At 66.9% G+C, this 56,453-nt stretch carries 50 protein-coding genes, 5 tRNA genes and 2 pseudogenes (2 of these 57 cut by a window edge); 26 read left to right on the top strand and 31 right to left on the bottom strand.

Annotated elements, in window-relative coordinates:
• The 4 genes and pseudogenes from ACFWO8_RS28340 to ACFWO8_RS28355 all read right to left on the bottom strand — a co-directional run.
• Positions 1-304, bottom strand: partial view of a sulfurtransferase gene (locus ACFWO8_RS28340; protein ID WP_378967280.1) — the 5' end (the start) only. The gene continues 530 nt to the left of window position 1, outside the view; 304 of the gene's 834 nt are visible here — the first part of the coding sequence; it begins with the start codon at positions 302-304; its stop codon lies off the left edge, out of view.
• A gap of 124 nt (positions 305-428) precedes the next feature.
• A pseudogene (locus ACFWO8_RS28345) lies at positions 429-878 on the bottom strand (DUF4395 domain-containing protein); the annotation flags it as partial.
• Positions 879-1,313: 435 nt separating this feature from the next.
• On the bottom strand, positions 1,314-1,748 hold the full coding sequence (locus tag ACFWO8_RS28350) for a thioredoxin family protein (protein ID WP_378967287.1): 435 nt from the start codon (positions 1,746-1,748) through the stop codon (positions 1,314-1,316).
• Positions 1,745-2,590, bottom strand: coding sequence for an LmeA family phospholipid-binding protein (locus ACFWO8_RS28355; protein ID WP_378967294.1), 846 nt, complete (start codon positions 2,588-2,590; stop codon positions 1,745-1,747). Before ACFWO8_RS28355 ends, ACFWO8_RS28350 begins: the two co-directional genes overlap by 4 nt.
• Before the next feature lie 300 nt (positions 2,591-2,890).
• On the opposite strand from ACFWO8_RS28355, the gene ACFWO8_RS28360 reads away from it, so the two are divergent.
• From ACFWO8_RS28360 to pstB, 6 genes are all read left to right on the top strand, one after another.
• Positions 2,891-3,652, top strand: a complete 762-nt coding sequence (locus ACFWO8_RS28360; RefSeq protein WP_378967302.1) for a winged-helix domain-containing protein — start codon at positions 2,891-2,893, stop codon at positions 3,650-3,652.
• Between the two features lie 123 nt (positions 3,653-3,775).
• A complete protein-coding gene (mshD, locus tag ACFWO8_RS28365; protein ID WP_378967319.1) occupies positions 3,776-4,684 on the top strand; it encodes a mycothiol synthase in 909 nt (302 codons plus the stop codon).
• A 297-nt stretch (positions 4,685-4,981) separates the two neighbouring features.
• Positions 4,982-6,094 carry a phosphate ABC transporter substrate-binding protein PstS gene (pstS, locus tag ACFWO8_RS28370; protein ID WP_378967327.1) on the top strand — a complete coding sequence of 371 codons (1,113 nt, stop codon included), beginning with the start codon at positions 4,982-4,984 and terminating at the stop codon, positions 6,092-6,094.
• Positions 6,095-6,185: 91 nt separating this feature from the next.
• Complete coding sequence (pstC, locus tag ACFWO8_RS28375; RefSeq protein ID WP_378967335.1) at positions 6,186-7,157, top strand: phosphate ABC transporter permease subunit PstC; 972 nt, start codon at positions 6,186-6,188, stop codon at positions 7,155-7,157.
• Entirely contained in the window at positions 7,157-8,062 is a 906-nt protein-coding gene (gene pstA / locus ACFWO8_RS28380; protein ID WP_378967347.1) for a phosphate ABC transporter permease PstA, read from the top strand. Before pstC ends, pstA begins: the two co-directional genes overlap by 1 nt.
• A gap of 20 nt (positions 8,063-8,082) precedes the next feature.
• Positions 8,083-8,859, top strand: coding sequence for a phosphate ABC transporter ATP-binding protein PstB (gene pstB, locus ACFWO8_RS28385; protein WP_378913935.1), 777 nt, complete (start codon positions 8,083-8,085; stop codon positions 8,857-8,859).
• 182 nt (positions 8,860-9,041) lie between these two features.
• On the opposite strand, the gene phoU is transcribed toward pstB, so the two are convergent.
• The 3 genes from phoU to dusB form a co-directional block, all read right to left on the bottom strand.
• Positions 9,042-9,707 (bottom strand): phosphate signaling complex protein PhoU, encoded by a 666-nt coding sequence (phoU, locus tag ACFWO8_RS28390; RefSeq protein WP_378967364.1) that lies wholly within the window; start codon positions 9,705-9,707, stop codon positions 9,042-9,044.
• Between the two features lie 91 nt (positions 9,708-9,798).
• Entirely contained in the window at positions 9,799-11,865 is a 2,067-nt protein-coding gene (locus tag ACFWO8_RS28395; protein ID WP_378967372.1) for an LCP family protein, read from the bottom strand.
• Between the two features lie 246 nt (positions 11,866-12,111).
• Complete coding sequence (gene dusB, locus ACFWO8_RS28400; protein WP_378967383.1) at positions 12,112-13,275, bottom strand: tRNA dihydrouridine synthase DusB; 1,164 nt, start codon at positions 13,273-13,275, stop codon at positions 12,112-12,114.
• A 192-nt stretch (positions 13,276-13,467) separates the two neighbouring features.
• Here dusB and ACFWO8_RS28405 point away from each other — a divergent pair, with 192 nt between their 5' ends.
• Positions 13,468-14,049 (top strand): hypothetical protein, encoded by a 582-nt coding sequence (locus ACFWO8_RS28405; RefSeq protein ID WP_378967389.1) that lies wholly within the window; start codon positions 13,468-13,470, stop codon positions 14,047-14,049.
• Positions 14,050-14,110: 61 nt separating this feature from the next.
• On the opposite strand, the gene ACFWO8_RS28410 is transcribed toward ACFWO8_RS28405, so the two are convergent.
• The 3 genes from ACFWO8_RS28410 to ACFWO8_RS28420 form a co-directional block, all read right to left on the bottom strand.
• Positions 14,111-15,067, bottom strand: a complete 957-nt coding sequence (locus ACFWO8_RS28410; protein WP_378967395.1) for an acyl-ACP desaturase — start codon at positions 15,065-15,067, stop codon at positions 14,111-14,113.
• 229 nt (positions 15,068-15,296) lie between these two features.
• On the bottom strand, positions 15,297-15,893 hold the full coding sequence (locus tag ACFWO8_RS28415; RefSeq protein WP_378967403.1) for a DUF937 domain-containing protein: 597 nt from the start codon (positions 15,891-15,893) through the stop codon (positions 15,297-15,299).
• Between the two features lie 200 nt (positions 15,894-16,093).
• Positions 16,094-16,169 (bottom strand) — tRNA-Lys (locus ACFWO8_RS28420).
• A 730-nt stretch (positions 16,170-16,899) separates the two neighbouring features.
• Here ACFWO8_RS28420 and ACFWO8_RS28425 point away from each other — a divergent pair.
• The 4 genes from ACFWO8_RS28425 to ACFWO8_RS28440 all read left to right on the top strand — a co-directional run bounded on the left by ACFWO8_RS28425 (position 16,900) and on the right by ACFWO8_RS28440 (position 17,953).
• Entirely contained in the window at positions 16,900-17,571 is a 672-nt protein-coding gene (locus ACFWO8_RS28425) for a TetR family transcriptional regulator (protein WP_378967413.1), read from the top strand.
• Between the two features lie 91 nt (positions 17,572-17,662).
• Positions 17,663-17,735, top strand: a tRNA-Glu gene (locus ACFWO8_RS28430).
• 40 nt (positions 17,736-17,775) lie between these two features.
• Positions 17,776-17,849 (top strand) — tRNA-Asp (locus tag ACFWO8_RS28435).
• Positions 17,850-17,879: 30 nt separating this feature from the next.
• Positions 17,880-17,953 (top strand) — tRNA-Phe (locus ACFWO8_RS28440).
• 80 nt (positions 17,954-18,033) lie between these two features.
• On the opposite strand, the gene ACFWO8_RS28445 is transcribed toward ACFWO8_RS28440, so the two are convergent.
• The 5 genes from ACFWO8_RS28445 to ACFWO8_RS28465 all read right to left on the bottom strand — a co-directional run bounded on the left by ACFWO8_RS28445 (position 18,034) and on the right by ACFWO8_RS28465 (position 22,106).
• A complete protein-coding gene (locus tag ACFWO8_RS28445; RefSeq protein ID WP_378967418.1) occupies positions 18,034-18,723 on the bottom strand; it encodes a TetR/AcrR family transcriptional regulator in 690 nt (229 codons plus the stop codon).
• A 22-nt stretch (positions 18,724-18,745) separates the two neighbouring features.
• Positions 18,746-19,729 carry an NADPH:quinone oxidoreductase family protein gene (locus tag ACFWO8_RS28450; protein ID WP_378967423.1) on the bottom strand — a complete coding sequence of 328 codons (984 nt, stop codon included), beginning with the start codon at positions 19,727-19,729 and terminating at the stop codon, positions 18,746-18,748.
• Between the two features lie 52 nt (positions 19,730-19,781).
• Positions 19,782-20,987 carry an acyl-CoA dehydrogenase family protein gene (locus ACFWO8_RS28455; protein ID WP_378967434.1) on the bottom strand — a complete coding sequence of 402 codons (1,206 nt, stop codon included), beginning with the start codon at positions 20,985-20,987 and terminating at the stop codon, positions 19,782-19,784.
• Positions 20,988-21,002: 15 nt separating this feature from the next.
• Entirely contained in the window at positions 21,003-21,824 is an 822-nt protein-coding gene (locus ACFWO8_RS28460; RefSeq protein ID WP_378967448.1) for an SDR family oxidoreductase, read from the bottom strand.
• 147 nt (positions 21,825-21,971) lie between these two features.
• Positions 21,972-22,106 (bottom strand): hypothetical protein, encoded by a 135-nt coding sequence (locus tag ACFWO8_RS28465; protein WP_378967458.1) that lies wholly within the window; start codon positions 22,104-22,106, stop codon positions 21,972-21,974.
• Between the two features lie 295 nt (positions 22,107-22,401).
• Here ACFWO8_RS28465 and ACFWO8_RS28470 point away from each other — a divergent pair, with 295 nt between their 5' ends.
• Positions 22,402-23,025, top strand: a complete 624-nt coding sequence (locus ACFWO8_RS28470) for a TetR/AcrR family transcriptional regulator (RefSeq protein ID WP_378967465.1) — start codon at positions 22,402-22,404, stop codon at positions 23,023-23,025.
• Here the strand turns inward: ACFWO8_RS28470 and ACFWO8_RS28475 are convergent.
• The 3 genes from ACFWO8_RS28475 to ACFWO8_RS28485 are packed head-to-tail and all read right to left on the bottom strand — an operon-like array spanning position 22,997 to position 28,595.
• Positions 22,997-26,212 carry a carboxyl transferase domain-containing protein gene (locus ACFWO8_RS28475; RefSeq protein ID WP_378967472.1) on the bottom strand — a complete coding sequence of 1,072 codons (3,216 nt, stop codon included), beginning with the start codon at positions 26,210-26,212 and terminating at the stop codon, positions 22,997-22,999. The genes ACFWO8_RS28470 and ACFWO8_RS28475 overlap by 29 nt on opposite strands.
• Positions 26,209-27,945: an AMP-binding protein gene (locus ACFWO8_RS28480; protein WP_378967481.1), complete on the bottom strand. Its 1,737-nt coding sequence runs from the start codon at positions 27,943-27,945 to the stop codon at positions 26,209-26,211. Before ACFWO8_RS28480 ends, ACFWO8_RS28475 begins: the two co-directional genes overlap by 4 nt.
• A gap of 26 nt (positions 27,946-27,971) precedes the next feature.
• Positions 27,972-28,595: a TetR/AcrR family transcriptional regulator gene (locus ACFWO8_RS28485; protein ID WP_378967490.1), complete on the bottom strand. Its 624-nt coding sequence runs from the start codon at positions 28,593-28,595 to the stop codon at positions 27,972-27,974.
• A gap of 117 nt (positions 28,596-28,712) precedes the next feature.
• Here ACFWO8_RS28485 and ACFWO8_RS28490 point away from each other — a divergent pair.
• Positions 28,713-28,786: transfer RNA gene (locus ACFWO8_RS28490), tRNA-Asp, on the top strand.
• A gap of 74 nt (positions 28,787-28,860) precedes the next feature.
• Here the strand turns inward: ACFWO8_RS28490 and ACFWO8_RS28495 are convergent.
• Genes ACFWO8_RS28495 through ACFWO8_RS28505 form a run of 3 tightly spaced genes read right to left on the bottom strand, consistent with a single transcriptional unit; the run spans position 28,861 to position 31,505 of the window.
• Positions 28,861-29,886 carry a hypothetical protein gene (locus ACFWO8_RS28495; RefSeq protein WP_378967500.1) on the bottom strand — a complete coding sequence of 342 codons (1,026 nt, stop codon included), beginning with the start codon at positions 29,884-29,886 and terminating at the stop codon, positions 28,861-28,863.
• 9 nt (positions 29,887-29,895) lie between these two features.
• The gene (locus tag ACFWO8_RS28500) at positions 29,896-31,188 is read right to left on the bottom strand and encodes a hypothetical protein (RefSeq protein WP_378967504.1); all 1,293 of its coding nucleotides are present in this window, start codon (positions 31,186-31,188) and stop codon (positions 29,896-29,898) included.
• Positions 31,188-31,505, bottom strand: coding sequence for a hypothetical protein (locus ACFWO8_RS28505; protein WP_378967508.1), 318 nt, complete (start codon positions 31,503-31,505; stop codon positions 31,188-31,190). Before ACFWO8_RS28505 ends, ACFWO8_RS28500 begins: the two co-directional genes overlap by 1 nt.
• Positions 31,506-31,716: 211 nt before the next feature.
• Between ACFWO8_RS28505 and ACFWO8_RS28510 the strand changes: the two genes are divergently transcribed.
• A complete protein-coding gene (locus ACFWO8_RS28510; protein WP_378967518.1) occupies positions 31,717-32,400 on the top strand; it encodes a GAP family protein in 684 nt (227 codons plus the stop codon).
• A 123-nt stretch (positions 32,401-32,523) separates the two neighbouring features.
• Positions 32,524-33,243 carry a polyprenol monophosphomannose synthase gene (locus ACFWO8_RS28515; protein ID WP_378913959.1) on the top strand — a complete coding sequence of 240 codons (720 nt, stop codon included), beginning with the start codon at positions 32,524-32,526 and terminating at the stop codon, positions 33,241-33,243.
• A gap of 60 nt (positions 33,244-33,303) precedes the next feature.
• On the opposite strand, the gene ACFWO8_RS28520 is transcribed toward ACFWO8_RS28515, so the two are convergent.
• Positions 33,304-33,738: a DUF6069 family protein gene (locus ACFWO8_RS28520; RefSeq protein ID WP_378967529.1), complete on the bottom strand. Its 435-nt coding sequence runs from the start codon at positions 33,736-33,738 to the stop codon at positions 33,304-33,306.
• Between the two features lie 153 nt (positions 33,739-33,891).
• Here ACFWO8_RS28520 and ACFWO8_RS28525 point away from each other — a divergent pair, with 153 nt between their 5' ends.
• The 3 genes from ACFWO8_RS28525 (at position 33,892) to ACFWO8_RS28535 (ending at position 36,279) form a co-directional block, all read left to right on the top strand.
• Positions 33,892-34,443: a hypothetical protein gene (locus ACFWO8_RS28525; protein WP_378967534.1), complete on the top strand. Its 552-nt coding sequence runs from the start codon at positions 33,892-33,894 to the stop codon at positions 34,441-34,443.
• An 86-nt stretch (positions 34,444-34,529) separates the two neighbouring features.
• Positions 34,530-35,081: a copper chaperone PCu(A)C gene (locus ACFWO8_RS28530; RefSeq protein ID WP_378967543.1), complete on the top strand. Its 552-nt coding sequence runs from the start codon at positions 34,530-34,532 to the stop codon at positions 35,079-35,081.
• Positions 35,074-36,279 (top strand): Dyp-type peroxidase, encoded by a 1,206-nt coding sequence (locus ACFWO8_RS28535; RefSeq protein ID WP_378967549.1) that lies wholly within the window; start codon positions 35,074-35,076, stop codon positions 36,277-36,279. Before ACFWO8_RS28530 ends, ACFWO8_RS28535 begins: the two co-directional genes overlap by 8 nt.
• Before the next feature lie 40 nt (positions 36,280-36,319).
• Here ACFWO8_RS28535 and ACFWO8_RS28540 read toward each other — a convergent pair whose 3' ends face one another.
• Positions 36,320-37,732 carry an HAD-IB family hydrolase gene (locus ACFWO8_RS28540; protein ID WP_378967556.1) on the bottom strand — a complete coding sequence of 471 codons (1,413 nt, stop codon included), beginning with the start codon at positions 37,730-37,732 and terminating at the stop codon, positions 36,320-36,322.
• Positions 37,732-40,149 (bottom strand): glycerol-3-phosphate 1-O-acyltransferase, encoded by a 2,418-nt coding sequence (locus tag ACFWO8_RS28545; RefSeq protein WP_378967561.1) that lies wholly within the window; start codon positions 40,147-40,149, stop codon positions 37,732-37,734. Before ACFWO8_RS28545 ends, ACFWO8_RS28540 begins: the two co-directional genes overlap by 1 nt.
• Positions 40,150-40,398: 249 nt before the next feature.
• On the opposite strand from ACFWO8_RS28545, the gene ACFWO8_RS28550 reads away from it, so the two are divergent.
• Entirely contained in the window at positions 40,399-41,694 is a 1,296-nt protein-coding gene (locus ACFWO8_RS28550) for a salicylate synthase (protein ID WP_378967574.1), read from the top strand.
• Between the two features lie 128 nt (positions 41,695-41,822).
• On the opposite strand, the gene ACFWO8_RS28555 is transcribed toward ACFWO8_RS28550, so the two are convergent.
• Complete coding sequence (locus tag ACFWO8_RS28555; protein ID WP_378967586.1) at positions 41,823-42,239, bottom strand: hypothetical protein; 417 nt, start codon at positions 42,237-42,239, stop codon at positions 41,823-41,825.
• Between the two features lie 65 nt (positions 42,240-42,304).
• Positions 42,305-43,414, bottom strand: coding sequence for an AI-2E family transporter (locus ACFWO8_RS28560; protein ID WP_378967596.1), 1,110 nt, complete (start codon positions 43,412-43,414; stop codon positions 42,305-42,307).
• A 215-nt stretch (positions 43,415-43,629) separates the two neighbouring features.
• On the opposite strand from ACFWO8_RS28560, the pseudogene ACFWO8_RS28565 reads away from it, so the two are divergent.
• The 5 genes and pseudogenes from ACFWO8_RS28565 to ACFWO8_RS28585 all read left to right on the top strand — a co-directional run.
• Positions 43,630-43,761, top strand: a pseudogene (locus ACFWO8_RS28565) (GAP family protein); the annotation flags it as partial.
• 148 nt (positions 43,762-43,909) lie between these two features.
• Positions 43,910-45,592 (top strand): SulP family inorganic anion transporter, encoded by a 1,683-nt coding sequence (locus ACFWO8_RS28570; RefSeq protein ID WP_378967603.1) that lies wholly within the window; start codon positions 43,910-43,912, stop codon positions 45,590-45,592.
• A 28-nt stretch (positions 45,593-45,620) separates the two neighbouring features.
• Complete coding sequence (locus ACFWO8_RS28575) at positions 45,621-46,241, top strand: DUF4203 domain-containing protein (RefSeq protein ID WP_378967610.1); 621 nt, start codon at positions 45,621-45,623, stop codon at positions 46,239-46,241.
• A 91-nt stretch (positions 46,242-46,332) separates the two neighbouring features.
• Positions 46,333-48,228 (top strand): alkyl/aryl-sulfatase, encoded by a 1,896-nt coding sequence (locus tag ACFWO8_RS28580; protein WP_378967622.1) that lies wholly within the window; start codon positions 46,333-46,335, stop codon positions 48,226-48,228.
• 33 nt (positions 48,229-48,261) lie between these two features.
• Positions 48,262-49,230 (top strand): DUF389 domain-containing protein, encoded by a 969-nt coding sequence (locus ACFWO8_RS28585; RefSeq protein ID WP_378967633.1) that lies wholly within the window; start codon positions 48,262-48,264, stop codon positions 49,228-49,230.
• 73 nt (positions 49,231-49,303) lie between these two features.
• On the opposite strand, the gene ACFWO8_RS28590 is transcribed toward ACFWO8_RS28585, so the two are convergent.
• Positions 49,304-49,636, bottom strand: coding sequence for an SHOCT domain-containing protein (locus ACFWO8_RS28590; RefSeq protein ID WP_378967645.1), 333 nt, complete (start codon positions 49,634-49,636; stop codon positions 49,304-49,306).
• 12 nt (positions 49,637-49,648) lie between these two features.
• Complete coding sequence (locus ACFWO8_RS28595) at positions 49,649-50,080, bottom strand: DUF6325 family protein (protein ID WP_378967650.1); 432 nt, start codon at positions 50,078-50,080, stop codon at positions 49,649-49,651.
• Between the two features lie 174 nt (positions 50,081-50,254).
• Between ACFWO8_RS28595 and ACFWO8_RS28600 the strand changes: the two genes are divergently transcribed.
• Together ACFWO8_RS28600 and ACFWO8_RS28605 are read left to right on the top strand one after the other, a co-directional pair.
• Positions 50,255-51,913: a SulP family inorganic anion transporter gene (locus ACFWO8_RS28600; protein WP_378967659.1), complete on the top strand. Its 1,659-nt coding sequence runs from the start codon at positions 50,255-50,257 to the stop codon at positions 51,911-51,913.
• A gap of 1 nt (position 51,914) precedes the next feature.
• Positions 51,915-52,574, top strand: coding sequence for a GAP family protein (locus tag ACFWO8_RS28605; protein WP_378967669.1), 660 nt, complete (start codon positions 51,915-51,917; stop codon positions 52,572-52,574).
• A 180-nt stretch (positions 52,575-52,754) separates the two neighbouring features.
• Here ACFWO8_RS28605 and ACFWO8_RS28610 read toward each other — a convergent pair whose 3' ends face one another.
• The 3 genes from ACFWO8_RS28610 to ACFWO8_RS28620 form a co-directional block, all read right to left on the bottom strand.
• Positions 52,755-54,002: an MFS transporter gene (locus ACFWO8_RS28610; RefSeq protein WP_378967681.1), complete on the bottom strand. Its 1,248-nt coding sequence runs from the start codon at positions 54,000-54,002 to the stop codon at positions 52,755-52,757.
• Positions 54,003-54,199: 197 nt separating this feature from the next.
• Positions 54,200-54,838 (bottom strand): TetR/AcrR family transcriptional regulator, encoded by a 639-nt coding sequence (locus tag ACFWO8_RS28615; protein ID WP_378967689.1) that lies wholly within the window; start codon positions 54,836-54,838, stop codon positions 54,200-54,202.
• 122 nt (positions 54,839-54,960) lie between these two features.
• Positions 54,961-56,453, bottom strand: partial view of a (2,3-dihydroxybenzoyl)adenylate synthase gene (locus ACFWO8_RS28620; protein WP_378967697.1) — the 3' portion only. 196 nt of this gene lie beyond the right edge of the window; only the last 1,493 of its 1,689 coding nucleotides appear in the window; its start codon lies off the right edge, out of view — the gene reads right to left on this strand; it ends in the stop codon at positions 54,961-54,963.

The following is a 56,453-nucleotide window of genomic DNA, read 5'->3' on the forward strand; positions in this document are numbered from 1 at the left end:
CGTACAGCTTGAAGTACCAGTAGGCGTACGCCGCGAACCAGTTGTTGTTGCCGCCGTAGAGCACCACGGTGTCGTCGTTGCTGATGCCACGCGCCGAGAGCAGGTCGGAGAACTGCTCCTGGTTCACGAAGTCACGACGAACGTGATCCTGCAGGTCGTCCTTCCAGTCCAGGCGGATGGCGCCTTCGATGTGGCCACCCTCGTAGGCGGAGGTGTCCTCGTCGACCTCGACGAAGACGACGCCGGGGGCGTTGAGGTTCTCTTCGGCCCAGTCAACGGAGACCAGGACATCGGAGCGAGCCATGTTGTTCCTTTCAGAGATGACGTGCAGGAGGTCAGTTCGGTGCCGGAGCGGCGGAGTTGGCATCAGGCCCGGCGGAGGCAGCCTGCGTAACCACGGAGGGCCGGTCAGTTCGGCCAATGTCTGGAGCTGACCGGCGGAAACGGGCTACCAGCGGATAGATCTGGCAACCCAGGCAGACCCCGAACGCCGCGTTCAAGAACGCCGCGAACAGGGCGAAGCCGGCGAACACCGCGCCGACGATCGAGGAGCCGAGCGCGAAGCCCAGCAGGGAGAGACCGGCGAACACGAAGCCGAGCGCTTGCGCGAAACGCAGCGGCGGCACGGGCTCGGTCTCGGTGGGCGGACCATTACGCGGCGCGACGAACGCGGCGTAGATCCGGCTGTAAGGGTGCTTGACCGGGCCGGCGACCGCGCCGATCGCGAAGACGACGGCCTGCAGGCCGATCAGGATCGCGGCGGCGGCGGTCGAGAAGGCGCTGACGAGGAGCACCAGGATCAGGACGCCGGTGGTTATCCAGGCCACGAAACGTGGCCCGCGTACGTCGACGCGAGGTGGGGAATCGGAAACGGTCATTGTGCGAACTCCTGCGCTTCATATGAGCACTTACAGGGGGATCTACCTGGTCGCCGGGGGATCCAAGAGGATCGCTCACGCGGCGGGCATAGATCGACGTCAGAAATCTCGGGAGAGAAAGGGCCGATCGTTCAGCAGCACAGGCAGCAACAACCACCGAGGCGACACAGGTCAACTGTGCGGCGTCGGGTGAGCATCAGCTCGTGGTCGGTTTGCACGAGAAGTAGTTTACCCGGTCTCGGCGGAGAATGAACAGGGACCCCGTTTCGGTTCGCCGCCGTCCTGATTCTGGACTCGTTGGATGGCGGCGCCAGCCGCTGTTCTGGTTTGCGGCCGTCCCGGCTCTGGACTGAGTGGAGGGTGCGACGAAGGAGTGCCCGGAGGGAGGGAAGAGCCGGGACCAGGGGCCGCAAACCCGCGGCGCCAGCCGCTAAATCAAACAGTCAGAGGTTCGAGGGCGGTGCGGAGGTCGCCCGGCTTCGGGACGCCGGAGATGCGGAAGCGTTCCTTGCCCTCGGCGTCGAAGACGAAGGTCGTCGGCAGGGACAGGACGTTGAGTTCACGGGCCAGCGCGGGGTCGGCGTCGATGTCGATCTCGATGTCGCGCGGGGCGTTCGGCGACTCCGACAGCTCGGCGGTGACGCCGGCGACGACCCGGCGGACCGCGTCACACGGGCCGCACCAGTCGGCGGAGAAGTGCAGCACCGCGGGGACCTCGCCGGTCACACCGGCGGCGCCGAGCAGGCGCGCGCGCTGATGCGTCTCGGGGTCGAGGGTGGCCGGGCGAACCTCTCCCTGCCTGCGCGACAGGAAGAAGCCGACCGCGAGGGCGGCCGCGATGACGGCGGCCAGAATGACGATCTCGATCATGGTTGCTGCAATCGGTCCAGGTCGATGGTGACGTTGCGGCCGACACCCTCGACGACGATCTGGCCGCCGAGCGCCGACACCTCGGTCGGTGCGACACCGAACGGCAACTCCTTGGTATCGATGGTACGGCTGAACCGCTCGAGCACCGCGGCGCGATCGGCCTCGGGGATCTCGGACTTGGTGTCGACCGTCGTATCGGTGGGGCCGCTGCTGCTGTCCCGATAGAAGCCGGTGGCCTGGATGCGGACCTGATCGCCGTCGAGCAGCAGGTCGGCCTGCACCTGTACGGGCACCCGGGTGCTGCTGCCGGTGGGGACCACGCCCGCGCCGAGGACGCGGCCGTTCGGCGCCGTTGCCAGGGTGCCGGTGAGCACGAGCGCGCCCGCGGTGGTCATCCCGGAGCCGCCCGAACCGCCGGTGCCGTCGGACTTGTCGGCGGGGCGGGTGTGGACCTGCAGGTCGGGGATGCCGAAGAGCTTGCCGAGTTCGGTGGGTTCGATGCGCATCCTGGCGTCGATCCGTTCGACCTGCACATTGCGGGCCGCGCCGTCGAGCAACTGGCTCGCCGGGGCGTGCAGGCCCTCGAGGGTGGCCTCGATGCCGATCTCGCCGGGGATGTCGGGGCGCATGCCGCGGGCACGGATCGTCACTTCGTCGTATCGGCCGCTCATCGCCTGGGCGGCGAACGGGAATCCGTGGAACGTCACTTCCGGGTCGGCCGACAGATCCGCGCCTGCCCGCAGTTGACGGGAAACGTGGTATTCCGAATAGGCGGCGGCGCCGAAATCGATGACCACCGCCAAACCGGCCAGGCAGAGAAGCCCGATGATCAGCTTGCGCATGCTGTGACACTAGCGGCTGGCGCCGCGGGTCGCGGGCCCCTGGTCCCGCTTCTTCCCTCCCGCCGGGCACTCCTTCGTCGCACCCTCTGGTCAGTCCAGAAGCGGGACGGCCCGCAACCAGGGCGACAGACAAAGACGGCTCATCAGGCCGGAGGCGGCGCTCAACGACACAAAACGGACTCCGTGTTGCGAGGTCGTGGCGGTAGAGGCGCTAATGTTGACCCGACTTAACCTGTGTTTCGGCGACGTAGCTACGCGGCTGCTGTCGTCCGCGGAGCAACGAGATAGGAGGAGAGCCCCATGGAGCTGCTCCTACTGACCTCCGACCCCAACCCCGATGCGGTCCTGCCGTCGTTGACGCTACTGGCGCACAACGTCCGGCCCGCGCCGACCGAGGTGTCGTCCCTGCTGGAGGCGAGCAGCGCCGATGTCGCGCTGGTCGACGCCAGAACGGACCTGGCCGCCGCGCGCGGTCTGTGCCGGCTACTCGGCAGTACCGGGTCCTCGGTGCCGGTGGTCGCGGTACTGACCGAGGGCGGTCTGGTGGCTGTCAACGCGGACTGGGGCCTGGACGACATCCTGCTGCCCGGCACCGGCCCCGCTGAGCTCGACGCGCGCTTGCGGCTGCTGGTCGGGCGCAACGGTGGGGTCGCCAGCCCGGAGAACACCGGCAAGATCACCCTGGGTGAGCTGGTGATCGACGAGGGCACCTACACCGCGCGCCTGCGTGGTCGCCCCCTCGACCTCACCTACAAGGAATTCGAGCTGCTCAAGTACCTCGCGCAGCACGCGGGCCGGGTGTTCACCCGCGCCCAACTGCTGCAAGAGGTCTGGGGCTACGACTTCTTCGGTGGCACCCGCACCGTCGACGTGCACGTGCGACGCCTGCGCGCCAAGCTCGGCACCGAGTACGAGTCGCTGATCGGCACCGTGCGCAACGTCGGCTACAAGGCCGTGCGCCCGGCCCGAACAGCCGCGGCCAAGGGCGAGGTGGTGACCTTCGTCGACGAGGACGTCGACGGCGACGACTCCTTCGCCCCACTCAACGGCAGCGCGCAGTAGCAGCGCTGGTCGGCACCGCGCGGTAGCGCTCGTCGGCGCGGCGCAATACGGTGCGAAGGGCACAGCGCGACAGCGACCGGCTGGACCGCGGGGTAGCCCCTGCCACGCTTCAAGGAGGACGCGATGCCGGACACAGCAACCCTGACCTGGACCGATCAGGTCGAGCCCGGCACCGTGAACAAGGTGCGCGCTCTGCTCGAACGCGCGGCTGACGTCGACGGCGTCGCCCCGGTCTCCGAGCAGGCAGTGCTCTCCCTCGCCGAAGCCGACCCGTCGACCACGCACTTGCTCGCGGTGCGTGCGGGCGAGTTGGTCGGCTACGCGAATCTCGTTGCGGCACATGACGAACACCCTGCGATGGCCGAGGTCGCCGTCGACCCTGCCGCGCGTGGTGCCGGGATCGGTGCGGATCTGGTCCGCGCCGCGCTGGCCGAAGGTGGCGCGGGTGCGAGGGTGTGGGCGCACGGTGACCTGCCCGCGGCCAAGGCGCTGGCGACCGGCCTCGGACTGATCACCGCCCGCGAGCTGTGGCAGATGCGCCGCTCACTGGCAACCCCGGAGCTACCGGAACTGGAGCTCCCCGACGACCTCAACGTGCGCACCTACGCGGGCCCCGTCGACGACCTCGAAATCCTGCGGGTGAACAACGCGGCTTTCGCCTGGCATCCCGAACAAGGCGGCTGGACCGAGCGCGATATCGCCGCGCGCCGCGCGGAATCCTGGTTCGAGCCGGCCGGCCTTTTCCTGGCGTTCGACGCCGCCGATCCGAGCCGCCTGCTCGGTTTCCACTGGACCAAACAGCACCCCGACGCGGCCCCCGCCGGTGAGGTGTACGTGGTCGGCGTCGACCCGTCCGCGCAGGGACGTGGCCTCGGCCGACTGCTGACCCTGGCCGGTTTGCGCCACCTGCGCGCGGCCGGATCCACCGAAGTCCTGCTCTACACCGAGGCCGACAACACCGCCGCCGTGCACACCTACACCAAGCTCGGATTCGCCCCCGCCCACATCGACGTCGCGTACTCGCTGCCCTGATGCGAGCTACCTCACAGACGAGGTGAATTCTGGTGCGCGAGGCGAATATTGCGCGGATGACCGGGTACGTCCGAGTAAAACTGGGGCTAACGTCACATGCGCGGCATTGATTGCGCCGGGCTGTTCATTCTCCGTTAACCCTCGTCGGGCCAACTGTCAACCGGGCGACTCTAGGTTACTTCTGGGCGGCATAGTCGTCGCCTGATGCGCGCATACCTTCGGGGACTGCGAGCGTCAGCCAGCCTCGCTCGGGCCGGTGAGGGACCGAGTGAGACACCCAGCATTGTCGGAGGAAAAGTGAACTTCAAGCGCACCAGTGCCCTGGTCGGCGTCTTCGCCGTGGGCGCCATGACCCTGGCCGCCTGTGGCAGCGACGACAACACCGCCGGTGGCGAAGCCGCCAAGGCCAACACCAACGTTGCCTGTGGCGGCAAGCAGGCGCTCAAGGCGTCCGGTGCCTCCTCGCAGAAGAACGCTATGGAGCGTTTCGTCGCGGCCTACGAGACCAACTGCGACGGCTTCACCCTGAACTACACCTCGAGCGGCTCGGGCGCGGGCGTCAACGAGTTCATCGGTGGCCAGACCGATTTCGGTGGCTCCGACTCGGCGCTGAGCTCCAAGAAGGAAGAGCCGGCCAAGGCCGCGGAGCGTTGTGGCGCCCCCGCGTGGAACCTGCCGACCGTCTTCGGCCCGATCGCCATCACCTACAACGTCGACGGCGTCACCGACCTGGTGCTCGACGGCCCGACCGCCGCCAAGGTGTTCAACGGCTCCATCGCCACCTGGGATGCCCCCGAGATCAAGGCGCTCAACCCCAATGCCAAGCTCCCCTCGGAGAAGATCGCCGTGATCTTCCGCTCCGACGAGTCGGGCACCACCGACAACTTCCAGCTCTACCTCGACGCGGCCTCGGACGGCGCGTGGGGCAAGGGCGGCGGCAAGACCTTCAACGGTGGCGTCGGTGAAGGCGCCAAGGGTAACGAGGGCACCTCGGCCGCCATCAAGAACACCAAGAACTCGATCACCTACAACGAGTGGTCCTTCGCCAAGGCGCAGAACCTGTCCATCTCGCAGATCATCACCTCCGCGAGCAAGGACCCGGTCAAGCTCTCGGCCGAGACCGCTGCCAAGGCTATCGACGGCGTGAAGATCAAGGGTGAGGGCAACGACCTGGTCCTCGACACCAGCTCGTTCTACAAGCCGACCGTCGCCGGCACGTACCCCATCGTCATGGCCACCTACGAGGTCGTGTGCTCCAAGTACGCCGACGCCGAGACCGGCAAGGCCGTCAAGGCCTTCCTGACCTCGGCCGTCACCAACGGCCAGGCCGGTCTGACCGAGGCGGGCTACGTGCCGCTGCCCGACGCGTTCAAGACCAAGCTGACCACCGCGATCAACGCCATTTCCTGATCGCTACCTGGCCATGACCACGCACCCTGAGGTGACCGCCGCCGGCTCGTCGAATTCGACGAGCCGGCGGGCGGCCGGAGATACTGCGAATATGCCGACCGAACCGAAAATCGACAAGGCCCCTGACGGGGGTCGTACCGGCCGCCTGAACGCCGAGACGATCTTCCGATGGATGGCCACCGCGGCAGGCGCGACGATCGTCGCCGCCATCGCGTTGATCGCGCTGTTCCTGCTGATTCGCGCGGTCCCCTCGCTCATGGCCGACAACGCCAACTTCTTCACCAGCACCGAGTTCTCGACCGGCAATGCCAACGATCTCCGCTTCGGCATTCGCGACCTGTTCATGGTCACGGTCTTGAGCTCGGTGTTCGCGCTCATCGTCGCGGTGCCGATCGGTGTCGGTATCGCCCTGTTCCTGACGCATTACGCGCCGTCGCGGCTGGGCAAGCCGTTCACGATGCTGATCGACCTGCTCGCCGCGGTGCCGTCCATCGTGTTCGGTCTGTGGGGCTTTCTGGTGCTGGCGCCGCAGATCTCGCCGGTGCAGGAGTTCCTCAACGAGAACCTGGGCTGGTTCTTCCTGTTCTCCGACGGCAACGTCTCGATCGCGGGTGGCGGCACCATCTTCACCGCCGGTGTCGTGCTCGCGGTGATGATCCTGCCGATTATCACCTCGGTGGCGCGCGAAGTGTTCGCGCTCACCCCACGCGCCCACATCGAGGCCGCGCAAGCTCTCGGCGCCACCAAGTGGGAAGTTGTGCGGATGACGGTGCTGCCCTACGGGCGCAGCGGTGTGATCGCCGGTTCCATGCTCGGCCTCGGCCGCGCGCTCGGTGAGACGATCGCCGTCCTGGTCGTGCTGCGTACCGCCAGCGACGCTGGTGCCTGGTCGCTGTTCGACGGCGGCTACACCTTCGCCTCCAAGATCGCCTCGGCGGCCTCGGAGTTCAGTTCACCGCTGCCCACCGGCGCTTATATCGCCGCCGGCTTCGTTCTCTTCGCGCTGACCTTCGTCGTCAACGCGCTGGCCCGCCTGGCCTCCGGTGGAAAGGTGAACGGCTGATGACCACCACGACGACCCTCGACAAGCCGCTCAAGGCACCCACCTTCCGGCACGTCAGCACCGGCAGGCGGATCAAGAACAACATCGCGACCGGTCTGGTCACCCTCTGCTTCATCATCGCGCTGATCCCGCTGGTGTGGGTGCTCGGGCTGGTAGTGAGCAAGGGCTTCACCGCGATCATCTCCGCCGACTGGTGGTTCAACTCGCAGAAGGGCATTCTGCCCGACCAGACCGGTGGCGGTGTGTACCACGCCATCTACGGCACCATCGTGCAGTCGGTGGTCGCATCGGTGATCGCGGTGCCGCTCGGCATCATGGCCGCGATCTACCTGGTCGAATACGGTCGCGGTCGACTCGCCAAGGTCACCACCTTCATGGTCGACATCCTCGCCGGTGTGCCCTCGATCGTCGCCGCGCTGTTCATCTTCGCGTTGTGGATCGCCACGTTCGGCATGCCGCAGAGCTCCTTCGCCGTCTCGCTGGCCCTGGTGCTGTTGATGCTGCCGGTGGTGGTGCGCAGCACCGAGGAAATGCTGAAGCTGGTGCCCGATGAGCTGCGTGAGGCGTCCTACGCGCTCGGCGTGCCCAAGTGGAAGACGATCCTGCGGATCGTGGTCCCCACCGCCGCGCCCGGCATGATCAGCGGCATCCTGCTTTCCGTCGCTCGCGTGATGGGTGAGACGGCGCCCGTGCTGGTGCTCGTCGGCTACAGCAAGTCGATCAACCAGAATGTCTTCGATGGCAACATGGCCTCGCTGCCACTGCTGATGTACCAAGAGCTGGCCAACCCGGAGGCCGCGGGCCGCGAACGTGTCTGGGGTGCGGCGCTCACGCTGATCCTGATGATCGCGGTGCTGTACCTGGCTGCCGCCGGCGTCAACAAGCTGCTCACCCGGAACCGATAGAAGCGAACGGAATACTCCTCATGGCCAAGCGGATCGACGTCAAAGATCTCAACATCTATTACGGCAGCTTCCACGCCGTGGCGAATGTGGAACTGACCGTGCTGCCGCGCAGCGTCACCGCCTTCATCGGCCCCTCCGGCTGTGGCAAGTCCACCGTGCTGCGCTCGCTCAACCGGATGCACGAGGTGACCCCGAACGCCCGCGTCGAAGGTGCCGTGCTGCTCGACGGCGAGGACATCTACAGCTCGGCGATCGACCCGGTCGGCGTGCGTCGCACCATCGGCATGGTGTTCCAGCGCCCGAACCCGTTCCCCACCATGTCGATTCGCGACAACGTGGTGGCCGGGCTGAAGCTGCAGGGTGTGCGCAACAAGAAGGAACTCGACGAGGTCGCCGAGCGCTCGCTCAAGGGCGCCAACCTCTGGAACGAGGTCAAGGACCGCCTCGACAAGCCCGGTGGCAGCCTCTCCGGTGGTCAGCAGCAGCGTCTGTGCATCGCCCGCGCCATCGCGGTCTCGCCCGACGTCCTGCTGATGGACGAGCCGTGTTCGGCGCTTGACCCGATCTCCACCCTGGCGATCGAGGACCTGATCACCGAGCTCAAGAAAGAGTTCACGATCGTCATCGTCACCCACAACATGCAGCAGGCCGCGCGCGTGAGTGACCAGACCGGTTTCTTCAACCTCGAGGCCCAGGGCAAGCCCGGCCGCCTGATCGAGATCGACGACACCGAGAAGATCTTCTCCAACCCCACCCAGCGAGCCACGGAAGACTACATCTCCGGCCGCTTCGGCTAGCGCTCCCCCGCCTCCCCGCGACTTCAAGCCAGACCTGGACGCGGGGAGGTTTGCGTTGGCGGCCAGACGATGGTGGTGGCTGGTGCAGCCCGTGCCCGGTGAGTTACCCATGTTCGTGCGAGATCTGTGAGTAGGTAAAGCAAAAGGCCCGTGCATTGTGCACGGGCCTTTTGCGTTCTTACTCAGCTGGTTTCGACTTCCTCGTCGCCTGGGAGGACGCCGGTTACCAGGAAGATGACGCGGCGGCCGATCTCGACGGCGTGGTCGGCGAAGCGCTCGTAGTAGCGGCCTAGGAGGGTGACGTCGACGGCGGCGGCTACGCCGTACTTCCAGTCACGGTCCATCAGGAGGGTGAACAGGTGGCGGTGGAGGTCGTCCATCGCTTCGTCGTCCTGGTTGAGCTGGGCGGCGCGCTCGGGGTCGCGGGTTTCGAGCACCTCTTTGGCGCCGGCGCCCATGTTGACCGCGATGCGGCCCATCTCGGCGAAGTAGCCGTTGACCGACTCCGGGAGGGCGTGGGCCGGGTGGCGCCGGCGGGTCACCTTGGCGACGTGCAGCGCGAGCGCGCCCATCCGGTTGACGTCGCCGACGATCTGGATCGCGCTGACAACCTGGCGCAGGTCGCCCGCGACGGGTGCCTGCAGGGCGAGCAGCGCGAAGGCCTTCTCCTCGGCCTCGGTGATCATCACCGAGATCTGATCCTGCTCACCGATGACCTGCTCGGCCAGACTCAAGTCGGCCTGCAGCAGCGATTGGGTGGCCTGTTCCATGGCCTGGCCAGCGAGACCGGCCATCTCGCCGAGGAGGTTGGCGAGATCGGCCATTTGCTCGTTGTAGATGACACGCATGATTGCTGACCCTAGTGGGTACCCGGACCGCTGTCACCCAACACTGGGTTAATGCCGCATGGCAGTGTCGTGGCAGGTCAGCGGCTGTGACTTACTGGCAGGTCTCGTCGGCGGCATTCATGTGCTCGAGGTCCGACGGTAGCGCGATCGGTCCGGCACTGTGCGGTTCGCCCATCGGCACGTTCGGCAGTTCCGATCCGACCGGTGTCACCGTGCGCACCGTGCCCGCGAAATCGGCGCCGACCACCACTTCGATGATGCTGCCCAGTTCGTTGGCCTGCTCGAGGACCGCACCGGGGATAGTGCTCGCGACGGTGGCGGCTTCGGCCTCCAGACCCTCGGCGAAGCGGATCTTCGATGTCGTCGAGGTACCGCTGGCGTAATTGCCGACGCTGTAGATGCCGAAGCCCTGGTAGTCGAGCTTGGAGGCGACGGTTCTGGCCGCGCCCGAGGAACCCGAACCGTTGGACACCAACAGCGACATCGTGCTCGGCGACACTGCGTACTGCTTGGGCGCGGGCGGCGCGGAAGTCGGTGCCGAACTCTGGACCTCGGGTGCCTTGGTCTCGCCCGGCAGCGGCTGATCGTCGATGACGGCGCGGAAGATGGCCTTGATATCGGATTCGCGCGGAATCTCGTTGCCGTAGGAGGTGGTGCCTGCAGTCGGGATGGTCAGGAACGTCACCGCGCCCGCGTCCATCTTCTGCAGGGAACGGCCGAGCAGCAATAGGTCCTGCGGGTTCACCTTGTCGACGAAGGTGTGGGCGGAGAACGCCTGGATGAACCCGTTGAGCTTGCCCGGATCGAAGAGCACCCTGCTCGACAACGCCCCACGCAACAAGGACGCGAGGAACCGCTGCTGTCGGTTGATCCGGTCGTAGTCGCTGCGTTCCTCGCCGACCACGTGTCTGGCACGCACATAGTTGAGCGCGGTCTCGCCGTTGATCCGCTGCTTGCCCGAGGTCTCCAGCACCGGGCCGAGCACACCGTCGATGATCGGTTTGGTCGAGCACACCTCGACGCCGTCGACCTGGTCGACCATGGCTTCGAAGCCGGCGAAGTCGATGCCGATGAAGTGGCCGATGGTCAGGCCCGACATCTTGCGAATCACGTCGACCAGGCATTTGGGGCCACCGAGGGCGTAGACGGCGTTGAGCTTGTCGCCCATGGCCGAGGGGAACTTCTGGTCGGTGTAGGCGGCCTTCTCGTTGTCCCAGCCCGCGCACACCGGGCGGGTGACATCGAGGTCGCGCGGGAAGGACACGACGACCACGCGCGAACGGTCCTTCGGGATGTGCACCAGCATCGCCGTGTCGGCGCGGGCGCCCTCGGTGTCGGCGGCCGAGCCCGCGCCCATCTGGGCATTCACGCCGGCCCTGGTGTCGGTGCCGACGATGAGGTAGTTCTCGTCGCCGAGCTGCATGTCGCCGTCGAGCACGTCGCCGGTGGCACCGCCGCCGAGCGCATCGATCTGGTTGAGGCTGTTGCCGGTGGCCTGCAGGTAACTCCAGCCGCCGCCGGTGATGACGAGGGCGAGCACCGCGATGAACGTCAGCGCGACCCGCCCCGCCATCCGCGCCTGCTTGCTCCGCCGACCTTCGCTGTCCGGCCGACGTGGCGGTGCGGCTGACGTGGTTTTGACCGGCCTGGCGCGCTTGGGCTCGGTGGTGGCGGTGACCGTAGGGAGGATATCGGTGGGCGGATCGATCGGATCGGCCACGCGCCGGGCCGGGGCGGCCTTGCGCGGCTCTTTCGACTGGGCCGGTAGCGCGGTGGTCGCGGTGCGGTCGGCGGGGGACTCGGCGCGATGCGGTGCGGTGCCCGCGATGTCGTCGACGACGGGGGAGCCGTCGGTGCGGGGTGCGAGGTCGGGACGTGGGGTGGGGCGCGGTGCCTGTTCGCGGGCGCGGCGGCCCGCGCGCGAGCCGGGCTCGGTGTTTTCGGCGGGGGGCACGCGTCTGCTGCGCCTGGTGCGCTCGCTGTCGACGCGGTTGACGAGGTCGGCCACCGTCAGTGGCGCGGCGTCCTGCGTCGAGTCCGCGTGCCGGGAACGGCGCGAGCCGGTTTCCGGTTGCTCGGTGGGTTCGGCCGCTGGGTAGCGCTCCCAGGGGGCGCGATTTCCGGGCCGGGGCGTACGCCCGCGCCGATCGTCACCCACCAACGAACCTCACTTCTCTATCTGGCGCAGCCTGCGCGGCATCGCGCGGCTCCGATTCGAACCAGAGTCGAACGATCCCGCAATGATAACGATTCCGCCACGAGTGGCCACTCCAGTGCGCACGGGAATCGCGAACGATCTGGTTGCGAAGTTTCCGCGGAGTTCGGAAAGCCCTGCTCGAGCGGGTGCAATCGACCGAAACCGCGAAGGCTTACGAATTGATGTCGGCTTGTTATCGGCGCCTGATCAGCCGCCGCTGTGCATCACATCGGCCGCGGCCGGAACCGTGTCGTCCTCCGGGTCGTCGAGCCAGCCCTCCGGGAGCACGACCTTGGTCTGCGGCGAACCCTGGCGCCCGCGCGGCCCGAGCGCGTCGGTGGGGAACGGCACAGTCGGGTCGAGCTGACCGACCAGATCCTCGATCTGCGACAACTTCGACACGGTGGCGAAGCTACGCCGCAGCTGCGAGCCGACCGGGAAACCCATCAGATACCAGGCCATGTGCTTGCGGATATCGCGCATGGCCTTGTCCTCACCGTCGTGCTCGGTGAGCAGGGTGGCGTGGCGCACCAGGATCTCACCGACCCGGCCGAGCGTCGGCCCCTCCGGGATCGGTTCGCCGCGCAGGGCCGCGCTGAGTTCGGCGAAGAGCCAGGGGCGGCCGAGGCAGCCGCGCCCGACCACCACGCCATCGCAGCCGGTCTCGTTCATCATCCGCAACGCGTCGTCGGCGGTGAAGATATCGCCGTTGCCGAGCACCGGGATGGAGGTGACGGTTTCCTTGAGCCGTGCGATGGCCGACCAGTCGGCGGCCCCCGAGTACAGCTGGGCCGCGGTGCGCGCGTGCAGAGCCACGGCGGCGGCGCCCTCGGCCTCGGCGATGCGGCCGGTGTCGAGGTAGGTGTGGTGGTCGTCGTCGATGCCGATCCGGAACTTGAAGGTCACCGGAACGCCCGCCGGCTCGGCCGCGGCCACCATCTCGCGAACGATATTGGCGAACAGCCTGCGCTTGTACGGCAGCGCCGAACCACCACCGAGCTTGGTCACCTTGCGCACCGGGCAGCCGAGATTGAGGTCGATGTGGTCGGCCCAGCCCTCGCCGACGATGATCCGCACCGCCTCGCCGAGCGTCTTGGGATCCACACCGTAGAGCTGCATCGAGCGCGGATGCTCGTCGGCGTCGAACGACATCATGTGCAGCGTCTTCTCGTTGCGCTCCACCACCGCGCGCGCGGTGATCATCTCGCACACGTAGATCGAGGTCGCGCTCCCGAACTCCCGGCACAACCTGCGGAAGGCACGGTTGGTGATGCCCGCCATCGGCGCGAGCACAACCGGCGGATCGACCGGGTAGGGCCCGATCCGCAGCGCCGGGGGCGCCTGGGGCATCGTGATAGTCACGGCTGCCATTCTCTCATCCGGCCCGATGTGATCGATCTCGCGCATCGAAGACTTTGCCCGGGTCATGACCGCCATCACGACCGCCCGTCTCCGTTTACCTGTTACTCGGAGTACGAGCATTGTTCGCGACTCAGTAGCCTGGACAGGCTGGCATCGTCGCCTCCGGCGGTGCGCTGTCCCCACGTAATCGGAGAAGACCCCATGGCCGAAAGCAACGAAGACGCCACCGACCTGACGAAAACCCCTGCCGCGCCGGACAAGGGCACGGTCGCTGTACGCGTCTCGTCGCTGGTCGGCGGCGCCGTGATCGCCGTCCTCGCGATCATCGCGATCGTGCTCGGTGTGCTGCTCGGCTCGGCGCGCTCGGAGATCTCCGACACGAAGAACCAGGCGGCCGACAACGCGAAGGCCGAGCAGATCGCCCTCGACTACTCCGTCGGCTCGGCCACCCTGAACTACCAGGACGTCAATGCCTGGGTAGCCAAGCTCAAGGCAGGCACATCCCCCGAACTGTCGAACAAGTTCGACGCCACCGGTGCGAAGCTCGAGCAGATCATCATCCCGCTGAAGTGGACCTCCACCGCGGTACCGATCACCGCCAAGGTGCTCGCGCAGGAGGGTGAGGTCTACAAGGTCGCGGCCTTCGTCGACGTGAGCACCACCAACGCGCAGAACCCCGACGGCCTGCGCAACACGGTCACCTACAACATCACCGTCGACGCGGGCAAGGACTGGAAGATCACCGACGTCGGCAATGCCGACGGCGCCCTCCCGGTCAAGTAACCCTCGACAGACGAAAGCGCCGCCCACCGGATTCCGGTGGGCGGCGCTTTCGTAGTGAGATCTACACGGAGACCATTTCGCGCCGCTTGGCTTCGCGAGCGAGCATCTTGTCGCGCTGCTCCTCGAACTTGAGGACGTCTTGGCCCAGCTTCTCCAGGAAGTCTGCCAGCCGCTCACGGGTGGCCTCGCCGCGGGCGGTGAAGTCGGTGCGGTCGAAGACGTTCCACTTCTTGAGCACCGGCTGCACGACCTCTTCGAGGTGCTGACGCAGGTCGTAGATGCCGTGCTTGGCCATCAGGACGCCGTTGCGGCGGAAGTTCGGCATGCCGGCGCCGGGCATCTGGAAGTTCTCGACGATCATCGAGATCGCCTCGATGGTCTGGTCGGGGCTCAGGTCCATCGCCGCGCCGCAGAGGTTGCGGTAGAAGATCATGTGCAGGTTCTCGTCGGCCGCGACGCGCTGGAGCATGCGATCGGCGATCGGGTCGTCGCACACCCTGCCGGTGTTGCGGTGGCTCACCCGGGTGGCCAGTTCCTGGAAGGTCACGTAGGCGACCGAGTGCAGGAAGCCGGCGTCGACCTCGGTGGGGGAGGCGAAACCGTTGGTCATGTGGATCATGCGCGCCTCTTCGAGGGCGACCGGATCCACGCCGCGGGTGACAACCAGGTAATCGCGCATCACGATGCCGTGCCGGTTCTCCTCGGCGGTCCAGCGACCGACCCAGGTGCCCCAGGCACCGTCCTGGGAGAAGTTCTCCGCGATCTCACGGTGGTAAGACGGCAGGTTGTCCTCGGTGAGCAGGTTGGTGATCATGGCCGCCTTGGCGACCTCACTGAGCTTGGACTGCTCAGGATCCCAATCGATGCCGCCCATGGCGGCGAAGTTGCGGCCCTCGTCCCACGGGACGTAGTCGTGCGGATGCCATTCTTTTGCGAGCGACATGTGGCGGTTGACGTTTTCCTCGGCAACCGGCTCCAACTCCGTGAGCAGTTCGAGTTGAGTCAGATCCCTTGCCATGTAAAAACCCTTCGCTGTCGTGCTTGCGGTCGAACGTCGCGATGCGGCCATACCTTACGGCACCGTAGGTGTGATGCGGAACGCAACAGAGTGCTTTTCCGGCGAAGTTGAGCAACGCCACAACTCGACGGGATGACCGATGGTCGTGCTGACGAGTCTAGGTGCTCGGCCCGCAGCATAGGGACTATCGCTGCGGGCCTCGCGGTGTTAGCTACCGATAGTTGAACTCTCAGCGCTTCCCGCCGAGCAGGCCGCCGAGCACGCTGCCGAGCGCGCCGCCCGCGTTCTTCGACAAGGCATCGCCGATCACGCCGCCGAGCCCGCCGGTGTTGCTGCTGCCGCCGAGCAGACCGCCGAGCAGGTCGCCCAGACCGCCGCCGGAGGCCTGCGTCTGCTGCGGTGCCGGTGCCGCGGCGCCGCCACCGCCGGTGAGCTGTTTGGCCACGTAGGCGAGCACGATCGGGGCGAGGATCGGCAGCAGCTTGCCGATCAGGTCGTTGCCGCCGGTCCCGCCGCCCGCGCCGAGCGCGCTGATCACGGTGTTCTTCTCGTCACCGAAGACGTTGTCGACGATCTTCTCCCCGTCGTCGGTGTCCACTTGCTGCAGATCGACCGCGCCCTCGCCTTCGACGAGGCCGCCGTGGTTGTCGAGCGCGCCGAGCAGTGACGCCGCGCCCTGTGGCTGGGCGGCATTGGCCTGGAGCCCGCCGAGCAGCGTCGGCAGCGCGGCCTGCACGGCTGTGGTCGCGGTCGCCTGGTCGACGCCGAGCTGGTCGGCGATCTGGGCGATGGGTACTTGGGACAGCAAATCGTCGAAGGAAGTCATCTCACTCCGCCTGAGGTCGAGGGTGCCCGGTAGCCCGGGTCGCGCTCAGGTTAGGCGAAACCTCCGCCTTCGCTGCGGCCATGCGCAGCTGAGGAACGCTGCGCGTCGGCGCCCATTATGTGAATCGATGCACGAAACCCGTGGTTTCGGCGGCGTCTGCGCTTGGCGCGTCGCCACGTGACGATGGTCACGGTAGTTGGTGGTGCCCCCTGTAGGACTCGAACCTACGACCTAGTGATTAAAAGTCACCAGCTCTACCAACTGAGCTAAAGGGGCGCGCAGCGGAGTCTAGCGGACGCTGTGCCGAAGGGCCGAATAGTGGTCCCCGGTCGAGTTGCGGACGGCTGATCGCCGCTGGTGGCGGCCGGTAACGACACCGACGCCCGCGACGATTCTCGGTAAACACCTGGTGCCCAGGGTCATCCACGCCGGGGGTTGCATATGGCCGTCGAATGCTGTTGTATCGCAACATCTTTCGACAAGCAGGGGTGCAGCAGCGATGGAGTGGTCCAAGGTGGGCGCCGGTCTCGCGACCGTTCGGCGAACTTCGCCGGTGCCGATGAGCCGGTCAACCGGGCTGCGCGCCTACGGAATTCGTACCCGAAGTAACCATTCCGGTAGCGCCTCGTTTGCTGACGTGGATAACCGGACCGGATGTTCGGATAGGTACTCCAATCGCCGCGTGTCGACTCGGGAATGCAGGTACGGTGATCGCCTGGTGAATTTCGAAACAATCACCGGTGCCGCGTTTTCCGTGGTTCCGGTGCAGGGTGCGGCGTTTCGGAATTCACCGACGGATTGCGGGCCGAGGTGATCGCGATGGGTGCGCGAACTCCCGGCAAAGGGGTAGTCGTTACCGCAGGAGGAGGCGGTTCTCACAGGTGGCGGGGCCGCTGTGGGCGGCGCCGCGAGTCTTTCATACCGAAAGTTTGAATTAAAACCACAATTCGCGCCGTCGGTCTGTATTCGGCCGGCGGCGTCGAGAAGGTTCGGAGGCGTTTCGAGCATGGCACGGCAGCAAGAGCGGGCGCGCCGGACACGCGCGGCGATTATCAAGTCCGCGGCCGTCGAGTTCGGGAAGAGTGGATATGCCGCGGCATCGCTCAACCGCATTCTGGAAGGTTCGCGCGCCACCAAGGGGGCGATGTACTTCCACTTCGACTCCAAGGAAGATCTAGCGCGCGCGGTGCTCGAGACCGCGGTCGAGCGGTACCGGATCTGCGCGGAGCGCTGGCTGGCGCGCGCCGACCTCGGTCCGCTCGACGTGCTGCACGGCATGGTCGACGAGATCGCGCTGCGCCTGGAACACGACACCATCGTGCAAGCCGAGTACCGCCTCGTGATCGAACCCGACTTCCATCGCGACACCGGCAACGGTGGCGGACGCATCGTCGGCCGCGCCACCCGCGTGCTCGCGGTCCGCGCCATCGACGACGGCCACCTGCGCGCCGACGCCGACCCCGACCGCTTCACCCGAACCCTGTCCGCGGCACTGGCGGGCCAGCGCTATCTGGTCGACCCGATCGCCAACGGCTCCGCCGCCGACCTGCGCGCCCGCTTCGCCGAGGTGCTGGAGGTTATCGTGGAGGCGATGGCGACCCCGCTGTGGATCCAGAACTTCCGCACCGAGGGCTGGCGCGAACAGGCACGCCTGGATGACCTCGGTTTGGGCGCCTGACCAGGCGATTTGGAACTCTGCGCACACCTGTCATAAGCTATGCGAGCTCCCAACGGAAACGTTGAAGCCGCCCCGGAGAGATTCGGAACGAGCCCCCTTCGTCTAGCGGCCTAGGACGCCGCCCTTTCAAGGCGGTAGCGCGGGTTCGAATCCCGTAGGGGGTACAGTCTTCGGACTGTGTCTAGTAGTACTGCAGGTATGCATGGCCCTGTAGCGCAGTTGGTTAGCGCGCCGCCCTGTCACGGCGGAGGTCGCGGGTTCGAGTCCCGTCAGGGTCGCACGTAGTACCAGAGCAATCCGGTACTTCCGGCCAGGTAGCTCAGTTGGTACGAGCGACCGCCTGAAAAGCGGTAGGTCGCCGGTTCGATCCCGGCTCTGGCCACCTTCGATCCCCTCACCGAAGTACACGGTGAGGGGATTTTTCGTTTTCCGGTGGCGAGCCGTTTTCCGGTGGCGAGCCGGTCAGCTCGTGATCGGCATCCGCAGGGCGTTGGCCCACAGGCGCGTCAGGGTGTGGACAACTTCTTCCATCGGTATCGGCCTCCCGTCGAGCTCGCCGTCGCCGATGACGTAATAGTTGAAGGCCATGCGGCTGACCATGCCCGAGAGAGCGCGTGAGGTGAGCATCGGGTCGACATCGGGGTCGGCGAGGCCGCGTCGCTGAAGGTCGGCGATGCCGCGGGCATTGCGCCGGATGAAGGCATCGCCACGGTGCTGGCGCAGCTTGCTGAATTCGGGGTCGATCTGGGCGACCTGTTCGAGCAGGCCCATCAGCTTCGCATTGCGCTTGTAGGCCTCGAAGTAGGCCAGGTTGGCGGCTTCGATGATCGAGGCCGGGTCGTCTTCGCCGGTCACATGTGGCATGCCGGGATGCATCATGTCTTCCTGGGCGTGCTCGAGGATCGCGGCGAAGATCTCCTCCTTGCTCGCGAAGTAGGTGTAGAAAGTGCCCGACGAGCAGTTGGCTTCCTGGGTGATGTCGATGAGCCGGGTGTCGAGGTATCCCATCCGCTCGAACACCTTCCGGCCCGCCGCGATCAGCGCGTTCCGCGTGCGCAGACCGCGCTGGGTGGCCGGCAGGTCGCGCAACAGCGAGGTGCGTGCCATCGAAGGCAGCGCGCCCTCGCTGTCGGTGTCCGCGGCTCGTTCCATGGTTGTAGTTATATACCGGCGTTCAGGGGTGGAACACGACGCGGCCGACGGTATCGCCGTCGCCGAGGCGGCCGAGTCCCGCGGGGATGTCGTCGAACATCAGCCGTTCGCTGATCAGTGGTTTCACTTGTCCGGCCGCGGCGAGCCGGGTCAGCTCGGCATGGCAGTCGTGGATCGCCTGCTGATTGTACTGCGTGTAGAGACCCCAGTGCAGGCCGATGATCGAATAGTTCTTGATCAGTGCGTGATTGAGCGCGGGCTGGGGGATGGTGCCGCCGGCGAAGCCGATCACCAGGATGCGGCCTTCGAAGGCGATGCATTTGGTGGACTTGGCGTAGGCGTCGCCGCCGACCGGGTCGTAGACCACGTCAGCGCCGCGACCACCGGTGAACTCCTTGACGATCGGCACGAAATCCTCGGTGTGCCGGTCGATCACGAGATCGGCGCCGAGCGCGCGGCAGTAGTCGGCCTTGGCGGGCCCACCGACGACGCCGATCACCCGCGCGCCCGCGGCCTTGCCCAGCTGCACCGCGGAGCTGCCGACGCCACCCGCCGCGGCGTGCACCAGCAGCGTCTCGCCGGGCTGCAACCGCGTCCGGCGGTGCAGGGCGAACCAGCTCGTCTGATAGCCGATGGTGAGTGCGGACGCCTCGGCATCGTCGAGGGATTCCGGTGCGGGGAAGGCATTCTCGGCATCGAGCACGGCCAGTTCGGCGAACGCGCCGCCGGGCAGGTTCGCGGTGCCGACGATCCGGTCACCGATCGCGAACCGGTCGACGCCGGCGCCGACCGCCAGTACTTCACCGCACAGTTCGACACCAGGGGTGAACGGTAGCGGTGGCTTGACCTGATATTGCCCACGGCACAGCAGCACATCGGGGAAGTTGGCAGGCGCCGCGAGAACGCGCACCAGCACCTGCCCCTGACCCGCGACCGGGTCGTCGATGTCGTTGAACTGCAGTACATCCCGTGGTTCGCCGAGTTCGGCTACTTGCCAGGCTTTCATCGTGATCAGTACTCCTGTTTCTGCGTACGTCTGATACCCGCGGTGCGGCCGGTCAGCGCCATTTGCGCAGTTCCTGACTCGCGATGGCGCGCTTGTGTACTTCGTCGGGGCCGTCGGCGAGCCGGAGCGTGCGCAGTTGCGCCCAGGCGGCGGCGAGCGGGAAGTCGTCGGAAACGCCGCCCGCGCCGTGCACCTGAATGGCCCGGTCGACGACCTTCAGCGCGATGTTCGGCGCGGCCACCTTGATCGCGGCGATCTCGGTGCGCGCGGCCTTGTTGCCGACGGTGTCCATCAGATGGGCGGCCTTGAGCGTGAGCAGCCGGATCATCTCGATATCGATGCGCGACTCGGCGATCCAGTCCCCGATATTGCTGTTGTCGGCCAGCGGCTTGCCGAAGGTGACCCGCGCCTGCGCGCGCTTGCACATCATCTCCAGTGCGCGCTCGGCCATGCCGATGCTGCGCATGCAGTGGTGGATGCGGCCGGGTCCGAGCCGGGCCTGGCTGATCGCGAAACCCTCGCCCTCGCCCTTGAGCACATCGGTGGCGGGCACCCGCACGTCGGCGAAGTCGATCTCGGCGTGGCCTTCGCGTTCCTGGTAGCCGAACACCGGCAGCCCGCGCAGGATCGTGACGCCCGGCGCGTCCATCGGGACCACCATCATGGTCTGCTGGCGGTGCGGTGCCGCGGTGGGATCGGTCTTGCCCATCACGATCATCACGCGACAGTTCTTGTGCAAGGCATTGGTGGCGAACCACTTTCGGCCGTTGAGCAAGTAGTCGTCGCCGTCCCGCACCATCGACAGTTCGATATTGGTCGCATCCGAGCTGGCCACCCGCGGTTCGGTCATCGCGAAGGCCGAGGCCATGGTGCCGTCGAGCAGCGGCTTCAGGTACTTCTCTTTGTGCTCCTCGGTGCCGAACAGTTCGAGCACTTCCATGTTGCCGGTGTCGGGGGCGTTGCAGTTGCAGGCCTCGGACGCGAGATGGCTGCGGCCCATGATCTCGGCCAGCGGTGCGTATTCGAGGTTGGTCAGGCCCGGCCCGCGGCCGGGGTGCGGGTGGAAGAGGTTCCACAGTCCGCGCCGTTTGGCCTCGGCCTTGAGCTCTTCCAGGATCGGCGGCTGGAAATGGGGGTCGCCGGATTCGCGCATCTGCGCGTCGTAGACGCTCTCGGCCGGGTAGACGTGCGTGTCCATGAAGTCGAGCAGGTCTTCGGAATACTTCTTCGAGCGGTCGCTCAGATCGAACAGTGACATGGATTTCTCTCTCGCTCAGCGGGTTTCGGCCAGCAGTGACGACTGGTAGCGACGCATGCCGCCCAGCCAGCGGTCGTAATCGGCACCTTTGTGGCGGTACATCTGCAGCACCTGCGGATGCGGCAGGATCAGGAATTCCTCGGCGGCGACGGCGGTGAGCACAATGTCGGCCACTTCGGCGGGTTCGAGGACCTCGCCCGCCGAGACGACGGCGCGGGTCGCCGCGACACCGAGCTCCTCGCCCGAATCCTGGCCCGCGTACAGCAGTTTCGTGTTCACGCCCATCGGGCACAGGCAGCTGACGCGAACACCCTGGTCGCCGTAGGTGACGCTGAGCCACTCGGCGAACCCGACCGCGGCGTGCTTGCTCACCGAGTAGGTGGCCGAACCGATCTGGGTGAGCAGCCCCGCGGCGGAGGCGGTGCTGACGAAGTAGCCCGCACCGCGTTCGATCCACTGGGGCACCAGCAGTCGCGCGGCGCGGATGTGAGCGCGCAGGTTCACCTCGAGCGCGCTGTCCCAGTCGTCGTCGCTGACGTCGAGCCCGGGGGCGCCGACGATGCCCGCGTTGGCGAAGTACAGGTCGACCGGCCCGAACCGCTGTTGTGCCAGCGCGATCAGGCCGCTGATCGCCGCGGTGTCGGCGGCATCGGCCCCGACACCGACGGTGGTGCCGGGGTGATCGGCGTTGATCTGCTCCGACACGGCGAGCGCGGCGGCCTCGTCGAGGTCGGACACCACGACCTTCGCACCGGCGGCGGCGAGCGCGGCGGCCAGCGCGGCGCCGATGCCCGCGCCGGCACCGGTCACGATGGCCACTTTCTCGGCAACTCTCATCAGAAGTCCTTTCGCCCGGGCTGTTTCCAGCCCGAGCAACGGTCGTATCGAAGGGTCAGTACAGCTGGGTTCCCGGCACCGCTTCCGGGTCGTCGCGGACGGCCGGGGTGTTGGTCTCGCGCAGCTTCCACGCGCTGAACACGGTGATCAGGCCATGGCCATCAGGAACAGCGAAACCCCCCGCCTGCCGATTCGGTCCGACAGGGCTCCTGCCCACAGGATCACCGCGGTGAGCAGGCCGGAGGAGATCAGCGAGATGGCCAGCAGCGCATTGCGATTCATGCCGAGTTCGGCGGTGCCGTAGCTGAGCAGGCCCGATCGAGCTGCCGACCAGGCCGGCGGCGAGCAGCTTGCGATGCGCGCGTTTGCCGGCGGCCGACGACGGTGCTGTGTCGGGCAAGGGCGGCGGTGTGGTGATGGCTGTCCGCTGGCCGGGTTCGATCATCGATGACTCCTCGGTGAATCCGCAGGGTTGAAACTATTGGAAGTTGACGTCAACTTCAAGTGAGTGAGCGCTTGCTCAGTGTGAGCTCGCGAAGATGTAATGTCAATCACAGACATAGCGAAGAGGAATCAGGTGACCGGGCTACTCGACGACGACCCACTGGCCGACCCGGCCGCCGCGCTGGGCGACACCGCGCAGCGCCTGCTCGACGCCGCGGTAGTGCTGTTCTCCGACAAGGGTTTCGAGGCCACCCGCACCAGGGACATCACCGCAGCGGCCGGGTTGAGCCCGGCGGCGATGTATGTGCATTTCGCCTCGAAGGAGGATCTGCTCTTCCGGCTGGTCGAGCATGCCGTCGAGAACACCCTCACCATCATCGAAGCCGCCGTCGCGCCCCATGCCGAGCCGGTGGACCGCATACGGGCCTTGGTCACCGCGTTCAGCGTCCTGCACGCGCGCAGCTACCGGCGGGCGCGGATCGCCCAGTACGAGAGCAGGCACCTCGCCCCCGGCCACCACGAGCTCGTCGCGGCGATCCGTCGCCGGATTCGGCTGGCCGCGGTCGCGGAGGTGCGGGCGGGGATCGAGCGCGGCGTGTTCACCGTCGCCGATCCCCGCGTCGCCGTGCTGGCGATGATGTCGCTGGGGATCGACATCTGCCGGTGGTACCGGCCGGGCGGTGAGTTCACCCCGGAGGAACTCGGCGACATCAACGCCGATCTGGTGCTCAGGATCCTGCGCGCGCCCGGCTACTGACGAGGGTGGCGATCCAGGTGCGGGTGTCGGCGGGGTCGATCACGTCGTCGAGCTCGAAACCCGTCGCGGCGGTGAGCGCCTTGCCCTGCTGGTAGGCCAGGGTGAGCAACTGCGCGAACAGCGTCTCGCGCTCGGCCGGATCCGCCACGGCGGCGAGCTCTTTGCTGAAGCCGAGGCGAACGGCGCCCTCCAGCCCCATCGGGCCGATCTCGCCGGTGGGCCAGGCGACGGTGAAGTTCGGCGCGTGGAAATGGCCCGCCGTCATCGCCATCGCACCGAGGCCGTAGCCCTTGCGCAAAATGATCGTGCCGAACGGGACGCTCAGTTGGGCGCCGAGCACGAACAACTTGCTGAACCGGCGCACCGTCGCGGTCTTCTCCGCTTCCGGACCGACCATGAAACCCGGTGTGTCACACAGGGAAACGACCGGCAGCCCGAAGGATTGGCACAGGGTGAGGAACTCGCCCATCTTGTCGGCGGCCTCGGCGTCGATGGCACCGCCCAGGTGATGACTGCTGTTGGCGATCAAGCCGAACGGTTCGCCGTGCACCCGAACCAGCGCGGTGACGATGCCGACCCCGTAGTCGGGCCGCAATTCGAGTACCGAGCCGACGTCGACGATCGCGTCGATGGCGCGATGGATGTCGTAGGCACGTAACCGGTTCTCCGGCACCACATGTCGAGCCGAGCGTGGATCCGGTGCTTCGAAATCGTCGACCCGGCCCTGGAAATAGCCCAGGTACTGCTTGGCCAGCGCCACCGCGTGCGCTTCGTCGCGGGCGACCAGGTCGACCACGCCGTTGCGCCGCTGCACGTCGATCGGGCCGATGTCCTCCGGGCGGTAGACGCCGAGCCCGCCGCCTTCGATCATCGCCGGTCCGCCCATGCCGATATTGGCGTCGGGCGTCGCGATGATCACGTCGCAGGCACCGGCCAGGGCGGCGTTGCCCGCGAAGCAGCGGCCCGACACGATCGTCACCAGCGGCACCTTCCCGCGCAGCGCACCCAGCGCGCGGAAGGTTGTCACGTCCAGGCCCATGCCGGTCCAGTCGGTGTCGCCCGGCCTGCCGCCGCCGCCCTCGGCGAACAGCACCACCGGAACCCGCTTGCGTTCGGCGAGTTCGAAGGCGCGGTCGGTCTTGGCGTGGTTGTTCTTGCCCTGTGTGCCCGCGAGCACGGTGTAGTCGTAGGAGATCACCACCGCCTCGGCGTTGTCGAAGTGGTCGGCGCCGATGGTCGCCAAGCCGGTGATCAGGCCGTCGGCGGGGGTGTTGGCGATCAGGTCTTCTTCGGTGCGTCTGGTGCGCTGGGCGGCGAAGGCGAGCGCGCCGTATTCGACGAAGCTGCCCGCGTCGACCAGGTCGGCGATGTTCTCCCGTGCGGTGCGTCGACCGAGCTTGTGCCGCTTCGCTACGGCCGCCGGGCGGGATTCGTCGAGCGTCACCAGGTGCCTGGCGCGGATCTCGTCCACATCGGCGCGGGCGCGGTCGGGATCCAGATCGGTGTGCGCGCTGCCGGATTCGTCCGCACCGGTGCGGGTGATGATGACGAGTGGGTCGCCCGGCGCGACGACCTGGCCGGGGCGGACCAGCGCCCGGACGGTCCTGGCGGCATCCGGTGCGGCGAGCACATGCTGCATCTTCATCGCCTCGAGCACGACGAGCTGACCACCCGCGCCGATGTCGACACCCTCGTCGATCACCTCGACCACCGTGCCCGCGAGCTGGGCGCGTACGGCCTCCTGACCCGGATACAGCTCGACGGCGGTGACCGCGACCTCGGGCTGATCGGTCTGTGCCGCCGCGACCAGGTCGGTCAGTCGCTCGGTGAGAAAGCCGGTGGTGGCAAGGCCGGACTGGAAGGTGCTGTCGGCGAGGATCTCTCGCAGGAACGAGATGTTGGTACCGATGCCGGTCACGGTGAACTCGGCGAGCGCTGTCGCGGCCTTGCGGGCGGCGGCGGGGAAGGACTGGCCACGGGTACGGGTGATCACCTTGGCCAGTAGCGAGTCGTAGCGCGGGCTCGGAGTCAGTCCGGGGCGGCCGAATGTGTCGACCCGCACGCCCGGCCCGGTCGGTGGGGCGAAGGTGTTCAGTGTGCCCGCGGTCGGCACCGCCGAACCGTCGGCCGTCATCGTCTCCATGTTCACCCTGGCCTGGATCGCGATTCCGTCCGCGGCGGCGGGTGCGCCGGTGGAATCGGTGCCGTCGGAGACGATTCCGCTCGGCAGATCCAGGTCGGCGAAGTGCGTGCCCTGGGCGATCGCGAGCTGCACGGCGACCAGATCGATGCCGGTCACCTCCTCGGTCACGGTGTGCTCCACCTGGATTCGCGGATTGACCTCGAGGAACACGAATTCGGCGCCGGAGACCAGGAATTCGACGGTCGCCAGTCCGCGATAGCCGACCTGGGCGCACAGCCGGGCTGCCGCCGTGTGCAGTTCCCTGCGCAGATCCTCCGAAAGGCCCTGAGCAGGCGCGATTTCGAGCAGCTTCTGATGCCTGCGCTGCACACTGCAATCGCGGTCGCCCAGCGCCAGCGCCGTGCCGTCCGTGGCGATGATCTGCACTTCGATGTGCCGGGCGTTCTCGAACAACACCTCGGCGAAGACCGCGGGATTGCCGAAACCGAGCTGTGCCTCCGCGGCGCACTGCCGGTAGGCGTCGTCGATCTCCTCGGCGGTCCGCACCACCCGCATGCCACGGCCGCCGCCACCGGCCAGCGCCTTGATCATGATCGCGCCGGGGTGCGTGCCGAAGAACGCGTTGACCTCCTCGGCGGTGGTCGGCCCCTCGGTCGCGGGCAACACGGGCACGCCCGCGGCCACGGCGGTCGCGCGGGCCGAGGACTTGTCACCGAACAGGTCGAGCACCGCGGGATCGGGGCCGACGAACGTGACGCCGTCGGCCGCGCAAGCACGGGCGAATTCGGCGTTCTCGCTGAGGAATCCGTAACCGGGATGGAGGTAGTCGGCGCCGGATTCCTTGGCGGCGGCCAGGATCGCGGCGTGGTCGAGATAGGGCGCGGCGCCGGTGCCCGCCAACTCGATCGCCTCGCCCGCCGCGTGCACATTGGGGTTGTCGGCGTCGTCGCCTGCGTAGACCGCCACGGTGTCGATGCCGAGTTCGGTGGCGGTGCGGATCACCCGCAGGGCGATCTCGCCGCGATTGGCGATCAGCAGCTTCACTGGATGTCCTCGGATTCGGTGGCGGCGATGCGCTCGGTCATGGTGAACAGCTCGCCCTTGCGGATCTTGCCGGTCGCCGTCATCGGCAACGCGTCGAGAATCTCGATCTGGGGGACCTTGTAACCGGCCATGTTCTGTCGGGCCCAGGTCCGTAATTCGGCTGCCGCGATGGATGATTCGGGGATCAGCTGGACGAAGGCGAGTGGCACCTGTCCACGTTGTGTATCGGGTTTGGGCACCACGCCGACGGTCTGCACCTGCGGGTGCAGCATCAGCAGGGATTCGACCTCGGACGGGAACACGCTCATGCCGTTGACCTTGATCATCTCCTTGTTCCTGGCCAGATAGTGCAGCGCGCCACGTTCGTTCAGCTTGCCGACGTCGCCGGTCTGCAACCAGCCCGCGCGCACGGTCGCCGCGGTGGCTTCGGGGTTGCCGTAGTACCCGGTGAGGATCGAGGGGCTGCGCACGATGATCTGACCTTCGTGGCCCATCGGGACCGGCGCGCCGTCCTCGTCGACGATCAGGATGTCGGTGCCGGGGACCGGCAGGCCGCAGAACACCGGCTCGCTGCGCAGGTCGTAGTCGTCGTCCTGCAGGCCGAGGGTGAAGGTGTCGGCGGTGTGGGTCTCGGTCATCCCGTAGCTGGTCTCGCGCAGGGTGAGTCCGGTGGCGGCGCGCCAGCGAGCCCGGATCTCGGCGTTGAGTTTCACCACGAACGAGACGCCGGTGGTGTTCTCCAGCGCGGTGATTGCGGCGGGGTCGAACGCCGGGTGGTCCATCATCTCCACGTAGTTGTCGATCATGCCGATCATCGAGGTGACCCGGTAGCGGCCGAGCAGACGCAGCGCCGTCTCGGCCTCCCATCGGTTCATCAGCACGGCGGTGCCGCCGTTGACCAGTGGGAACAGGATGCCGAAGTCCTCGCCCGCGATCCAGAACACCGGCAGGAAGTTCAGCGCGACGAGCGGGCGTTCGCCCACCCGCAAGCCGTTGCCCACCGTGGCGGTCGCCGCGGTGTAGACCATGTGCCGCTGGGTGTGCTCGCAGCCCTTCGGCATGCCGGTGGTTCCGCCGGTGTAGTTCAGCGCGGCCAGTGCGTCCGGATCGGCAGGTTGGGCTGGGGCGCGCGGGCTTTCGACGATCTGTTGCCAGTCAGTCTCGGCCGCGGTGGTCTCGAAGGGGGCGGCGACGGCGGGTTCGTCGATGAACATGTCGGACAGTGCGGTGAACGCGACCTGTCGCACCGGCGTATCCGCGCGCACCTCGTCGACCAACGTGGACAGATTGTCCTGGGCGAGCAGGATTGTCACGCCCGCGTCGACGAGTTCATGGCGCAGTTCGTGGGCCCGGAACAGGGGATTGATCGGTACGTGCACCGCGCCGATCTTCAGGATGCCGAGCATGGCGACGAGGAACTGCGGACAGTTGCTCAGATACACCCCGATCCGGTCGCCTGGCTGTGCGCCGTTCGCGAGCAGCCAACCGGCGAAACGGTCGGAGAGCTCGTCGTATTCGGCGTAACTGATGTCGCGGCCGTAGTAGGCGATCGCGGTGGTCTCGGGTCGACGTGTCGCCCAGTGGCGCAGGTAATCGACCAGGGCCATCGATTCGATCGGATACTCCACCGTGCGCGGGACCTGTGCGGGCCAGGCAGCCTGCTGCCGGGTGTGGATCTCCGCCAGCGCCGCGGTGAGCGCGGGCGGGGCGACGGTGGTTGGTTCGACGGTCATGGGCACATCCGTTCCGGGTACTCGGTCTAGCTGGTGAAGCCGATCAGTCGTTCGGCGATGGCGATGTGGTCGGTGATGAACTGTTCGTGCCGGTCGTGGTCGGCTCCGGCGAGCCGGGAGGCGCCGATCAGCAGTGCGTCGGCGAGGGTCTCGACGATCCGCGGCAGTGGGGCGCACGGGTCGATCTCGCCGCGCACCTCGTCGCGTTCGAGAAAGGCGGTGAACCGCTTGCGCAGGCGAGTGCGCACCCGCGACCACTGCGCGCCGATCGCGGGATCGATGCCCGCCCGGTGCTCGATCAGCGCCACCAGCGCGCCGTTGGCGAACACGGCTTCCGTGAACGCCCGTGTGGTCGCCCCGATCACCTCGGCCGCCGCGGTGACCTCGACGTCCACCACGAATTGCGCGTCGAGGAACTGCGCGCACACCCGCTCGGTGATCGCCACGAACACCTCGTCTTTCGAGGAGAAGTACGCGTAGAACGTCGCCCGGGAGACCCGAGCGCGGGTGGTGATCGTCTCCACCGAGGTCTGGTCGTACCCGAGTTCGGCGAAACACTGGGCCGCCGCGTCGAGCAATTCGCCCCGCCGCGGTCCCGCGCTGTCCTTGCGCGCCGACCGTGCCCGCTCCTGCGCCTCGCTTGTGGTCACCGTCACAAGTGTTGTTGACGTTGACGTCAATGTCAACAACTGATTCACTGCCTGACCTGTTCGGTTACCGAAACGGGGGTCCACCGGGTAATATCGCTCCCCGATGCAAGGAAGCAAGGCCCTGTAGCGCAGTTGGTTAGCGCGCCGCCCTGTCACGGCGGAGGTCGCGGGTTCGAGTCCCGTCAGGGTCGCAACACGACAAAAGTCCCCCACACCGATTCCGGTGCGGGGGACTTTCGCGTACTAGGAGGGCTGGGTCCGCAGGTCAGATGCGGTGGTCGATGCTGGTGATGCGGTGGCGGCCGGGGGCTACCTCGGTGGTGCGCATGATCTGGTCGATCTTCTCGGTGGTGGCGTCGCCGGGCCATTTCTGGTGGATGGTGACGTTCCACAGCGTGGGGTCGGCGGCGTCGGCCTTGGTGATGTGGACGCAGTACTTGACATCGAGGGGGAGCGAGCCGATGCCCGCGGCCAGGGCGGACGCGTCGCCCACGTGGGCGTTGTCGGTGACGAAGGAGCGGGCCTTGGCGGCGTCGCGGTCGACGTAGTAGCTGTATTCGAAGCCGAGGATGGCGCCCTCGGGGCTGGCGGTGTCGCCGCGTTCGGCGCTGATGGTGATCGAGGGGGTGCGGAAGGATTCGCAGCCGGACAGGGCGTGTGCCGGAAGTGGGGGGACCACCGTGGAAGTCGTTGCCCGCGTGCCGGAGACGGCGGCTTGGGTCGTGGTGGTCGGTTTGTCGGCGGGGCCGAGGAAGATGGTGGCGGCCAAGCCGAGAAGGACGACGAATAACAGCGCGCCGACAATGCCTTTGATCGCGGCCGCGGCCTTCACCTTGCCACCGCTTTCGTCATAGCGTTCGTCGTTGAAATTCTTGCGTGGGCGCCGCGCGATCTGGCCGCCGCCGCCGAAGTCCTTGAGGCGCGGCAACACCGGAATCTCGACGTGGTCGCCGCTCTGCTCGGTCGCGGTGGTGGTGGCCCAGTCGTTCCAGTCGACATCGTCGCCGCGCTGCGTCTCGATGGGCGCGTCGCCGTCGTTCCAGTCGTTCCAGTCGCCGGTGAAACCGTCGTCGTCGGCAGGATTTCGATACACCGGTTCGACGGGTGCGGGCTGGAACGGGCCGTCGTCGAACGGTTCCGGGTCCGGCGGCGGCCAGATCTCCGGGTTCGTGCCGATGGTCTGCGGCTCGGCCTCGCGCCGTCGCCTGCGCCGCCGTTTACCCTGCGGGCGACGGCGGCCGGGCGGCGTGGCCTCCGGCGATGCGAAGTAGGCACCGAACGGATTGTCCATGCGGGTGTCCTACGCCGGCGCCGGGACGACTCCCGGTTGACCGTGTCTTGGTGCGGCGGAGGGCTTTTCGGTCTCCTGATCCTGCTGGGGACGAGCGGCAGGCGGCACCACGCCGCCTTGCATCGGCTGCTGAGCGGGCGCGGGGGTGCTCGGAGTCTGCTGGGGCTGTTCGGTTTTCGGCGGCTGATTCGACTGGAACGGCGCAGCAGGCGCGGGGGTTTCCGGCTTCGCCGAAGCACCGCTGTCGTTGTTCGCCCCGGCGCCCGTGTTGGTACCGCCGCCGGTGCTTGTGCCGCCACCCAATCCGCCGAACAAGGTGTTCGTGCCGGTCCCACCGCCATTGGTCGACGGTGCGGTGGGCGTGGTGCCCGCGGGTGCGGTGGACGTGCCGCCCTCGGTTCCGGCGGCATTCGCGGCGAGCGTGTCGATCCCCGTCGTCGCCAACTCCGAACCCTTGTCGAGCCCGTGCATCGCGACTTCGGCGATCTTGTCGATCAGATGCGTACCGAAGGTGACACCGGCATCGATCGCCGCGGTTCCCAGTGACACCCCACCGTCGATCAGGGCCTCTTGCAACGCGATCTGCGCCGCTGTCGCCGGATCGATGTTGTCGTCGTCGTCATCCCAGGACGAGTCGTCCCACGACGATGTATCGGATCCGCCGGTGCCGAGAACATAGACCCCGGGCGCCACCTCCGTCGCGCCGGTGGGCACGGTCACCCCATTGGTCCCGCCGAGATCGCTGGTGAGCCCCCTGGTGTCTCGGGTGTACTGGTCCATCTCGGTGCTGGCGTTACCCACCACCCCGACCGCTTCCGAAATGGCCTCTTCGGCGAGTTCGACGATGGCGTCCAGGTTGTTGCCGTTCACCGCGGGCGCGGCCTTCTTCGCCTTGGCCCGGAAGTCGGCGATGATCGCATCGACCTTGGCGGCCGCGGTCGACTGGGTCGAATGCGCCTGCCCGAGCAAGGTACTCAGTCTGGTCCCACGATCGGCCGCGGCCGAGACCTCGGTCGCGGTCTGGCGCAACGCTGGTGTCGCGGGCGCCGCGGTCTCGGTCGACTCGAGCGCGTACAGCCCGAGCCGATGCGGGTCCTCGGTAGCCGTAGTGGCGGCCGACGCCGAGGTCAGCGCGGCGACCACCGAGGCATCGGGATCGGCAGAAGTATTACTGCCCAACGAGCTACGCAACTCGAGCAACGGCACTTCGAGCAGCGCGATCACCGGCGCGATCTTCGCCTCGGCCTCCGCGGGCGTGATCGTGCTCAGCGTGGTCTCGGTAACCAGCGACTTGGAACGCATCACGCCACCTCACTCTCGGCTACCCGCAGATCGCCTGCCAGCCCGGTATCGATCCCGGTCACGGTGGCGCCGAAGCGATTCAAGATGTCCTGATAGGCGGTGACCAGATTGCCTGCGGTACTCAGTGTCGACGCGTGCTCGCCGGCGGCCTGTGTCCAGGCGGCGGCGAATTCACGCCCGAGCACGCCGAGCCCGGACAGGTCGACCCCGGCCGCGGTCGTCGTATCGTTGGCCGCTGTGCCAAGAAGTTCGGAAACCCGAGCTGCCGCACGCTGATAAGCGTCGAGCGCTGACGGGTCGAAGGACATTTCTGCCACGATGTCTGCCCCTTCACGATCGCGGATCCCGGCACGGCCGGTGCTGAAAAGCGTAACCACCGAGCGCCGTTTACGGGGGAGTCCAGTCCAGATGGACGGATCGATCTCGAGACTACGCAGGTCACGGACTTTCACCGCGAGGCGACCGTGGTACTGGTGTGACTGACGGGTCGGCGATCGAACTTAACCGGCGAGTAGGGTCAGCCACGTTATGGCCGTTCTGCTGATCGCACTGCTCGGGTTCGCCCTGCTCGACGCGCTCGACGTGCTGCTGGTGGCGATCACCACGGCCGTGGTCGCCGACGCCAGGCTGACCCGGCGCTCGCCGATGACGGGGGTGCTCAGCTTCCTCGGCGGCGTTTTCGCGGTCTCGGTGGCCTTCGGTGTGTGCGCTGTGCTCGGCATCGACTTCCTGGTCCGGCTCCTCGACTTCGAGCTGACGCCCGCTCTGCGCTACTGGGGTGAGCTGGTGATCGGCCTGGTGCTGATCGCGGTGGCCGCGCTCCCGGTGAACACCACCGCGTCCACCGGGGGCCGCTGGGTCGAGCCGGTGCGCAAGTACCCGTGGCTGATGGGCGTGATCGGATTCACTCTCGGTCTGGCGAAGGTGCCGACCTCGGTGCCGTACCTCGCGGCACTCGCGCTGCTGTCGGCACAGCGCCCACTGCCCCTGGTGTGGCCACTGATCGTGGCGGCCTACTGCGCGATCGCCCTGGTCCTGCCGCTGGTCGTGCTGGCATTGGCGCTGCGGCGAACGCCGCGCGCACGGCGGGTCTACCGCGTGCTCGTGCGGGGCATCACCCGCTTCGGGCCACCGGCGATCAGAGTGCTTTTCGTCGTGTTCGGCATCGGATTGGTCATCGACGCCCTTGTCCACGCGGGCCGATTGTGGTGAGCGCCCGCACGGCCACTCAGGAAAGCGTCAGCACCATCGAGTACCGTCATAACGAATCGATGACATGCCCCGTGCCCGCATCCTGGGCCGCGGGGCAATCCAGGTGAGCAGGGAGGGCGACCCTTGAGGGTTACCGTTGTTGTGCCGACCTACAACGAGCGGGAAAATCTGCCGGTGGCGGTAGAGCGGCTGACGGCTCTGCCGGTGTCGGATCTGCACGTGCTGGTGGTAGACGACAATTCACCCGACGGCACGGGTGACGTCGCCGACAAACTGGCAGCTGAGCTGCCGAATGTGGTGAGCGTGCTGCACCGCACCGAGAAGGACGGCCTCGGCCGCGCCTACATCGCGGGCATCACCGCGGCGCTCGACGAGGGTGCCGATGTGGTGATCCAGATGGACGCCGATCTGTCGCACCCCGCCGAGGTGATCCCGTCGATGCTCGAGAAGCTGAGCTCCGACGATGTCGGCGTAGCGCTCGGGTCGCGCTACGTGCCCGGTGGTTCGACCGCCGCGGAATGGAAGTGGTACCGCAAGGCGCTGTCGGCCTGGGCCAACTTCTACGTGAACCTGATCCTGCGCCTCGGCGTGAAGGACGCGACCGCCGGTTTCAAGGCCTGGAAGGCCGATACCCTGCGCGCGATCGACGTGGCCTCGATCCGCAGCAACGGCTATTCGTTCCAGGTCGAGATGAACTACCGCGCGATCAAGAAGGGCTACACGATCGCCGAGGTGCCGATCCGCTTCGAGGAGCGCACCATCGGTGCGTCGAAGATGAGCCTGAAGGTGCAGCTCGAGTCGGCGCTCATGCCGTGGAAGCTGCTGTTCGGCCGCTCGGTCTAGAACTCGACACGCGAAAGGCCCCGCCGGAGTTTCGGCGGGGCCTTTCGCTGTGGTTTCGAGTCACTTCGCGGTGATGCTGCGGCGCACACCTTCCAGCGCGATCACCATGACCGGCACCAGCACCGCATGCATCACCGAAAGGGCGACGGTCGAGGCGGCGTCGAAGTCGGCGTCGACGGTCATCGCGATGGTCGCGATCGACAGCAGCGAGCCGACCACCGCGGCGGTCCGCAGCACGCCGGTCCACAGGTAGGACACCAGCACGGCGACAGTCAGTCCGATCAGCAGCGGCACGGTCGACATCAGGATCACACCGCCGGGCGCGACGGATTCGACCTTGCCTTCCATCGTGACCGTGAACGACCCGCCCGCGGCGGCGCCGATGACCCAGACGATCAGATTCAGGACGACGGCGGCGACCGCGGCGCCCAGCACGGCGACGGGCCGGTTCAGCGCGGGGACGGTGTAGGTGGCGGGGGCGGTGGTGGTGGTCATGATGTTCTCCCTCATTCGGTGGTGAGACAAGCATCAAACCTAAACCAATGTTCATGTCAAGCCCTCGATCGAATTCGGTTGCGCCACATCGTTGAGACCCTGGTCATAGGGCCGGAACCTGATACCTACGACAGGTGGTCGTAGCATGGCGGCGTGGGCTCTCCGACGGATCACACCGCGCGCTTACGCGGCGCGGCAGTGGGTTCCGCGTCCGGAGCCGTCGCCGTGCTGGCGCACGGACTCGGTGGTGCCACCGCCGTTCCCGCCGGATCCGCCCTGACGCTGTTGTTCGCCGCGTGCGCCCTGATCGGTGTCGTCGTCACCGCACTGCCACGGGGGAACAGCGCGGTGTCGACCATGCTGGTGCTTGCCATCGGACAGGGCGTCGGGCACACCGCGCTCGCGCTGGGACATACGCAGCACCACCACACTGCCTCCGCCGCGATGCTGCTCGCCCACCTGGTGGCGATCCCGACGGGCGCGATCGCGATCCGCGCCGCCGAAGTCGGTGTGCGCCGGGCGATCACCAGCGTGCGACGGCTGGCCGTGGTGCTGGCGGGGGTCCCGTGCCAGGCCGCGCGTCCGGTTCGGCTGCCGCGCGCCGACGAGCGAGCGGTCCTGCGCCAACTCCTGCTTCGACCCGGTATCAGTCTGCGCGGTCCGCCTCGGGTGGGTAGCACCGTCGTTCACCCCGTTCCGGCGTAGCCGCCGAATTCCACCGCCCCGGTGGCTGATTCGCCATGCGCACCTGCCGGTCCGGGCTTCACCTCACCCGATGATCGGAGTTCTCCATGTCCTCGTATGCCCGTACCCATCTGCGTACACCCCGTGCCGCCCGCCGGCTCGGGGCCGCGACCGCACTGTCCGTACTCGCCGTGTTCGCCACCGCCTGCTCGAATTCTGAGACCACCCCCGCGTCGGCGGGTGACCGGATCAGCATGAGCGACCAGTGGATCAAGGCCGCCGACTCCGGCATGTCCGCGGCCTTCGGCAACCTGCGCAACACCGGCGACGTGCCGGTGACGCTGGTCGCCGCGACCAGCCCGGCCTCGGACCGGGTCGAGATCCACGAGGTCGTGCCCGACAGCACCGGGGCCAAGACCATGCGCCCCAAGGAGGGCGGCATCACCATCCCCGCGCACGGCGAAGTGACACTGAAGCCCGGCGCCGAGCATCTGATGTTCATGGACCTGAAGCAGCCACTGCGCACCGGCGCGCAAACCTCGCTCACCCTGACCTTCTCCGACGGCTCGAGCACCGTGGTCAGCGCCCAGGTGCGCGATTTCGCCGGCGGCAACGAGCACTACGCGCCGGGCGCCGAGAACCCGACCCACGGTGGCTGATCCGCATTCCGGGCTCTCCCGCCGCCGGTTGCTCGGCGGGGGAGCGGTGGCGGCGGGTGTCGTCGGTGCGGCCGGAATCGGCTGGGGTGCGGCCGGTCTCCCTGAACAGGAACGGGAACGAGACGCCGCGCTCGACACCGTGCCGTTCTACGGCACGCACCAGGCAGGCATCGAGACGACGCCACCCGGTCATGTCGCCTTCGCCGGTTTCGATCTCGCGCCCGGCGTCGGACGCGAAGACGTCATCGGCCTGCTCCGGATCTGGACCGACGACGCGTCGCGGCTCACCCAGGGCCTGCCCGCGCTCGCCGACACCGAACCGGAACTCGCGGCCAGGCCTGCCCGCCTGACGATCACGGCCGGTTTCGGCCCTGAGCTGTTCACCGTCGCCGGTCTGACCGCCCGACGGCCGAGCTGGTTGCGGCAGCTGCCACCGTTGCCCGTCGACCGGCTCGAGCCTGCCTACACCGGCGCCGACCTGGTACTCCAGGTCTGCGCCGAGGAGGCGACCACGGTCGCGCACGCGGTGCGGGTGCTGTCCAAGCATGTGCAGTCGCTGGTGACGGTGCGCTGGGTGCAGCGCGGCTTCCGGGACGCGCCACGTGGCCAGACCATGCGCAACCTCATGGGCCAGGTCGACGGCACCGTCAATATCGCCCCGCGCACGGTCGACTTCGATCGCCTGGTGTGGGACGACGGCACATCGGCGCCGTGGCTGAGGGGCGGCACCTCGCTGGTGTTGCGCCGCATCGCCATGGACCTCGACACCTGGGACGAACTCGACGCCGACGGCCGCGAACTGACCGTCGGCAGAAAGGTCACCACCGGTGCGCCGCTCACCGGCACCGCCGAGCACGACGAGCCCGACCTGACGGCGGTCGACCGCAACGGCATCCCGGTCATCCCGCCGTCGTCGCACGTCGCCCGCGCCAGGCACACCCACGACGGCGAACGGTTCCTGCGGCGCGGTTTCAACTACGACGAGGCGCCCGCGCCGGGGCAGTTGTCGAATTCCGGCCTGCTGTTCGTGGCCTATCAGCGCGATGTCGACGCCCAGTTCCTGCCGGTGCAGCGGCGACTGGCGGAGTTCGACGCGCTGAACGAATGGACGACACCCGTCGGTTCGGCGGTGTTCGCGGTTCCGCCCGGCGTTCCCGCTGCCGGGAACTATCTCGGGCAGCAGTTGTTCGAGAACTGAGGGGAGTCCGGCCGGGTGCGCCACCGCGCCCGGCCGGTCGTCAGTCGGGTTCCGGCCAGTTCAGCAGGGTGTTCTCGAACAGTTGCCGGACGCGCTCCACCTCGTCGTCCATGTCGGCGGGGTCCCAGCCGGAGACGTCGATCGGCGACAGCACCGCGACGTCGACGATGCCGGAGCGGGCGATAGGTGAATCCCGCCAGGCGATTTCGCCCGCGTTGCGCAGCACGATCGGGATCACCGGCACGCCCGCCTGGATGGCGATGTGGAAGGCGCCCTTCTTGAACGGACCGACATGCGGGGTGTACGAGCGGGTGCCCTCGGGTGCGACGGCGATGGACAGTCCGTCGCGCAGGGTCGAAACCACCGGGGCGAGTGCGGCTTTCGCCGCCTCGGTGTTGGTGCGGTCGATGAAGGTGACGCCGACGAATCGCATCAGCGGACCGAACAGGGGGTGGTTGGCGAGTTCCTTCTTGCCGATGCCGGTGACCGCGCCGTCGAGGACCTTCGGGACGATGATGACGTCGAACTGGCTCTGGTGGTTGAACAGGAATACCGCGGGCCGTGGCGCGCGGGCATTCTCGATGCCGACCACGCGCAGTTGTACGTCGATGGCGCGCAGGGTGGCGGTAGTGGCGTCGTGCATGAGTGCGTCGGCCATCGTCTGACGCTTGCCGGTATAGGACTTGCGCAGTACGCCGACCAGCGCGCCGCCGATGAGTCCGGCGAATCCGGCGATGGTGCGCAGGTAGTCGATGGGGCGTGGGGCTCGGCGCAGGCGGAAAGTCAGGGTGGGCCAGTCGTTGGCCGTGGCGATCGCGGCCAAGGCTGGGTCGGGGTCGATGACAGTCGGCCGCTCGGCGAGTTCCAGAAGCGGCAGGTCGGACACGCTGTCGGCGTAGACATAGCCGATCTCGCGCCCGGCGGCGAATTCGGTGACAGCCGCCGACTTTCCGGTGCGCCACAGCGGTGCGCCCTCGGTGTGCCCCGTCAGTGCCCCGTCGTCGACGGCGAGTTGGGTGCACAGCACGTTGTCGATGCCCAGCCGCTCGGCGACGGGCTGCACCTGGAATCGTGACAGCTCGCTGACCAATATCACTGTGTGACCGGCCAATTGGTGCGCACGCACGAGGTGCCACGCTTCGGGAAACAGCCGCCCGTAGATCTCTTTGCGGAATGCCGTGCGGCCCAGTTGCTCGAGGTCGGCCTCCGACGCGCCCGCCCATGTTCGCTCGACGGCTTGGAGGAAGCGGCCGTAGTCGCCGTCGCTACCGCCGCGCTGGATGCCGCCGAGGAGGGTGGCCAGACGATCGTCACCGCGCCGGAATATCTTGCGCGCCAGGCTACGCCGGGGCAGACCGTCGACAACGGTGCCACCGAAATCGAACACCGCGGCGACCTGCGCACCTTGCGGGCCCGACCGGATCGCGGCAACGGCTTCGGCGAGTGTGCTCATCAGTTGGTGTTCCTGTTCGACGGATCGAGCGAGGCCGCCCGTGCGATGCGGTCGCCGAGATCGCGCAGCTGGTCGGCGAATTCCTGGCGCTTGTCCTTCAATTCGGCCTCGGTGCCCTCGGCCGCGGGCGCGATGAGGCCGTGGTTGTCGGCCAGTTTCCATGCGCTGGTGAACAATTCCGACGACACCGATTCCGGACTGTGCAACCGCTGCTGCAACAGCATCTGCTTGCCGACCGCCACGCATTCGTCGATGAATTCCTTGCGATCGATCGTCGCGTCGGCGGGCCGGGCAACCAGCCGCTCGGCCACCACCAGCTGCGCGTCGAAGAACGACCGCAGCACGCGGTGCGCCATCACGAACCCGGATTCGGTGACAGCGGTGAGGAATTGGCGATCGAGTCGGTCATCGGGCGTGTGCTCGTCCCATTCGGGCACGATGAGACGCACCTCCTCGATGATCTGATCGGCGAACTCCTGCCGTTCCGGGAAGAAGAACTCGAACTTGAGCAGGTCGCGCAGCGCGAACGCCGCCCGCCATGCCGAACGCAGTGGGTCCTCACCCGGCTGCTCCACCGCGGTGAGGGCCGCCAGCTCGAGAATGGCGCGGTTGACGAACCAGTGCACCGCGCTGTTGCGGTAGAACGCCGCCTCGAGATGCGCGCCGGGTTCGATCGCGTACACCGGTTCCAGCCCACCGCGATACACGGTGACCACCCCCGCCAGCGCGAGCTGCTCGAGCACCACCCGCAGGCCCTGCTCATCGCGCAGCGTGGTGAGCTCGCCGCTGGGCAGTCCACGACCGGCGATATAGCCGAGCACCGGGTCGAGCACCGTGCGCACCTGGCCGAGGGTGAGCGCGCGCTCGTGCACACCGAGCAGGGCCAGGGTGACCAGCGCGTTGACGGTGATCGGGGTGACCTCGTTGATGCCGACCGCGACATCGAAGGCCAAGCGCTGCACGGCTTTGTGCTCGGCGGCGGCGAGATCGGTCTCGTCGGGAGAGCTGGCCGACCCGGTCTCGGTGTCACGCAGTGGGATGGTCACCGGCCGCAGGTCCAGCGGATCACCGTGCACGCCGAGTCGTTCACGGGCCGAAATCGGTTCGCCGAACCGCACATACACGCGACCGGCCGAATGCTGCTGCAGACGAACATATTTCGCGAGCCAGCCGATGCCCTCGGCCTTCTTGGTGCCACCGGCCTGTTCGCTGGCGATCGCGCCGAGCTCGTTGAGCCGCTCATAGGTGATCGAGACCGGCACGAGCATCACATCGTCGACGCGACGCGACCGGACCGCGGCGGCAAGGTAATTGAGGAGGCCGTAGCGCGGCGGGCGCAGCTTGCCGGTCCTGGTGCGGCCGCCCTCGAAGTACCACTCCATATTGAAGCGCTTGGCCAGCAGGTAGGCGAAGTATTCCTCGACCACTGCCTTGTAGACCTCGTCGTCGCCGAAGCTGCGCCGGATGAAGACCGTTCCGGTGCGCCGCGCGATCGGTCCCATCGGCCAGAAGTTGAGGTTCGCGCCGCCGATCACGTGGTTGGGCGGAAAGTCATTGCGCGCCAGCACGTCACCGAGGACGAACGCGTCCACATAGGAGCGGTGCGAGGGCAGGAACACCAGCGGGTGCTTGCGGTTGAGTTTGCGCAGCGCGTCGAGGCCGCGCAGATCGGTGTCGACCTTCCAGGTCGAGGCGTGCACCGGGCGCATCGCCTGGGTGAACAGGTCCGAGACCAGCCTGCTCTGCGCGGCGACCAGTTCGCGCAGCGCCTTCTCCGCGTTGCGATACACCTGGTCGGGTTCGGAGCCGGTCTCGTCAGCGATGTAGTCGAGCTTGCGCTGGAATTCGGGGGAGTCGAGGATCTCCTCGGCCACCAGCTGGGGCACCTTGTATCGATCGCCGATCACGGTGCGTTCGGCGCGTTCGAGCGCGACCACCGCGGCGCGCACCACCGCGCGCGCGAACGGGTCGGCCGAGCCGGCCCGCAGCAGCGCCGCGGCCTCGGGATTGTTGGTGCGCAGCGCGCTGAGCCGGGCGGGTGCGCCCACGAGAACGCGGTGGCGGTCGGGTTCGGTGCGCAGCAACCTGCGCTGCGCGAGCCGGTTGGGTTTGCGTGGATTGGTGAGCATCGCCAGGTCGGCGAAGGTCACCCGGCGCACACCGTCGCGTTCGGGCGGCAGCCACAGCACCCGGACCGGGACCACCAGCGGGTCGTCGTGCCTGCCGACGAGGCGTGTGGTGATGGCCTTCGCGTCGAGGTCGAGCTGGGTCACCGGGGCCGTCGAGTCGATCTCCCTGCCGAGACCACCCTGGGCGATCCAGTCGCCGATCACTTCGCGTTCGACGCCGGAGGCCGCGTCGACCAGGGCGACCACCGAGTCTGCCTGCGGGCCGCGCCGCCCACCTTTGTCGATCATTACTCCATTCAAGCCGCAGATCTGGCTCGGCGCATCGAACTTGGGTTACAGCGCGTTGCGTGGGCGCGTGCGCAGGAGCGGCTCGCGCTCGGAGGCAGGACGGGGCTCGAGTGGGGGAGCCGGGCGGGAGTGGCGAAGAATACCCAGCTTGGGTCTGGATAAACGGCGAGGTAATGCTAACCTAACCAGGCTAAGTTAGGTCAGCTTTACCTTGGAGGATCGTTGTCGTCGACGGAACAACCCGTACGGGTGGAGTATGTGACCGACCCGGCGGCAGCGATGTCACGCCTGGCCGTTTCGGATCGGTTCGGCGAGTACGTGATGTACGAACAGCCCGGTGCGTGGGTATTCGCCGCCGATCCGCTCGGCAGCGTGGAACTGGACGCCGGTGAGCTGCGCACGGTGTGGGGTGAGAAGACCACCGCTCGCGCGTGGACCGGGAGCCCGGCCACCGCCATCGACGCCGCGCTGGCAGGCCTGCCGCTCGACGGTCGCAACGCCTACGGCTGGATCGGCTTCGAATTCTGCGCCTACTCGCTCGCGGCGACCCACTATCTCAATCCGCTGACCTCGTTGGCGCACCTGATGATTCCGCGGATCGAGGTGCGCATCGACGCCACCGGCGTGCGGATCAGCGGCGCCACCCCGAATGAAGCGTGTGACATCCACGATCTGATCGCCGGCTCGCAGGGTGTCGACCTGCCGGTCGCGACGCCGATCGACGTGCGGCCCGACCCGACGAACTACCAGGAACGAGTCGCCACGGCCGTCGCCGAGATCCGGTCCGGCAGCTATCAGAAGGTGATTCTGTCGCGCAAGGTCGAGCTGCCGTTCCCGGTGGACGTGCCGGCGACCTATCGCCTCGGCCGGGCCAACAACACACCGGCCCGCTCGTTCCTGCTGCGGCTGGGTGGGCTCGAAGCGGCCGGGTTCAGCCCCGAGCTGGTGGCCTCGGTCGACGACGATCGCATCGTCACCACCGAACCGCTGGCCGGTACGCGCGCGTTCGGACTCGGTATCGAGGCCGACGGTGCCGCCCGCGCCGAGCTGCTCGCCGACCCGAAAGAGATCGTGGAACACGCGATTTCGGTGCAGACCTCCTTCGCCGAGATCGCCGAGGTGGCCGTGCCGGGCACCTCCGCGGTCTCCGATTTCATGGCGGTGCGCGAGCGCGGCAGCGTGCAGCACCTGGCATCCACGGTGCGCGGCACACTGGCCGCCGACCGCACCGCATGGGACGCGCTCGAGGTGCTGTTCCCGTCGGTGACCGCTTCCGGCATCCCCAAGCGCGCGGGCGTCGACTCGGTGTTCCGCAATGACCACGATCCGCGCGGGCTGTATTCGGGTGCGGTGGTGTGTGTTTCGCCGACCGGTGCGCTCGAGGCGACGCTGGTGCTGCGGGCGATCTATCAGACCGGTGAAGGTGCGTGGTTGCGCGCCGGCGCGGGGATCGTCGGCCAGTCGCGCCCCGAGCGTGAGTTCGAGGAGACCTGCGAAAAGCTGGGCAGCGTAGCGCCTTACGTGGTCAAGGCTCGGTCCAGCTGAACGACCGAAACCTGCTGCCGGAGGGGCATGTCGGGACAACTGGTTTCGGAGTACATGGGTAACTCCAGGTACTCACATGGGAGAGCTTTCGGTTGATGGCGTCGTCAAGTGCGAACAGCGCGAGAGGTCTACGCTTCGACGCTCAAACCCGGGTGGGGGTGCCAGGTGGAAATAGCCCAGATGACGATCAGGTCGATGACGATGATCGTCACTGACCACCATGGGTAGTAGGGCAGGGACAGGAAGTTGGCGATGATCGACAGGGCGGCCAGGCAGTAGGCGAAGACCCGGGCCCAGGTCGCGGTCACCATCATTCCGATGGCGACAGCGACGAGCAGCACGCCGAGCACGAGGCTGATCCACCCCCAAGTGCTGACGTCGAATGCGTAGGTGTAGTCGCTGGGGATCAGGAATATTTCATCTTTGGTGATGCCAGCTATGCCGCGCAGGATGTTCAGTGTGCCCGACACCAGGAGCATGATCGCCGCGAGCATGGTGACGCCCGCGGCGAGTCCCTGGCGGACGGGATGTGAAGTACTGGTCATGCCTCGACGGTATGGCTGTCGGTGATGGTCCGGATCCCCCGTTATGGGTGAACTGAGAGACTCTTTCATGGCGAAGGCCTTGCTGAGGTGTGCGAGGAAGGCGAGTCAGGCGCGGGCTTGTCGGCTGCGTTCTTCTCGGATTCGGGCATCGCACCGCCGATCAGGACATCGGCCCAGCGGGTGGACGGGTCGATATCGAGCAGCAATGCCTTGACCAGCAGAGTCAACGGGATTGCCAGCACCGCACCGAGCGGGCCGAGTACCCATGCCCAGAAGACGAGTGACAAGAACGTCAGCGTCACACTCAATCCCACTGCGTCGCCGACGAACTTGGGCTGGATGATCGACTGGATCACGAAGTTGATCACGCTGTAGATCACTATCACCCAGATCATCAGAGTCGGTCCGCTGTCGAGCAGCGCCAGTAGCGCGGGCGGGATCACGCCGATGACGAACCCGATATTGGGGATGTAGTTGGTGATGAACGACAGCAGTGCCCACAACACGGGCAGCGGCACTCCGAGCAGCCACAGCGCCCCACCGTCGATGACGGCGACAATCGCGCCGAAAACGGTGGAAACCAGCAGATATTTGCGTGTGCCCTGGACGAAGCCGATCAAGGCCTGTCCGATACCGGGCCTTTCCGCGGCGACCACGGCGATGCGCTGACCGATGCTCATCGCATCGATCGCCATGAACAGCAGGAGCGCGACCACGAAGACGAGATTGGAGAACAACCCGAGGACACCCAGGAGGATGTCGTCGAGCAAACTGACGAGTTTGCCCATGTCCAAGCTATGTAGTGCCTTCTGGACCTGGTCGGGCCCGACTCCGGCGTCGGCAAGCCAACGGCGCAGATTGTCGAGCAGATTGTTCAGTCGTTCGGTGTATTGCGGAAGTTGTGTGGCGAGCTGCGCGATCGACAGTGCGAGCGCGCCTGCCAGGGCGAGCAAGATGGCGACGACCGCCGTGAACGAGCTGATCATCGCCAACCATGCGGGCCAGCCGCGACGCACGGCGAATTGGCGCACCGGTTGTACCGCGAGGGTCAGTGTGAGAGCCAGAAAGGTCGGCCCGAGGATCCCGGCGAACGCCTTCATCCCGGCGATGGCCACGATCGTCGCGGCGATCGCCAAGAGGACGATCAGGCCGCGCGGTATGGACCAGGCGGGCACCGTATTCGTATCAGCTGGCGAGGTATGTGCAGCCACGGTACTCCCATCGTCGCGCCGTTTCGTCGGACGGGCACACGGCTCGGTCGTCCGACAGTACGGTCGCCGACCCCCGCTGACCTCGCCCGTTACGGATGAAATCGACCGCATGAAGCCGGGTACATAGTTCACCCGGAAGGTGTGAGGCGCCCTGCGAACGGCCCGCCTAGCGTCTTGGCATGGGCTCAGTAATCGGCGGCCTTTTGCCGCTAGCTGTGGGTGTCGCGCTGTCGCCCGTACCGATCATCGCGGCCATTCTGATGATCCTGTCCGAGAATGCAGGCGGCGCCGCCAAGGGGTTCGCTGCGGGCTCGCAGCCGCCCGACTCGGTCTGCTGCTCGACAGTCTTCGGCAGTGGTTGCGGCTCAACAATCATGCGGTGATGGCGATCGTGCTGCTGATCATGGGCGCCGTTGTTGTCGGCAAAGGCATCGGTGGGTTGCGGTAAGAGGAGGAATCGTGGCGCTGTCGATACCTGTGTTCGAGTCACTGCACGGCTACCGGCGGGCGTGGTTGCGGCCTGATGTGATCGCCGGCCTCACCGTATGGGCGGTCATGGTGCCCGAAGCATTGGCCTACGCGACGATCGCGGGGGTGGCGCCGGTTGTCGGCCTGTACGCGGCGGTCCCGTCGCTGGTCCTCTACGCGCTGGTCGGCAGTTCGCGGCATCTGATAGTCGGCCCGATGTCGGCGACAGCAGCCCTGTCAGCGGCGATCATCGCCCCGATAGCGGGTGCTGACAACGGCCGCTACCTCGTGTTGTCGACAGCGTTGGCCATCGCGACCGGGATCGTCGGTCTGCTCGCCGGTCTCATCCGGCTCGGCTTCATCGCCGCGTTCATCTCCGAACCGGTACTCAAAGGCTTCATCGTCGGCCTCGCCCTGATCATCATCATCGGGCAGGTGCCCAAGCTGCTCGGCATCGACAAACACGAAGGCAACTTCTTCGAGCAGACGTGGGGCATCATCACCGAGCTGGGCCACACCCACTGGCGCACTCTGGCGATCGGTCTGATCAGCCTGGCGCTGGTGCTCGCGCTGCGCCGCTGGCTGCCGTTCATCCCCGGTGCGCTGGTCGCCGTGGCGTTCGGCACGGTCGCTGTGGCGGTGCTCGGACTCGACGAGAAGAACGTCGCGATAGTTGGCCATATCGACTCAGGGCTACCCGCCCTCGGGCTGCCGTCGGGCGTGTCCTTTCGCGACTACCTCGACCTGCTGGGACCAGCGGTCGGGGTGTTGTTGATCGGCTTCGCCGAGGGCCTCGGCGCGGCGAAAACCTATGCGGCCAAGGCCGGGTACGCCATCGACCCGAACCGGGAACTGCTCGGCCTCGGTGCGGCCAATCTCGGCGCGGGGTTCAGCTCGGGGATGGTCGTCAATGGCAGTTTGTCCAAGACAGCCGTCAATGGTGGCGCCGGGGCGAAGACCCAGCTCAGCGGGCTTATTGTCGCCTGCCTCACCCTGATCACATTGCTGTTTCTGACCGGGCTGTTCGAGAAATTGCCGGATGCGACATTGGCGGCCATCGTGATCGCGGCCGTCATCGAGCTGGTCGACATCGCCGCCCTGCGCCGCCTCTACCGCGTCTGGACGCACCTGCTCGGCAGCATCTACGGCAAAGCGGCGCGCGCCGATTTCCTGGCCGCGATGGCTGCGATGCTGGGTGTGCTGTTCTTCGACACGCTGCCGGGTCTGCTCATCGGCATCGGTGTGGCGATGTTGCTGCTGGTGTACCGGGCCTCACAACCGCAGGTGACCAGGCTCGGCAAGGAAGGATCGTTGTGGGTCGCCGCCGAGCGGCACCTGGACGCGGCGACGCGCCCCGATCTGCTGGTCGTACGGGTCGAATCGGGATTGTTCTTCGCCAACTCCGACTATGTGAAGGACCAGATCGAAGGGCTGTGCACCGACCGCACTCGCATGGTCGTCCTCGACGCCGAGACCTCGCCGTCGATCGACGTGACTGCCGCGGCGATGCTGCTCGCGTTGCGTGACGCGCTGGCGGCCCGGCGTATCGGGTTCGCGATCGCGCGCCCGATAGCCCAGTTCGGTGACGCGCTCGGCTCGGCCGAGCACGGCGACGTCCCGATCCCGATCCATTCCACCGTCGCTGCCGCTGCCGCGGCCCTGCCCGGGTCATGAACGTGCTCGCCTGCCGAAAGGAAAGCAGATGAATGGCATTTTGGTCGCCCTGGTCGGAGCGCTGTTGTGCTTCTACGGGATTCGCTCGGTCAACTTGGGCTTGCTCGCGATCGGATTCGGTCTGGGCTGGCTGATCGCCGACCTGTTCAATGCGAGTTTCTGGTGGTTGCTGTTGGTCGGACTGATCGGCGCGGTGTCGGTCTGGGCGGTCACCTCGCTGGTGTTCCGTTTCGCCGCCTATTTCATCGGCGGTCTCACCGGCGTGATGATCGGCACCAAACTGGCGACGGTCTTGCAGCCCGGCGACAAGAACTTCGCCTTGAGCATGATCGTCGCGCTCGCGATGGGTGTGGCGGGCGCGTTCCTGGCGCAGAAGTTCCGGGCCCGTGCGCTGCTGTGGTTGACCTCGATCGGCGGCGCGAGCATGGTCTGCAGCGGTGTCGCGCGGTTCAGCGACTCGCTGTCGTTCCTGCGCGATCCCGAAACCGGCTGGCAGCAGGTCACCGCCACCCTGGCCTGGGCGGGTCTTTCAGTCCTCGGCTGGATTACGCAGCGTCATCTTTTCGCCGAGAAGCTCGGTATCGAGCACCTGGTCGGCGACGACGAGCCGGACATGAGAGACCGCAACGGCGGGTGGCCCGGGAAATAACCTGGTCGGGCGAAATTCACCCGCTTAGGGTGAGGTCGCCTGCCCCTCCTGATGTGATGCTGCGGTCAACCGATTTCGTGGAAGGGATCTGATGACAACCCAGCAGGAAGCCTCCACCAGCATCGAAGCCGCGAACGACAGCGTGCAGCGCACGCTACCTTTCGACGACACACAGGATTTCGCTGACGCTGAGCGAGGGCTCATCGCCCGGTTGTCGCCAGCGGTGGTGCGCAACGACGACGGCGCGGTGGTGTGGGACAGCGGCGCGTATTCCTTCCTCGATGACGAGTGCCCGCCGACGGTGAATCCGAGCTTGTGGCGGCAGTCGAAATTGGTTGCGATGCAGGGCTTGTTCGAAGTCACCGACGGCATCTATCAGATCCGTGGGCTCGATCTGTCGAACATGACCTTGATCGAGGGCGAGACCGGTGTGATCGTGATCGACCCGCTGATCTCGGTCGAAACGGCCGCGGCGGGGCTCGCGCTGTACCGCGAGCATCGTGGTGACCGGCCGGTGACCTGTGTGATCTACACCCATTCCCATATCGATCACTTCGGTGGGGTCAAAGGTGTGACGACCGAACAGGACGTCGCCGCCGGCCGGTGCCCGATTCTGGCCCCGGTGGGATTCACCGAGCACGCGGTCGAGGAGAACGTCTATGCCGGAACCGCGATGGGGCGGCGTGCGGCGTATATGTACGGCGCGGCGCTGCCTCGCGGACCACTGGGTGCCGTCGGCGCCGGGCTGGGGGCGACGACCTCGACCGGGATGGCGACGTTGATCGCGCCCACGGTGCAGATCGACCACACCGGCCAGACCGTGATCCTCGACGGGGTCCGGATCGAGTTCCAGATGACGCCGGGTACCGAGGCCCCTTCGGAGATGAACTTCTACTTTCCCGACCGGCGCGCACTGTGCATGGCCGAGAACGCCACCCACACCCTGCACAATCTGCTGACGCTGCGTGGCGCGCTGGTGCGTGACCCGCATGTGTGGTCGAAGTACCTGACCGAGGCGATCAACCGCTACGCGGGCCGCGCCGACGTCGTGTTCGCCTCCCATCACTGGCCGACCTGGGGGACCGAACGGCTCACCGAGTTCCTGTCGGTGCAGCGTGACCTCTACGGCTACCTGCATGACCAGACGTTGCGGGCTTTGAACAAGGGCGCCACGGGGATCGAGATCGCCGAGGAGATCCAGTTGCCTCCGGCGATCGAGAAGTCCTGGTCCACCCGCGGCTACTACGGCTCGGTCAGCCACAACGTCAAGGCGATCTACCAGCGGTACATGGGCTGGTTCGACGGCAATCCGTCAACTCTGTGGCAGCACCCACCCACCGAATCGGCCCGTCGCCACCTGGATTTCATGGGTGGCGCCGACGAGGTCGTCGCCAAGGCGCGAAAGTCCTACGCGGACGGCGACTTCCGGTGGGTCGCCCAGGTGCTGAACTACGTGATTTTCGCCGAGCCGGACAATGCCGAGGCAAAGGAGTTGCAGGCCGACACGCTCGAACAGCTCGGCTACGGTTCCGAGAATGGCACCTGGCGCAATTTCTTCCTGATGGGCGCCTACGAGTTACGCAACGGCAGCGTCGGCACCCCGACGGTCACCGCCGCGCCGGACATCATGGCCGAGCTGTCGGTCGAGCAGGCGTTCGACGCCGTCGCATTGCGGGTAGACGGTCCGCGGGCATGGTCGGCGTCGATCGTCATCGATTGGCGGATAGCCGATTCCGCGAATGTGCATCGCACTCAGCTACGCAACGGGCTGCTCGTCCATTTCGATGTCGAGGGCGACCTACCGGCCGCCGAGCTCACGGTCACGCTCAGCGAATCGGATCTACGGGCAGCCCTGCTCGGTGGCGAGGATCTGCAGAAGATGGTCTCGGCGGGCCGGGTCTCCATCGACGGTGACGCCGGCAAGCTGGCCGAGCTGGTCGGCTACCTGGATGCCCCCGACCCGGACTTCGCCATCGTGACACCCTGATTCGCACCGCGTCGACCACGAAGGGATCGCCGCATGCTGGGATTTCTGGTTCCCGCAGATCAGCGTCGCTCGTTGGACGAGCTCACCGACAAGCTGGATCTGTCCGTCGGCGATGCTCCCGCGAAGCGGTCGGCGTTCTGGATCATGCTGGTGCTGTCCGCGGTGATCGCGATTTCCGGTGTCATCGGTGACTCCACCGCGACAGTGATCGGTGCGATGATCGTCGCTCCGCTGTCGATTCCGATCCTCGGTGTGGCGCTCGGGGTGGTCACCGGACGAGCGGCGCTGGTCGGTCGCAGTCTGATTCTGGTGCTGGCGGGGGTCGTCGTCGTTGTCGTGTTGGGGTTCGTGTTCGCGCAGTTACTGCCGAATCCGGTCAATGTTCTGTCGAACGCGCAGGTCGTGGGACGAACGTCACCGAAGCTGATGGATCTGACCGCGGCCTTGGCGACCGGGCTGGTAGCGGCGGTCGCGATCACGCGCCGTGACGTCGGTGATGTGCTGCCCGGTGTCGCGATCGCGATTTCACTGGTGCCCCCGCTCGGTGTTGTCGGGGTATGTCTGGGTTCGCAGGCGCCCTCGCTCGCGCTCGGTGCGTTCGTGCTGTTCGCGTCGAATGTCGTCGCCATGATCATCACCGTGACAACGGTGCTGCTCATCTCGGGCTACGCCGGGGAGGCCGAGGCATCGACCGCCCGCCGGGGTCGCGCCTATCTGGTGCTGGGTGCCGCGCTGGTGCTGGTGGCGATACCGATGGTGATCAACTCGCTGTCGACCCTGTGGGCGAGGCAGATCGGCGACGCGACGCGCGACTGGCTGGGCGATGCGCCGGGCGCGCAGGTCGTCGACGTGTCGGTACAGGGCGATATCGCGACAATCTCGGTGCTCGGTCCCCAACAGTTGCCGCCGGTCGCCGAGTTGCAAGACGCGGTGAATGATCTCGTGCCGTGGGATCCGAAGGTGGTCGTCGTCCATACAGTCGGGGCCAGACTCCAGCAGTGACCGGCGAGCATGCCGAACGACCGGCGCGGCGGGCCTCTGATCGGCTCCGCGGCGCTGGTCGTTCGTTGGCAGGTCAGCCGAGCAGCTGGGCCTTGGCTGCGGCGAACTCTGCATCGGATAACGCGCCGGCGGAATGCAGCTCGCTCAACTGTTTCAGCTTCCCGACCATGTCCTCCGGTTCTGCGGTCGGTGGCGTGGGCGGGGGAGCGTAGGCGGGCTGCTGCGCAGGCGCTTGCTGCGTGTATGCCTGCTGCTGGTCGGCGTATGCCTGGTGTTCGGCCGAGCGCCTGGCGGCCCTGTTGTTGATCGCGTTGGAGGTGGCGGTGGCAGTGCCGGCGACCACCGCGGTCCGCGCCATCGCCCCGAGTAATCCCGGCCGCCCGATGCGGCCTCGTCGTAGCGGCATATCTGCTCCTTCCTAGGCCGTCATCGCGGCGGATACCGCGGATTCGACGACGTCACGGGGTACCGGCACCTGCAGCGCGACCTCGCCCTCGACGCCGCGTACCGCTGATGCCAGTCGCATGGCCCAGGTCTGCTCGAAGACCAGGATCAGGACCGTACTCCCGGGTTCCAGCGACGCGCGCACGACTTCGACATCGGAGTCGCTGACCAGGTCGATATCGGCGGCGGTGAGCCCCGTGAGACCCACCTCGGTCAGGTTGTCGTCGATCTCGGATTCGGTGATCGTGCCCGCCTCGTCCATCGTCAGCACCACCATGTCCAGCAGCGTTATCAGCCCGTTCCCGACGACCTCGGCGACCGCGTCAGTGACGGACGAGTCGATAGTGGTGCCGGGAAAGGCGAGGACGACGAATTCGACCGGGCCGAGCACAGGTGTTGATCCCATCCCGCGATGGTGCGCCGTAGCGCCCTCGGGCGCCTCACCCGATTCGGGTGAACCGTCGAATCCGGTCTCCTCCGCCAGGCGCCGACCTCACCCGGTTCGGATGATGCGCATCGCGATTCGGACTTGGGATGATCGCCGGACCTGAACCATACGGCGGGCCCGAAGGAGCGTGGCATGCGTAACCCATTCGCGGGTCAGCGCATGACGAAGGCCGATGTTGTCGCGGGTGTGCCAGGCGGGATCGGCGGTGTCCCCGATGGGATGGCGGCTGGTCTGCTGGCCGGGGTCAGCCCGGTACACGGGCTCTACGCGAGCTTGGCCGGACGATTCTTCGGTGGCATCGGCACCAGTACCAGGTTGATGGTGGTCACCACGACCGGCGCGTCTGCTCTGGCGGCGGGTTCGGTGCTCACCGACATCGCGCCCGAGGAGCGGTCCGCCGCCATGGTGGTGCTGACCTTGGTCGCCGGTATCGCCATGCTCGTCGCCGCTGTGCTGCGGCTCGGCCGCTACACAAGGTTCGTCTCGCATTCGGTGATGACGGGATTCCTGCTCGGCGTCGCGGCGAACATCGTGTTCGGGCAGCTGCCCGTGCTCGTCGGCGCGCCGTCGGAAGGGTCGGTGGCCGCGCTGAAGGCACTGCACGTGGTGTTGCATCCGCGCCAGATCGACTGGCGCTCGGCCGTGGTCGGTGGTCTCGCGGTCCTGCTGCTTTTCGCCGTCGCGCGGACCAGGTTCCGGACCGTCGCCTCGCTGGTCGGGCTCATCGTGCCGACCGCGTTGGTGATCGCCCTCGGGTGGGATTCGGTGGCGACGGTGTCGGACGCGGGCGAAATTCCTCGCGGATTTCCCCTGCCGCAGGTGCCCGAGCTGAGCTTGTTGTCGCCGTCGCTGATCGCGGGGGCGCTCGCGGTGACCGTCATCGTGCTGGTCCAAGGCACCGGCGTCGCCGAATCGGCGCCGAACCCGGACGGTTCCCGCGCGAAGACCGACCGCGACTTCTGCGCGCAGGGCATCGGCAACCTCTTCGCCGCTCTGTTTCGCGGCATGCCGGTGGGTGGCTCGCTGGGACAGACCGCGATCAATGTGAGCTCCGGGGCGCGCACCAGATGGGCGGGGATGTGGTCGGGACTGTGGATTCTGGTGATCCTCGTCGCGCTCAGCGGGGTGGTTGGCCGGGTGCCGATGCCGACCTTGGCGGCGATCCTCATGTTCGCCGCGGTCGGCTCGATGAACATCGATCAGGTCGTCGCGATCTGGAGCAGCGGCAGCATCTCGCGCACCGCGCTCGGCGTCACCTTCGTCGCGACCCTGCTGCTACCGGTGACCGCCGCGGTCGGGGTCGGCGTGGCGATCTCGCTGCTGATGCAGCTCAACCAGGAGGCGATCGACCTGAAGGTCGTTCGGCTGCGGGTGGAGGGTGAGCACCTGCTCGAGTCGATCGTGCCGAAACACCTGTCCGACAACGAGATCGTGATCCTGGACGTGTACGGCAGCCTCTTCTACGCGGGCGCGCGCACCCTGCAGTCCCGGCTGCCCGACCCTACCGGCGCCAGGGACTGTGTGGTCATCCTGCGGCTGCGGGGCAGGGCCAGCGTCAGTTCGACCTTCCTGCACATCATCGCCGACTACGCGCGCCGCCTCGACGCGACGGGCGGACGCCTCTATCTGAGCGGTATCGATCCGCGGATCCGCGCGGTGTGGACTGACGAGCTGCTCGACGGCCAAGGCATCAAGATCGAGTTCTATCCGGCATCCAGCACCATCGGCGAATCGACGTTGTCGGCCTACGCCGACGCCGAGGTTCGGATCAACGAGCGACGGAGGTCCTGACGTGGGTGGTCTGCTGGTCATGCTGTTGCCCGAGATCGTGGGCCTGATGATCACGCCCGGCGCGGTCATCGGCTGTGTGCTGCTGTTGCGTTCGCGGCAGCCGGTCCGCAACGCGTCGCTGTTCGGCACCGGATTCCTGGTCGTCTACTTCATCGTCGCACTGGCCGCCGTCCTGGGCGGTGCGTCCGATCCGGCAGCCACGTCCTCGCGGGCATCCGCTTTCGCCGGACTCACCGTAGGTGTGCTGTTCCTGGCGGGCGGATGCTGGCTGCTGTACCGCAAGCCTCGACCGACCGCCGAACGGCCGAGACTGCTCGCCGAACTCGACTCCGCCGGTCCACGCAAAGCTTTCGCATTGGGGGTGGTGATGGGCGTGCTCAACCCCAACCTGTTCATCATGCTCTCGGGTATGAGCGCCATCTCGAGTTCGGCCGTCACCATCGGTGCGGCACTCATTGCCACCTTCGTCCTGCTGGTCGCGGCCGTGGCCGACTTCATCATCCCGATCGCGATTTTCGTGGCCGCCGGTGAGCGCGCCGAACGCGGCCTGGCCGTACTCGAAACATGGATGCTCGCCCACAGCAGAACCCTGACCTTGGCGGTGCTGCTCGGCTTCGGCGCTCTGTTCACCGTGCGCGGCATCGTCAACCTCGTTGGCTGACCGGGCCTGGCGTCTTTCCGAATCCGGTCCGGCAGCTATCAGAAGGTGATTCTGTCGCGCAAGGTCGAGCTGCCGTTCCCGGTGGACGTGCCGGCGACCTATCGCCTGGGCCGGGCCAACAATACGCGCTCGAGGTGCTGAGTTCGAGGAGACCTGCGAAAAGCTGGGCAGCGTAGCGCCTTACGTGGTCAAGGCTTTTACCGCCTCCGCGTGACCTGTGTCGGAGGGGCGTTGCGGGACAACTGATGTTGCGACGAAAGCGGCTCGGCCCGAAGGTGTTCGGGTCGCGATGGAGAGCACGACGATCATGGTGAGTCCGGTGCCGACAAGCATCGCACGGATACTGACCAGGTCGGCCAGTGGGCCGAATACCGCCATGCCGATCGGTGTGGCCATGGCCATCACAATGCTGACGTAGCCGAATACGCGCCCATGCATCGTTGGTTCGACGGTTTCCTGTAGCAGTGTCATGAATGAGGTCGAGAATGGCGGAACCAGCAGCCCCAGCGCGAACATGAAACCGAAGAAGACCCACACCGTGGGACTCAGTCCGAGTCCCACGGTAGCGATCCCGAAGCCGTTGACGGCCACCAGGATCAGCCGCATTCGGGCGCGTTCGGCCAGCCCGGTGGAAATCAGGATGCCGCCGAGCAGCATGCCCAGGCTGAAGACGATCTCCAGTGCCGCCAACTTCCATTCCTGCGAGCCGAAGCTGCGCATGAGCATGAGTGGTGTGACGAACGACGGGGCGACGGTAAGTAGGAAGATCGCCGCATAGAGGACTAGTAACCAGCGCACCGTCGGTTGCGAGCGGATGTACTGTGCGCCCTCGACGAGGTCCTGCCGGTAGGTGGCGGCTGCCTGTCCAGGGGCCCGTTCCAGCGTGGGGACGGCGACCAGCGCCAACAATCCGATCCCAATGACGGCGGTGATGACATCCAAGAAGAAGACGGGGACGATCCCGAAGGCAGCGAACAGCGCACCAGCAGCGGCCGGCGCGAGCAGTGCCATCGCCGACTGGATGGTTTGAAAGACGCCATTGACGCGCATCAACTGCTCAGCCGGCACCAATTGCGGGATCATCGCCTGCACTGCCGGAGTCTGGAAGCCGGCCCCGGCCGAGCGGACCGCGACCGCCAGCAGGAGGATCCACAGCTCATCCACGCCGGTGGACATGAGCACCGCGAGGGTCATGGTCGCTGCGGCGATCACGCCGTCCGAGGTCATTACCAGTACCCGGCGGTTCATTCGATCCGCGAGCACGCCCCCGAAGAGCGAGATCAGCCCCTGTGGCAGGAAGGCGGCGACGGCGTAGAGAGCTACCGCCGATCCTGATCCAGTCTCCAGTGTCACCCACCACATAACGACGAACTGCACAACCATCGAGCCGAACAGCGACACCGTCTGCCCGATGAGGAACAGGACCACAGTGCGCCGCCACGGCCTGATGTCCGGTTCCGCCGCTACCGACTTCGTGACGTCATCCGCTCTATCCTGCTGCACCGGCCGTCCTCCACGTCGCATTCCCGCCTTCGAGCACGCAAATACGCGTGTCCGCGCCCTATCCTACCTACCGATAGGTAGGTTTTGCGAACGGGGCTGCCCCGGCCGAATCCCTCGCCGAGCTACCGATCGGAGGCCGCGCCTCGAAGGAAGAGGTCGACGATGTCCTGAATCAGCTGGTCAACAGGTTGAGGCGTGCAGCGCAGGCTGGGCGGCATCGCCAGATCAGTCGGCACGGGTACGGCAGTGGCGGCGAGCTCCATGACGGCCGTAGCGAGGAAGCCGGGATCGGCCTGGCGCAGCTCACCCGCGGCAATGGCGGTGGCCATCAGATCGGCGACCGGCTCGATCAGACCGCGCACATAGGCATGAGAGATCTCGGCCCGCTGAGTCTCGTCGAGGTACCGGGTGGCACGGTAGATCTGATCGCTCAGTGTCGAGTTGTATACGCCCCGAGCGTAGGAGGCCACCAGTGCCACCAACTGGCCCCGGATAGTGTCTGGTACGGCGAGCGACTCCCGCAGGATGGCGGAAGCCTCCTCGATGTGGGCAAACGCGACCTCCCTGAACAGGGCCGGTTTCCCGCCGGGAAAATGGTGGTAGAGGCTGGCTTTCTTGACGTCCACGGCTTTGGCTATCTCGTCGAGAGAAACTCCGAGGTAACCGAATTCGGCGAGCCTGCGCCCGAATTCGTCACGAGCCCGGCTGCGGGTGTCATGCTGGCGCGGCATGTGGTCGACCCTCCTCGCAAAAGGCAGCAAACCCTCAGTATACCTACCTACCGATAGGTAGGCGATAACCCTTCCGGTGAGAACGTCGGTAACTCACCGGAAACGGGCTAACCGATCCACTGTCTGGCCGCCAACACAAACCAACCCTGTGCCTAGGTCTGGCCATGCGTCGCGAAGAGGCGGACCAGCGCCTTCTTGTCGATCTTGCCGACCGCGGTGATCGGCAGTGAATCCGCCTGGCGGACAAGGTCAGGGAGCTTGTAGGTGGCCAGGCCGCGTTCGGTGAGGAAGGTTTTGATCTCGCCGAGGGTCGGCAGGTCTCCGGTGACAACCAGGACGACGCAGGCCTTTTCGCCGAGCGAGGCATCCGGCAGGCCGACCGCGGCGGCGTGGCGGACCGCGGGGTGGGCGAGCAGGTGCTCCTCGAGTTCATCGCAGGAGATGTTCTCGCCACCGCGGTTGATCACGTCCTTGATCCGGCCGCTCACGATCAGGTGGCCGCTGGGCAGCTGGCGGACGAGGTCGCCGCTGCGGTAGAAGCCGTCGGGGGTGAAGGCGCGCGCATTGTGCTCGGGCGCACGGTAATAGCCGCGCAGCGTGTAGGGGCCGCGGGTGAGCAGTTCGCCTTCCTCGCCCTGGGCGACATCGTCGCCGTCGGCGTCCACGACACGCAGTTCGTCGGCGGGCGACAGCGGTCGGCCCTGGGTGGTGCACACCAGTTCTTTGTCATCGTCGAGACGGGTGTAGTTGAGCAGCCCCTCGGCCATCCCGAACACCTGCTGCAAGGTGCACTGCAACGCGGGCTCGACCTCGCGGGCGTTCACCTCGGCCAGTCGCGCCCCGCCCACCTGCAGCAGGCGCAGCGAACTCAGGTCGGCGTCTTCCCAATCCACGGCCGCACTCCACAATTGGGCCAGCGGTGGGACGACACCGGTGACGCTCACCCGGTGCTTCTCGATCGCGGCGAAGGCGGCTTCGGGGCTCGGGTCGAGGGTGAAGGCGATGGCGCCGCCGGTCGCGACGGTGCCGAGGATGCCGGGGCAGGCCAGCGGGAAGTTGTGTGCGGCAGGCAGAGTCGCGAGGTAGACATCATCGGGGGTGAGCTCGCAGACCTGCGCGCTGGCGGTCGCGTTGTAGACGTAGTCGTCGTGGGTGCGGGCGATCAGCTTCGGCAGGCCGGTAGTGCCGCCGGAGACCAGCATCACCGCGATCTCGGACGGGTCGACATCGGGCAGCGAATCACCATCGCGGGCAACCGAATCGAGGGCGACGAACCCGACCCGACTGCCGTCGACGGCGGCCCGGCGGTGCGACTGAGCGGCACCTTCCGGCGTCCCCGGATCATCGGCGACCAAGACGTGCCGCAAGCTCGGCACCGCCCGCCGCACAGTCGCGGCGAGCTCGAGGTAATCGAAATCGCCGAGCCGTTCCGGAATGAGGTAGGCCACGGCCTCCGAGAGTGCGGCCAGGTGCTCGATCTCGACGCGGCGGTGCGCAGGCAGGGTGAGGACCGGGATGATGCCCGCGCGCAGCAGTCCGAACAGCGCCGTCGCGAACTCGGGGATGTTCGGCAACTGCACGATCACCCGGTCGCCGGGATTGATGCCGAGCGCGAGCAGTCCGTGCGCCATCCGATCGGCGGCGG

It is taken from the genome of Nocardia sp. NPDC058480 (assembly GCF_042720495.1).
GTDB lineage: Bacteria > Actinomycetota > Actinomycetes > Mycobacteriales > Mycobacteriaceae > Nocardia.

What these genes read in the sequence shown, in the direction of transcription:
- ACFWO8_RS28350 (WP_378967287.1), bottom strand. Translation starts at nt 1,748, where the DNA reads ATGATCGAGATCGTCATTCTGGCCGCCGTCATCGCGGCCGCCCTCGCG.
- ACFWO8_RS28355 (WP_378967294.1), bottom strand. Translation starts at nt 2,590, where the DNA reads ATGCGCAAGCTGATCATCGGGCTTCTCTGCCTGGCCGGTTTGGCGGTG.
- ACFWO8_RS28360 (WP_378967302.1), top strand. Translation starts at nt 2,891, where the DNA reads ATGGAGCTGCTCCTACTGACCTCCGACCCCAACCCCGATGCGGTCCTG.
- mshD (WP_378967319.1), top strand. Translation starts at nt 3,776, where the DNA reads ATGCCGGACACAGCAACCCTGACCTGGACCGATCAGGTCGAGCCCGGC.
- pstC (WP_378967335.1), top strand. Translation starts at nt 6,186, where the DNA reads ATGCCGACCGAACCGAAAATCGACAAGGCCCCTGACGGGGGTCGTACC.
- pstA (WP_378967347.1), top strand. Translation starts at nt 7,157, where the DNA reads ATGACCACCACGACGACCCTCGACAAGCCGCTCAAGGCACCCACCTTC.
- pstB (WP_378913935.1), top strand. Translation starts at nt 8,083, where the DNA reads ATGGCCAAGCGGATCGACGTCAAAGATCTCAACATCTATTACGGCAGC.
- phoU (WP_378967364.1), bottom strand. Translation starts at nt 9,707, where the DNA reads ATGCGTGTCATCTACAACGAGCAAATGGCCGATCTCGCCAACCTCCTC.
- dusB (WP_378967383.1), bottom strand. Translation starts at nt 13,275, where the DNA reads ATGGCAGCCGTGACTATCACGATGCCCCAGGCGCCCCCGGCGCTGCGG.
- ACFWO8_RS28405 (WP_378967389.1), top strand. Translation starts at nt 13,468, where the DNA reads ATGGCCGAAAGCAACGAAGACGCCACCGACCTGACGAAAACCCCTGCC.
- ACFWO8_RS28410 (WP_378967395.1), bottom strand. Translation starts at nt 15,067, where the DNA reads ATGGCAAGGGATCTGACTCAACTCGAACTGCTCACGGAGTTGGAGCCG.
- ACFWO8_RS28415 (WP_378967403.1), bottom strand. Translation starts at nt 15,893, where the DNA reads ATGACTTCCTTCGACGATTTGCTGTCCCAAGTACCCATCGCCCAGATC.
- ACFWO8_RS28425 (WP_378967413.1), top strand. Translation starts at nt 16,900, where the DNA reads ATGGCACGGCAGCAAGAGCGGGCGCGCCGGACACGCGCGGCGATTATC.
- ACFWO8_RS28445 (WP_378967418.1), bottom strand. Translation starts at nt 18,723, where the DNA reads ATGGAACGAGCCGCGGACACCGACAGCGAGGGCGCGCTGCCTTCGATG.
- ACFWO8_RS28450 (WP_378967423.1), bottom strand. Translation starts at nt 19,729, where the DNA reads ATGAAAGCCTGGCAAGTAGCCGAACTCGGCGAACCACGGGATGTACTG.
- ACFWO8_RS28455 (WP_378967434.1), bottom strand. Translation starts at nt 20,987, where the DNA reads ATGTCACTGTTCGATCTGAGCGACCGCTCGAAGAAGTATTCCGAAGAC.
- ACFWO8_RS28460 (WP_378967448.1), bottom strand. Translation starts at nt 21,824, where the DNA reads ATGAGAGTTGCCGAGAAAGTGGCCATCGTGACCGGTGCCGGCGCGGGC.
- ACFWO8_RS28465 (WP_378967458.1), bottom strand. Translation starts at nt 22,106, where the DNA reads ATGAATCGCAATGCGCTGCTGGCCATCTCGCTGATCTCCTCCGGCCTG.
- ACFWO8_RS28480 (WP_378967481.1), bottom strand. Translation starts at nt 27,945, where the DNA reads ATGACCGTCGAACCAACCACCGTCGCCCCGCCCGCGCTCACCGCGGCG.
- ACFWO8_RS28495 (WP_378967500.1), bottom strand. Translation starts at nt 29,886, where the DNA reads ATGGACAATCCGTTCGGTGCCTACTTCGCATCGCCGGAGGCCACGCCG.
- ACFWO8_RS28500 (WP_378967504.1), bottom strand. Translation starts at nt 31,188, where the DNA reads ATGCGTTCCAAGTCGCTGGTTACCGAGACCACGCTGAGCACGATCACG.
- ACFWO8_RS28510 (WP_378967518.1), top strand. Translation starts at nt 31,717, where the DNA reads ATGGCCGTTCTGCTGATCGCACTGCTCGGGTTCGCCCTGCTCGACGCG.
- ACFWO8_RS28520 (WP_378967529.1), bottom strand. Translation starts at nt 33,738, where the DNA reads ATGACCACCACCACCGCCCCCGCCACCTACACCGTCCCCGCGCTGAAC.
- ACFWO8_RS28530 (WP_378967543.1), top strand. Translation starts at nt 34,530, where the DNA reads ATGTCCTCGTATGCCCGTACCCATCTGCGTACACCCCGTGCCGCCCGC.
- ACFWO8_RS28540 (WP_378967556.1), bottom strand. Translation starts at nt 37,732, where the DNA reads ATGAGCACACTCGCCGAAGCCGTTGCCGCGATCCGGTCGGGCCCGCAA.
- ACFWO8_RS28545 (WP_378967561.1), bottom strand. Translation starts at nt 40,149, where the DNA reads ATGATCGACAAAGGTGGGCGGCGCGGCCCGCAGGCAGACTCGGTGGTC.
- ACFWO8_RS28555 (WP_378967586.1), bottom strand. Translation starts at nt 42,239, where the DNA reads ATGACCAGTACTTCACATCCCGTCCGCCAGGGACTCGCCGCGGGCGTC.
- ACFWO8_RS28575 (WP_378967610.1), top strand. Translation starts at nt 45,621, where the DNA reads ATGAATGGCATTTTGGTCGCCCTGGTCGGAGCGCTGTTGTGCTTCTAC.
- ACFWO8_RS28580 (WP_378967622.1), top strand. Translation starts at nt 46,333, where the DNA reads ATGACAACCCAGCAGGAAGCCTCCACCAGCATCGAAGCCGCGAACGAC.
- ACFWO8_RS28585 (WP_378967633.1), top strand. Translation starts at nt 48,262, where the DNA reads ATGCTGGGATTTCTGGTTCCCGCAGATCAGCGTCGCTCGTTGGACGAG.
- ACFWO8_RS28590 (WP_378967645.1), bottom strand. Translation starts at nt 49,636, where the DNA reads ATGCCGCTACGACGAGGCCGCATCGGGCGGCCGGGATTACTCGGGGCG.
- ACFWO8_RS28595 (WP_378967650.1), bottom strand. Translation starts at nt 50,080, where the DNA reads ATGGGATCAACACCTGTGCTCGGCCCGGTCGAATTCGTCGTCCTCGCC.
- ACFWO8_RS28600 (WP_378967659.1), top strand. Translation starts at nt 50,255, where the DNA reads ATGCGTAACCCATTCGCGGGTCAGCGCATGACGAAGGCCGATGTTGTC.